Here is a 46,331-nt window from a genome sequence, read left to right as displayed (position 1 = left end):
AGTAGTACGTCGCACTCTTCTGCGGCAGATCGTGCGGGAGATAGGCCCATTGGCAGCCGGTCCGCCCCTGGTAGAGGATCGCGTTCACGATCTCCCGCATGTCGTAGGCGCCCTGATGACCGCTGACCGAGCGGTGCCGGCCCTTCCACGCGGTGATCACCGGCTCGATCAACAGCCACTGCTCGTCCGATAAGTCACTGGGATACGGCTTGCGTTCACTCACCCGGTCACATCACCAGATCACCAACGGGGACCGGCAGATTCCGCCCCGCCGCCACACCATCAGGCGACAGCAGACCCACTCAAAGACTCACGAACCGCTCACTAAGAAGTGTTGACAGTCCACCGTTTCACTGCGGTACTACCGCAGTTTGGACGTCGCCACTGCCGTCACCCCAAGCAACCCGGCACTGATCATCAGGCTCAACCTCATACCCTCGGCGAAGTCATGGGCAACCAGTGAACCAAATACGGCAATCCCGAGGCCGCCGGCCATCTGGCGGGCCGCGTTGAGCACGCCGGCCGCGAGACCGGCCCGCTCCGCCGGGACCGCGTCCATCATCAGGGCGGTCAGAGGCGGCAACGCCAGCGCGCAGCCAAGACCCATCGGCACCAGGAGCACGGACACCAGGCCCGCAGGCGTGCCCTCGCCGACGACGAGAAGAATCAGCGCCCCGATCGCTGCCAAGCTTTGGCCTACCGCCATCGGCAGCCGCGGGCCGTAGCGCTCGGCCAGCCTGCCCGAGAGCACATTGGTGACCGCGATCAGGCCGGTCATCGGCAGGAACACCAATCCGACGTACAGCGCTGAACGGTCCTCGTGCATGGCCAGGAATAGGGAGAACAGGAACATCACACCGTAGAAGACCACGCTGCACGCCGCCCCCGCCGCAATGGCAATGCGCACAGCCGGATTGCGGAACAGGTCGAACGGGACAACAGGGTGTGCCTGGCGTGCTTCGGTGAGGAAGAAGGCGACAGTTGCCACCAAAGCGATAGGGAACGCTATCAGCCGTATCTTCCCCTCCTCGATCACTGCGATAGCCAGGGCGGTAAGAGCCACTACGGCCAGGCCCTGCCCGGGCATGTCCAAAGGCGCCGGGTTGCGTTTGGACCGCGGGGCTCGGACGAGCAGCAACAGAGCGGCTGCCCCCGCCGGCAGGTTGATGAAAAAAATGGCTCGCCAGTCCCACAGCGTGGTCAACGCGCCACCCGCAATCGGACCAAGGGCCATCGACACCGAACCGCCGGCCGCCCACGCAGTGACCGCACGGGCCCGCTTGACAGGATCTGTGTACGCCTGTCGCACCAGTGCCAGCGAAGCGGGGAGGACGAGAGCCGCTGCAATTCCCTGTACCGCGCGGGCGACAATGAGCGCCAGAAGGTTTGGTGACAATCCGCAGACGACGGAGGAAATGGTAAACATCACGATGCCCATGGCGAAGGCTCGACTGGCGCCGACCCGGTCCGTGAGAGCGCCACTGGACAAAAGCAGCGCTGCGAAGGCTAATGTGTACGCGTCCACCACCCACTGCAGCCCGGACACTCCGCCGCCAAGACTGGAGCTTATGAACGGCAGGGCCACATTGACCACGGAGGTGTCGAGCGTGATCAGGGAGAAACCGAAAAGCGCCGCCACGAGCGTGAATCCGGAAGACGCTTTCCTGGAGGTCAATTCCCCGTGAGCGTGGGCAGATTCCTCACCCCGGGGCGGCCGATTCTTTAGCATGGATCAATGCTGCGCAAAAATGATGCCACACAGCAGTGGCCTGAACGCCAAGGATCCGGAGGTTCTGGCCATGCCGGCAAGGACGCCCCACCGTGTTGCCGTCGTCACGCCCTCCCCCGTGTCGATGTTCAACCTGGCCATCCCGGACATGCTGTTCACGAAGGTCGAGATCGACGGCGCCCCGGGCTACGAGGTGACCATCTGCACCAGTGCACCAGGCCCGGTGGCGACCACCAGCGGCCTGGACCTCAACGTACACACAGGACTTGACGCCATGATGGACGCCGACACGGTCCTCCTCGCCGGCTCCGGTCGACATGAAACGCCAGATCCGGCCACCGTCCACGCGGTGAAGGAGGCGGCCGCTGCGGGCAAACGCATCGCTTCCATATGCAGCGGTGTCTTCGTTCTCGCCGAGGCAGGCCTCCTAGACAGCCGCAGCGCCACCACGTACTGGAGCCTCGCCGGTGAGCTGCTCGACCGGTACCCGAGCCTTACCCTCAAGGGCGACGTCCTTTACGTCCAGGACGGACAGGTGCTCACGTCCTCCGGTTACGCCGCCGGCATCGACCTCTGCCTGCACATCATTCGCACCGACTACGGTGCTGCAGTCGCCAATGAGGTCGCCCGTCTTGCCCTCGTCGCACCTGTCCGCCCCGGCGGCCAGACCCAGTTCACTCAGACCCCTCTGCCGCCGGTGCGCGGCACCGCCTGCACCGACACCCGCGGTTGGGCCATGCGCAACCTCGACAAGCCCCTCACCCTCACCGACCTGGCTCGTCACGCGGGCATCTCCGTACGCACGCTCACCCGCCGTTTCCACGCCGAGAGCGGAGCCAGCCCGCTGCAGTGGCTGCTCCACCAACGCATGGAGCGCGCCAAAGAACTTCTGGAGACCACAACCCTTTCCATGGACCGGGTGGCCGACGCCTGCGGTCTGGGCTCTGCTGACTCTCTACGCGCCCATATGGTCCGCCGCACCGGTCTGACACCAAGCGCCTACCGAGCACAATTCAGCCACTTGGGCACCACGAACGGGCCGGCCACACGGTGAACCGTTCCTGATGCTCCAGCGCGGTTTCGCAACCGTGTGCCGGGCCCCACAGGGACGGGTACGGCCACCGCACGATCACCGATTGGTGCATGGACAAGCAAAGATCGTCTGCAGGGCCGGGGCCCGCCACTGCTCGCCGAACCGGCGGGGCCGGTGACATGGGTTTGGCGGCGATCGACGCCTGGCTGTGCTTCGAGGACGAAGCCGGCTTCCCGATGACGCCGCCCACCGCACGCATCTGGGCCCGGCGCGGACACACACCCCTCACTTGAAGGTCAGTCGACGGAGTCTTCGGTCCATACGAGCGTCCCGGGGAAATCCGGTGACTTCCCACTCGTCGCCGCCCGGCAGTATCGCGATCCAAGGAGGTGGTGAGGCCAGCAGGTTCCCGACGAAATCCAGGGCACCAGCGAAGGAGCGCCAGAGGGGATCACGTTCCCAGACGAAGCCAACTGCTGAATGTCCCACTCGCCCATACGGCCTGTCCTGGTGTCGACCAGGGGCTGGATAACGCTCAGCGTCGCGAACGGAACGAGGAATGGTTTATCTCCTTCTGTCAGATTTTTGTCATCGGGCGCTACTTCAACCAGGCCGCACGATTCTCGAGGATGTCCTCGACGCCCAGCAGCGTGAACTCGGGCGGAAGAATCACGGTCAGGCCTGAGCCGTTGTGGCGGAGCAGTGAGCGTTCGACATCATCCGGCAGCTGCCCGCCGACAGACTCGTACAAGGTGTCCGGGTCTGCGCGAGTACACGGAGCCGGCCACGGGTCTTCCTCCGGCGCGCTGGGCTATCCAGCGCTCGATCTTGCTCCGCGACTCCTCGACGCTCACGCACCCTCCTGCATCCGACCGGAAGCCAAGGATCCCAACTCATCAACGGCGAGGACACCCACCGGAGTCCAAAGACGGGTTACCGGTAACGGCCTGACTGCCTGCGTCGGTTCGGCCTGATCGCGTCCGTTTCCGCGTCACCTTTGGGCGCGAGGAGTGGGCAGGTACTGGCCGGCTTCGACACCGGCCGCTGAGCGGGCATGCCTGCCCCGGGCGCGCTGAGACCTTCTGGGGTGGGCGAGCCGCGTCCCGCACGGCATGACCGCACTGACGGCGATGCGGACCCCGCCGAGCTGGACCTTCCCTCTCTCCCTCGCCTGGCATCCGGTCAGGGTTGACACTCCTGGCTATAGGGGTTAGCTTCTGGCTAGACGCATTAGCGCATAGCTATTGCGCTTAACGAGCAGGGAGATGTCATGGCTGAGTTTGTCTCCGTCCCGGGTGGCACCATCGCTTATGAGGCCGCTGGAGAGGGCCCGCTGGTCGTCCTGGCCCACGGCATAGGGGACAGCCGCGCGGCGTACAGGTTCGTCGTGCCGCGTCTGGTGGCGGCGGGGTATCGAGTGGCGGCGGTCGACCTGCGGGGCTGTGGCGAGTCGAGCGCGCAATGGCCTTCCTGCTCGCGCACCGACATCGCGGGCGATCTGCTCGCGGTGATCCGCCACATCGACAGCGGCCCGGCCGTCCTGGTCGGCCACTCGATCTCCGGCGGCGCCGCCACCATCGCGGCCGCCCAGGATCCCGGCCTGGTCAGAAGCATCATCGAGCTGGGCCCCTTCACGCGCGCGCAGTCGATCAAGCTCGGCGACTTCCGCTCCAAGAGCTACCGCAAGGGTGCCTTCCGGCTGCTCGGCGCCGCCCTGTTCGGCAGCGTGGGACTGTGGTCCCGCTATCTCGACCACGCCTACCCGGGCCGCAAGCCGGCCGACTGGGCCGACCGGCTGGCCGGCATCCGGGCGATGCTGGGCGAGCCGGGCCGAATGGGGGCGTTGAAGAAGATGGGGCAGTCGGCGCCGACCGACGCCGGCGCCCAGTTGGGCAACATACGGTGCCCCGCCCTGATCGTGATGGGTTCGCTGGACCCCGACTGGGTCGATCCGCGCGCCGAGGGCGAGGCGATCGTGGCTGCGATGCCGGCCGATGTCGGAGAGCTCGCGGTGGTCGAGGGAGCCGGCCACTACCCGCACGACCAGTACCCCGAGGAGACGGTGTCCCTGATGCTGGCCTTCCTGGAAGCACACGCCCGTGCCTAGGGCAGGTCTTGATACAAAAGCCGTCGTCGCGGCGGGAGCAGACCTCGCCGACGAGGTCGGTCTGTCGGGTCTGACCATGGGGCTGCTGGCCGACAGGCTCGGCGTACGGCCACCGTCCCTGTACAAGCACGTCGCCTCCCTGCACGAACTGCGGCACGGCATCTCCGTCCAGGCCAAGCGCGAATTCGCCCATCAGCTGGCCCGGGAGTCCGTCGGCCGTTCCGGCCCTGACGCGGTCCGGGCGTTCGCCGACAGCTACCGCCGCTGGGCCCTGGAGCATCCCGGCCGCTACGCCGCCACCGTCCCCGCCCCGGTGGCCGGTGACGAGGAGGACCGCCGCGTCAGCGAAGAGGCGTTGCAGGTTCTGCTCGACGTCCTCGCCGGTTTCGGCCTGCCCGACGCGCGCGTGGTCGACTCCGCACGCGCCATGCGATCAGCACTCCACGGGTTCGTCACCCTCGAGGGCACCAATGGCTTCCAGATGCCCCGCGACGTCACGCGGAGTTTCCACTTCCTCGTCGACACCCTGATCGCCGGCCTCAAGGCCGACCCTCCTGACCGCGCCTTTGAAGGATGACATGGCCGCCACCGACCCCTCCCCCTCCAGCCCACAGGCATCAAGCACCGTAAGGACCAAGACGCAACGGCCGCCGGGGCACGACTACCTCCGAGGCGGCGTGCGCGTCGCCGCCGAGGTGACCGCTTGGGTGTGCACCCCCTGGGCCCTGTGGCCGCACTCCGTCCCGCTGGCGATCGGCGCCGTCGTGCTGCTGATCGGGCTGCCCGCCATCTTCAGCACCCCGGGCGACCGGCCCGGCGCAGAACCACCCGTCGCGGTGCCGGGCATCGTCACCATCCTGCTGGTCGTGCTCCACCTGGTGGCGGCGGCAGCCTCCGCGTGGGCACTGTGGGGCACATGGATCGCCGCAACAGTGACTGTCCTGTGCCTGGTCGTCCCGTTCACCGAGCTACCACGCTGGCGAGCTCTCCTGAGCGCGACCCACGATCGAGCTGAGCGCCCAGCACGCCGGTGACCGCCCGAGCACGGCCTTGCTGGAGGACGCTCATCGGTGTTCAGGTCCAGCCACAGCAGGCTGGCACGAAGGCACCTCGTACATGCAGCCCGTTTCCGCACGCCGGAAGACATCGCCAGATTCCTCGCCCCGGACAAAACCAAGATCAAACCGACGTGTTGATTCCCGGCAGGCCCTAAGTTGTGTGATGACAGTCGGCGGATTCGGCGGAACGCTCGGCAGAAAGCCAGTGGAGGGACCGGTCGTGCGAGCACGGCCAGCGCCGCGCGGACACGGCTGAGACCGACCGCGTCCGCGTCTTGCGCCACTGGCCTCAGGCGGTAACGAGCACGTCTTCCGCCACCTTCGCAGTGTTGGCGAGGGCGACATCGGACTGGTCAGCGATGTTGTTGGCGAGGGTGTTGCCGTTGCTGCTGCCATTACTGCTGGTTGAACCGTCGTTGCCGGCGTTGGCGCCTTGGTTCTGGCTGCCGATCAGGAGGGCACCGACGTTTTCCCCGATGGTGTTGGCCGACGCGGGGGCGGCCGTGGCAATGAGAGCGGCGCCGGCGACGGCCGCGGTTCCGAGGGCTTGGGTGAAGATCTTGGGCATGCACGGGGGCAACGACTGCTGCGAGCGGTCGGACACGGGCGATTGAGAGAGCCTTCCTTCTCGTTGAGACGGCCTTCCCGAAGCGCGCAGGCTGCTGGTGTCTGCTGACCCGGGGCCGCAAACGCCACAGGCCCCGGCGGAAGAATCGTCCCCGGGGCCCGATGTGTGGAGTCGTGCTGTTCAACGACGGTGTGATGCCGGCGTCACGGGGGTGCGCGTATCCGTCGGCGCGTTCAGCTCGCCGCCCTCTTGGAGGGCGACTGAGGTGCACGGCCGCTCCGGCCGGCCCGCGGTCTCCGCGTTTTCGGCTTTATGGTTTCGGCCGCCGCGCGGCGGTGCGGGAAAACCGGAGGTGGGGGGCCGGCGGCCACCGGAGATCGTCGACGAGAACGTGGCCGCCTACGAGAAGATCCGCGACGCGCTCACCGTCGGGGCGCCGATCACCGTCGAGGGGACGATGGAGTACGCGCCCCAGATCATCCACAGCATGGTCACCGGCACCCCGCGCACGGTCTACGGCAACGTCCCCAACCGGACCCTGATCGACAACCTGCCGGCGCACGGCGTCGTGGATGTGCCGTGTCTGGTGGACTCACTCGGCGTCCAGCCCACCCGCGTCGGCTCTCTGCCACCCCAACTGGCGGCGCTCGACCGGACGTACCTGAGCGCGAACGACCTGCTGGTGCGGGCCGCGATCGAGAACGAGCCGCGGCACATCAGGCATGCGGCGATGACCGCCCCCGCCACAGCCTCCACCCTCCCCGTCGAGGACATCTGGCGCCTGTGCGACGACATGGTCACAGTGCACGGCGACCTCATCCAGCCGGGACTACGTGCCCGCCTGGGCTCATGAGCGGCGCAGAACCGGCCCGGTGCCCGAGAACCACCGGCGGAGGCGTGCCCGGGCCGTGGTGCGGTGCAGCCACAGGAAGGCGACTTCCACGAAGCAGCCCGGTGTCTTCCGCTCACCGGTTGGGACGGGCCAAGCGATTCAGCGGTGCCATGCCGCGTTCGACGCCATACACAACGCCATTCCGGCTGAAGTCTCTTGGCGTTGCTTCCCTACCGCGGCGAGGAATCGACGGAAGATGAAGCCATGGCCGACCGTGATGATTTCCTGGCGTGGGTCAGGACCGCCCTGTACGAGGCGGAGCTTGCGCTGCACAACGGCAATGCGGGCCCCCGCCGGGCGCTGTGGTCGCGCAAAGAGCCCGTGAGCGTCCTGGGAGCGTGGCGCAACGCCGGCGGCCAGCAGGAACTCGACAAGCTCTTCACGACGCTCGGCAAGAGCTTCTCCGAGTGCACCTCGTACGTGTTCGACCTTCAGACGTACGACGTGTCGGGGGACATGGCCTACACAGTCGGTCTCGAGCACACCTCCGTCTCCGTCGACGGAGAACCGCGCACCTACACCTTGCGGGCCACACAGGTGTACCGCCGCGAAGAGGGCGAGTGGAAGGTCGCCCATCGCCATGGCGACACGGTGCCCGGGTGAGGGGATCGAATACTCGACTCGGATGCAGCGCATCTTGGGCGCGCCCGCAGCACGGTGTCGGCGGCTCGGGGAAACGGAATGACGGCAACGACGTCACCGCGCCCCGAGCCGACCGCACAGGGACAGATCGCAGTGCCGGCCGTGCTCGCCGAACCTCGAACCGCTCGTAAAAAACCGTCAACTCTTGTGGGCGGTGACGTCGTGGATCGCCGAAAGGTACGTCGGGCGCGGGCCTGCGCTCAGGTCGTCGCCAGTGCCTCGGTGGGGGTCAGCCGTGAGGCGCGGATCGACGGGTAGACGCCGGCGGCCATGCCGACCAGGACCGCACCTGCGAATCCGCTGCCCACTGCGGTCGGGGGAATGACCGGCGGCCAGTCCTGGTAGGCGGCGTAGCCGAGGACGGCCAGGCTGCCCAGCAGGGTGCCTGCCGCACCGCCCAGGGTGGAGAGGGCGACGGATTCGGTGAGGAACTGGATTCTGATCTGGCCCCGGTTGGCACCCAGGGCTCGACGCAGTCCTATCTCGCGGCGGCGTTCGAGGACGGATATGAACATGGTGTTGGCCACCCCGATGCCGCCGACCAGCAGAGCGACTCCCGCGAGTCCCAGGAACAGGGCCGAGAAGGTGTTCTCGGTCGCCCGTTTCGCCGCCAGGGCGTCGGAGGGCCGGCTGACCTGCACGACACCGGGCAGCTCCGGATTGATGGTGGCGGGCAGAACCCGGCGTACGTCCTCGATCGCGTCTTCTCTTGCCTTGACGTAGATCACCGTTGGATGTCCGTCGAACCGGAGCTGTTTCCGGGCGGCTTCCCAGCCGACCAGTACCGAACGGTCGAGGTCGGGGGCAAGCGTCACCGGGTCCAGGATTCCGATCACGGTGAACCAGCGTTTGTCGATGTAGATCTGCGGGGCGGGATCATCCGGGTCCAGCTCGGCGAACCCGAGCCGGGAGGCGGCTTCGGAGCCGAGGACGGCAGTCGGGAGTTTCTCGGTGGCGGCGTTGAGGAACTGCCCCGATCCGACTGTGCCGTTGACCGCTTGGAGCACGTTCCGCCTGGCCGCCAGCACGGCCAGGCCGCTGTATTCGCCGGCGTCGATCCGGTCGGAGCGGTGGACGGTGGCGTGGGTGTTGGCGACAGCGCTGCTGACGGTGACGGGGGCGATGCGGCCGACCATGTCCACCGACTCCTCGGGGAGGAGTACCGGCGGATCTGCGCCCGGTGTCGGCCTGGCTTGCAGCGCGTTGGTTCCCAGGGCCACGAGTTCCTCCATCAGTGCCTTCTGGCTGGAGGCGGGAATCCCCGTCACGACGATCATTGTGGCGATGCCGATGGAGATGCCCAGGGCGGACAGCGCCGCCCTGACCTTGCGGGTACGGATGCCGAGGAGTCCGAGGCCCAGCAGATCGGCCGGTGCCAGCCGTACGGGTTTCGTACCTGCGACGAGCCGGCTTCCACCGCCCGCCGTGTCGGCCCCGGGGCGGGCCCGACGGCCGACGGGCCCACCGTGCGCCCGTCGGCGGCGTCCACCGCCTTCGCCGGTGGTGGGCTGTGTCGGTGCTTCGGTCATGCGTGGCTCCGCGTCAGCGTGTCGGCCACAATCCGGCCGTCCAGGATCTCTACTCGGCGGGGCAACTGTTCGGCGATGCCCCGGTCGTGGGTGATGAGCGCGATGGTGGTTCCCTCTTCGTTCAGTCTGGTCAGCAGCTCCAGGACCGCCCTGCCGTTGGCTGTGTCAAGGGCTCCGGTCGGCTCGTCGGCCAGGACCAGGGACGGTTCGTTGACGAGGGCGCGGGCGATGGCGACTCGCTGCCGTTCCCCGCCGGAGAGCTGGTGGGGCAGGTGGCCGACACGGTGGGCGAGCCCGACCCGGCCCAGTGCCTCGACCGCCAGTGGACGCCGCCGGTGGCGGCTCACCCCGGCGTAGAGCAGCCCGGTGGCAACGTTCTCCGCGGCGGTGAGCCCATCGGTGAGGTGGAACTGCTGAAAGACGAAGCCGAGCCAGCGGCCGCGCAGGGCGGACAACTGCCGGTCGGAGAGCGCGGCAATGTCCTGGCCACCGATTTCGACGGTGCCGTGGGTCGGCCGGTCCAGCGTGCCCATGACGTTGAGCAGAGTCGACTTTCCCGATCCGGAGGGGCCGACGATGGCGACCAGTTCGCCTTCGCCGATGGTGAGCGAGACCTCGTCCAGTGCGGTGACTCCGCCGGGGTAGGCCATGCTCGCGTCGCGTACAGCCAGCACCGGCGGGGCTGCGGGAAGACTCACGAGGCTGTCACCACCCTGGTGCCTTCCTCGACGTGCGGTCCGGTGATCTCGACCATGCCCTTGGCGAACATCCCCAACTCGACGGGCCGGAGCGGCCCGTTCTCCACCTGTACCGCGTAGCCGCCCTCGGACAGGGCCAGCAAGGTGCCGACCGGAACGGCCAGTACGCCCTTCTTCGTCTGTCCGGTGAACCGCACTTGGACCGCGGCGGAGTCGATGTCCGCCACCTTGCCGGCGCTCGTCCTGGCCAGCGAGACGGTCACCGTCACCTTGGCCGGCCCGGCGGCTCCTTCCGGGGCTCCTTCCTCGGTCTGAACGACGGTCGAGATGACCGAGACCTCTCCGGGGACCTCCGAGGCGTCGGGCAGCTTGATCGTCACCTTGGCGCCCTGTTTGACCGAGGCGATGTCGGGGGCGTCCACCGGCACGGTTACGGATTTGGTGGTCGCGGTGAGAGTCATCAGCTCGCCGGTGGCGGCGTCGGCGCCTAGCTGGGTTTTGACGGAGCTGACGCGAACGGCGCCCTGTGTCACCACGATGTCGCTCACGTCGAGTACGCCGGTCGCTGCCGCTCCCGTGGCGGTCTGCCAGCGCCTGACCGCGTCCATGAGATCCGCGGTGAGTACTCCGTCCCCCTCTTTCACCTTTGTTTCCTCGCGGGTGGAGGCCGTCGGCGTCGGCGCGTCGGCCTCGTCGGTCCGCCCGTCGGGGGCACCGCTGGTCTTTGCTTCGGGCGCCGCCGACGCATTCGGGGCGGCCGGCCCGGGCACCGGAGTGGCGGCCTTCCGGACCGTGCTGCCCACACCTGGCTGGGAGCCAACGTTGTATCCGAGTGCCCGGAGATTGTCGGCGATCACCTTGATGTCGCGGCCGACCAGGCCACGTGTGTCCAGTCTGCGGAACATTGGTGTGCTGCCGTAGAACACGCGTACCGGCCGGTCGTCGATGCGGTAGAGCTGTTCGTTCCGGTCGACCTTGGCGCCCGGGGCCGGCAGCCAGGTAACTCTGCCACTCGCGGCTCCCTGAACGCTGAGCGGGGTTCCGTAGCCCAGGGTGCCGCTCAGCTCCATCTCATTGGACAGGTCCGTTCTGATAACCGCGACGGTGCGCACTTTCGTTGTCTTCTTGACCGCGGTGCCCGCTCCGCTGTCGTCAGCGGCCCATTTGGCAGCGCCGACACCTGCTGCGGCCACTGCGAGGGCGGCCAGGGCGGACAGCCACCGCCGCCGGCCCTTCGCGGGTGTAGCGTCGCCGGTCCTGGAGACAGCTCGCTTACTTCTTGCCACCGAACGCCTCCACCTCGCACTCCTTCTCGATCCTGTTGTAGTTGGGGGGCAGATTGCCTACATAGTTGTAGCCACTGCCGTCCGGGAGCGCGTTGGTCTTGACTCCTCGCTTGTCCATGCACTGGAGCTGCTCGCGGAAGTCGTCCATGTAGTGCGGATTCTTCTCCTTGTCCAACTCCGGTGGCTGAATGGGCTTCTTGGCCTTGCAGGCTTCCGCGGCACCGCGCATGGAGGGCGACTTCGTCTCAGGAAAAACCCATTCGCTTCCGGAGTCGAGGGCCCCTCCGCTCTTCGAATACGTAGGCACACCGTTCTTCTTCAGGCAGGCCGAATACGCATTGTTGATGAGCCGCTGTTCCTCTTCCGTGCTGTCCAGGCGGAGTTGCACACCCTCCGATCCGGGAGCAGTCGTCTTCCTGTCGGCCGTACCGGCCTTTCCCGGCCCGTCGAGGGAGGCCACATCGGACTTCTGGCCGCTGTCGTCTTCTGTCTTTGATCCACCACAGCCAGTGATCAGCGCGAGAGTGGCAATTCCGGCAAAGAGACCGACAACGGGCGAGCGCAGCAGACGGGTTGTCCGTGGCCCGGAGGTGAGGTTCGTCATGACCGCCACTGTGAGCGGTAGTTATGAAGATCTCGACAGGACGATGACAGGACGATGACAGGATCTCGACTCATCGGTTTGAGCGCGACTTAAGGTCGATCACATGTGCGCACACGTCCTGATCGCTGAAGACGACAAGAAGCAGGCCGAGGTGATCCGCCAGTACCTGGAGCATGCCGGCTACACGGCCACCGAGGTCTACGACGGGTACGCCGCACTCGACGAAGTGCGGCGCCGGCCGCCGGACCTGCTGGTCCTGGACGTGATGCTGCCGCTTCTCGACGGACTGCAGGTCTGTCGCGTTCTCCGGTACGAGACGGATCTTCCGGTGCTGATGCTGACCGCTCGCTCCACCGAGGAAGACCTCCTGCGCGGCCTCGATCTGGGCGCCGACGACTACATGACCAAGCCGTATAGTCCTCGAGAGCTGATGGCCCGCATCCGGACCCTGCTGCGCAGACCACGGCAGGCCACGTCACCGGACCGCCACACTCTGCGCGCGGGCCCGCTGAGCGTGGACCCGGTCCGCCACGAGGTCTTCATGTCAGGGCAGCCGGTTCTCTGTACCCCGGGCGAGTTCGCGCTCCTGGCCGTTATGGCCGGTCAGCCCGGTCGGGTGTTCAAGCGGGAACAACTCCTGGAACTTACAAGAGGTTCCGACCGATTCATCAGCGGCCGCATCATCGATGTGCACATCGGCAACCTCCGCAAAAAGATCGAACCCGATCCGCGGCGGCCGGTCCACCTGGTGACCGTCTTCGGTGTCGGATACAAGCTGATGGACGGGCGGACGGGGCACGTGGAGAGGGGCGGCCATGTCTCGCCGTGACGCACCTCGGCGACCCCGACGCGGGGTCCCGCTGCGCAATAGTCTGCTGGCGCGGCTGATGGCTGCCTCGGTGCTGGTCGCCGTGTGCTCGATCGGCGCCACTGCCTGGCTGGCGGTGCAGACCACCACCCAGGCGATCCAGCAGGAACGGGGTCAGGTCCTGGCGGACGACACCAGTGTCTACAGCGAACTGCTGGGGTACGCCGCCGTTCACCGCGACTGGGACACCGTGGCACCCCTCGTACACGACCTCGCGGAACGCACGGGACGACGTATCGTCCTGACCTCGAAGGCCCACCGCCCGATAGTGGATTCCGCCGACTCCGACGCTCCCGCACCCACGACGGTCTCCGCGGTCATCGACCCGCTGCGCACCGACTCGGGACCGCTGCCCGGTACCGGCGTCCCGGTCGGCGCAGGCGGCATCGACCCTCGTGCGACGGGCCCGTACCTGTTGCCCGAAGACGAGCGTTCCCAGCTCGGCCAGTGGGCGGACAAACAGCTTGCCTGCCTGCGCGATCTGGGAATCAACGCTCAGCGCATCGACAGCCCCAGCGGTCGTCCGACCGTGAAGTTCAACGCTGCCCGGCTTCCGGAGCCCGACGACTGTTATCTCCCACTCGATGAACCCACCGCCACCGAGAGGGAACCCCTCGCCCGGCTCAACACCATGGTCGGCAACTGCCTGACTGCGGGAGGCCGCGAACTCCCGCTGCCTCGCCAGTACGCGGTGCAGGTCGGGCCGGACTTCTCCTGGACCTCGAAACTGCCCCCGGACGAATACACCGACTTGATCGAGGACTGCACTGTCGAGAGCCGCCGCACACAACTGCGCGCCTATGTGGCTCCGGCCTCTCTGCTGTACCTCTCCTCTCCCGGGGCCGCCGACACACCACAGTTCGACCTCTCAGCAGAAAACCGCACCCGCATCATCGGCGTCACCGGTCTGGTACTGGTACTCACCGTCGGAGTGACGGCGGTGATCGCCTACCGGCTCGTACGCCCGCTGAAGGCGCTCACGGACGCCGCCCGCAATCCGAGCCGTCCGTACCGACCCGTTCCGGTGAGCACGGGAAACGAGATCGGTTATCTCACGGAGGCATTCAACGAGATGTCCGAGCGCCGTGAGCGGCTGGAGGAACAGCGCAAGGTCATGGTCAGTGATGTCGCCCATGAACTGCGCACGCCGCTCACCAACATCCGCAGCTGGCTGGAGGCCGCCGAGGACGGCATCGCCACACCGAACCCGGCTCTGGTCACCTCGCTGTTGGAGGAGGCTCTGCTGTTGCAGCACATCATCGACGACCTCCAGGACCTGGCGGCGGCGGACGCCGGCAAGCTGAGGATCCACCCCGAAGTCGTGCGCCTCGCGGACGTTCTGCATCATGTCGCTGCCGCGCATCGGGCCTCTTCCGACACCGCAGGGGTCCGGCTAACGGTCGAAGGCGAGGCCGACATCGACCTCACCGCCGACCCCGCGCGACTGCGACAGGCCGTCGGCAATCTGGTGTCCAACGCGGTACGCCACACAGGGCGGGGCGGAAGCGTCACTCTCTCGTCGTTCGTAGTCGGTGACGAAGTCGTCATCGAGGTGGCCGACACCGGCACGGGCATCGACCCCGATGACCTGCCCAGGCTCTTCGAGCGTTTCTGGCGGGCCGAGAAGTCACGCAGCCGCCACACCGGAGGCAGTGGCCTGGGGCTTGCCATCGTCCTCCAGCTCGCGCACGCCCATAACGGCACCGTCACCGTCACCAGCACGCCCGGAGTCGGATCCGTCTTCGCCCTGCGGCTGCCTCGCATGGGCGCGGGCGGCTGGTACAGCCGCCCGCTATCGACCGATACCGCCGCGAGCCAGGGAGTTCGTATCCGCAAGAAGTAGCCTGCGTAGCGGGGCCCCGGCGTCCCGTTCTCCCACCCCGACACAGTCGAGGCACGGCTGGCGGGCAGCCCGGAATCTTGCACACGGGCTATGCGGCCGCTGTGGCGCGAAGGGGCGGGGATCGAGGTGCTGCCGCCCGACTGCGCGCGGATCGTGGCCCTGGTCCAGGTGCGGTCCAGACGTCGCCAGCAGGTCTGTCCCGAGCCGAATCCCAGTTCCAGCGGCAGGAGTTGCCAGGCGATGTCGTTGCGGAGCACGTACAGAATGCCCTGTAGACACAGTCGATCCGCCACCGGCGGCGGGCCTGGCGACTTCTCCGGCCAGGGTGGCAGCAGCGGTTCGATCAGCGCCCACAAGTCGTCGTCCACGATCCAAGGCCGAGTGCTCACACCATCCCGAACGGCCGAATCGTCACATCGGCCACGCCCGACCAGGGCACTTCAACGAGATCCTGTTACGAGCTCTAATACTCCAGCAGCGGGTCGTGTCCTGAGCTGGTGGTTGTCGTTGTCCTGGTACGGAGGGGATGACTGAAGTCGGTTGCTGGGCTAACAAGTTGGAGTCGGTGTTCGCCCGGGTGGCGGGCCGGTTCGTTCGGGCTGATCTGCGGTGGCGGATGCGGGACTACGTCCGTGGTCTGCTGGGGCGGGCGACACGCAAGAACGGCTGGCAGCTCGCTGAATGGGCAGGTCACCGTACTCCGGACGCTTCCAGCGGCTGTTGAACAGCAGTGTCTGGGACGCGGACGCCCTGCGCGACGACGTCCGTGCCTACGTCGGCGAACGGCTCGGACCGGACGGAGTGCTGATCATCGACGACACCGGGTTCATCAAGAAGGGCACCACCTCGGCCGGGGTGGGCCGGCAGTACACCGGAACCTCGGGAAAGATCGACAACTGCCAGATCGGAGTGTTCGCCGCCTATGCCACCAGCTCGGGCCGAGCCCTGGTGGACCGGGAGCTCTACCTGCCCAAAGCCTGGAGGTCCGACCGTGACCGCTGCCGGGCGGCAAAGATCCCCGACGAACGCGGCTTCGCGACCAAGGGAGAGCTGGCCCGGGACATCGTCCGCCGCTGCCTGGCCACCGGCCTGCCCGCCAAGTGGGTCACCGCGGACGAGGCCTACGGGCAGGACTGGCACTTTCGCCGCCTGCTCGAGCAACTCGATGTCGGCTATGTGGTGGCAGCGCCCACGTCGCAGCAGATCAAGTCCCTGGCCGACATCTGGCGCATCGACCAGCTCATCGAAGAAGCACCCGGTGACGCCTGGCAGAGACTGTCCTGCGGTGACGGGGCCAAGGGCCCGCGGGTCTACGACTGGGCCGGGGCCAAGCTGCCCGCCAACATCATCTTCGACCCCGACCCGCCCACCCACCACCGCTGGGTGATGGCCCGCCGCAGCCTGTCCGACCCCGAAGAGGTGGCCTACTACCTGGCCTATGCACCCGTCGGCGTCGAGATCGCCGAGCTGGCCCGGATCGCCGGCTCCCGCTGGGCGATCGAGGAGTGCTTCCAAGCCGCGAAGAACGAATGCGGCCTGGACCAGTACGAGGTCCGCCGCTACATCGGCTGGTATCGGCACATCACCCTGGCAATGCTCGCCCACGCGGTCCTGACCGCGCTCGCCGCCCAGGCCAGCGAGGCGGCAAAGGGGGCTGCAGAAACGGATCAGCCCTCGTCCCGCTCACCGTGGCAGAGATCCGGCGCCTCCTGGACACTCTCCTGCCCCACCCACGAGCCGACCGCGATCCCATCACCCACGCGCTGAAGTGGTCGGCCTGGAGAAGACGACGCCAAGCCGTCGCCCGCCGCTGCCACTACCGAAAACGCAGCTGAGGACACGAACCGCTGCTGGAGTATTAGGCCAGGTCAGGTAGGAGGCCGCGTCGGGAGGGAGCCCGGGCCCGGTCATTAGAGTGACCGCATGGACATGCGGAGGATCGTCGCAGTGCTGGCCGAGGAAGCTGATCAGCAGATCCACGACCGTGTATGGGAAGTGGAGCCGGGCGACCGCGCACTCGCGCTTGCTACCGAAGCCGGCCTGCGTGAGTCGGCCCGCCGGACGTCCAGGAGGCCTTGCCGCAGATCGAGCGGCTCGAACACCTGCGGGAAACGCTCGCCGTCCTGGCGATCTCCCTCGCGCGGGTGTACTGGGACCGGCGGCAGCGCGGTACCAGGACGACGGAGCACGAAGACTGCCGCCGCCTGCCCCACCCCGGCAAGGCCTCCCTGCTCGACACTCGTGTAGTCCGTATACAGGTCAACGTCGAAGCCCACGCCCGTACGTCGGTCACGCTCGTCGTCCTCCTGGACGGCGGGGCCGACGATGGGAAACCCGTTCTCGCTTCCCGCGAAGGGATACCGCCCGTGGTAGCGGGTGAAGCCGCAGCGGAATCCTCCGCGGAGGCGGAGGTAGATCTGGGCAAGAGGCTGCTGGACTACTACCACACGTTCATGGTGCAGGAAACGCAGTACCCGGGCCATGCTCCGCGACCGAGGCGCTTGGTGCCGACTGGAGGTGGGGGATTTGTTCACCGTGCATGTCGGGTGGGACCACATGGCGGCGCACGAGGGGGCGACACCGCTCACCTGGCCCTGCCCGTCCCATTCTCCGAGGCCAGCGGTTTCGCCCAGCAGACCGTCGTGGAGACCCTCCAGGCAGAAGGCGGTATAGCCGCCGGTGCCGTCCTGGCCGAACATGCGGCAGCCATCTCCGTTCAGGCTGCGTCGGGGACACCTGGAGTGTCGTGCAGGACAGCACTCTGCTTGAGCGGGATGCGTCTCATGTTGATGGCGGCGACGGTTGCCATGCCGTCGCGGAACGCCTGCGCGGTGTCGGACGGCTGGATGGTAGTGGTCTGCGTGGTGGCGGTCATGACGGGGCCGGCTTCGTGAGGCGCGGGTCGAGGCCGTACTGCTCGTGGGCGCCGAGGTTCTCGCGCAGGGTGGGGCCTTCGTAGTCGTCGTGGAACAGGCCGCGTTCCTGCAGGATCGGGACGACCTGGTCGACGAAGGCGTCGAAGCCGTCATGGTAGCCGTCGACGGCGATCGAGAAGCCGTCGCAGGCCCCTGCCTCGAACCACTGTTGCATGTGGTCGGCCACGTCGGCGGCGGTGCCGGCGACCACCGGGTGGTAGTCGATGACACCGTGGGCGAGTACATCGCGCAACGTCCAGCCTTCCCGGGCCACTTCGAGGGCGCGCGTGGAGCGCGGGTCGTGCGGGCTGGGCACGGCGTCGACGAGCTGGTCGGCGGTCAGCGGCTCGTCGAGCTGGGCGAGGCCGAGCGGGAGGCCGATCATCGCGCCGAGGTAGCGGACACGTTGGTTCAGGTCGACGACCTCGTCCAGGAAGCGACGCCGTTCCAGGGCGGCCTGGCGGGAGGCGGCGATGGTCGGCATGAAGCCGGCGAGCATCTTCACCTCGTCCGGGTCGCGTCCGGCGCGCTTGGCGGCGTCCCGCAGGGCCTGGCGCTGGGCGCGGGCGTCCTCGATGGTGTACGGGTTGGCGTAGACGCCGCTGGCGTAACGGCCCGCGAGTTCCAGGCCGTAACTGCCGCCGCCTGCCTGGAAGATGACCGGCTGACCCTGCTCGGACGGAGGGATCGGCAGCGGGCCGCGGGAGGCGGCGTGCTTGCCCTGCAGGTTGACCGGCTGGAACTTGTCCATGTCGGCGAACCGCTTGCCGTCGACGTCGAGCAGCCAGGCGTCCTTCTCCCAGCTGCCCCACAGTGCCTGCACGATCTGGATGACCTCGTGGGCACGCTCGTACTTCTCCGCGCGCGGCGGGATCGTCGCGCCGAAGTTCGCCGCGGCGGCGGGGTCGGAGGTGGTCACCGCGTTCCAGCCGGCCCGGCCGTTGCTGATCACGTCCAGTGCCTTGAACTGGCGGGCGAGGTTGTAGGGCTCGGTGAACGTGGTGGAGGCGGTGGTGACCAGGCCGATCCGCTCGGTCTCGCGCGCGAGGACGGTCAGGACCAGCAGCGGGTCGATCATGTGGTGTGGCGCATGGTGGTCGAGGTCGACGTCCAGCACCGGGGTGTCCGCGATGAACAGCAGCTGGACCTTTCCGCGCTCGGCGGCCTGCGCGTACCGCACGAACTGATCCATGTCCGTGTAGCTCTTCAGGTTCGCACCCGGCAGCCGCCAGGCCCCGGGCGCGGCCCCGTATCCGCCGCCGAACTGCATGCCCAGGACCATCTGTCGGCTTGTCACGGTTACTTCTCCAGACCAGGCGATGAAAAATTGTCAAAACCGTGCAGGCGCCGGGCCCGGGCCAGCCAAGTGGCTGCCCGGGCCCAGGCGCCGGATGGTTCCTGCGGGCGGAGGAACTACGGCCTGTCGAGGACTCCGGGAGTGCAGGACCACGCTCCGCTGCAGCGGAACCCGCTCATCATCCGGTCACCTCGGCAGATCCCTTCCGCCTCCTTCTGAACGGCCCGCGTCAGGGGGCGAGTCGGATGCGTTCGCCGGTGATTGCGGCGCGTTCGATGCTGTCGAGGAGGCGGTGGCGGCGTACGGCGTGCCCGAAGTCGGGTGCCGTGCGGGTCCCCTCGGTCAAGTCGTCGTGGAGGTCGGCGTACGCGTGGGCCAGGGCGTAGCCGGGTTCGTCGGAGCGGCCCGCAATGGAGGGGACCCGCTCGTAGGTGTCAGGGACGGCGAGTGCGGTGAGTCGGGCGTCGTTGCCGCGGGCGCCGTGCAGGGTGACGGGTGCCAGCTGCAGGTGCCCGCTGGACGCGGTGACGATGAGATCGCCGTCGGTTCCGTTGATCTCCCAGTGGAAGTTCGTCCCGCGGGAGGAACCTCCGCGATAGTGGACGGAGGCGACGGCCCCGGTCTCCAGGACTCCCGTGACCGCGAGCTGGTCGGCCGTCGTCATGGTCGTGCTTTCGCCGGTTTCGGCGTTGGTGACGCGGGGGCGGCGGACCGCCGTGGTGGCGGTGATCTCGGTGAACTCACCAAGGACCGTCGACAGCGCGTCGATGGTGTGTCCGAAGGGGATGGTGAGCATGGTGGCCCCGTTGTCCCGGTCGAGCAGGTACTCGCTGCCGGAGGAGAACGTGGGTCCCCAGGCACCGCCGGAGGCGATCATGCTGGTGGACAGCACCTCGCCGACGTAGCCCTCGGCGACCAGGTCGCGCGTATACCGCAGGGCAGGGTTGGCACGGGCCTGGAGGCCCACGAAACCGCGGACGCCCGCACGGGCGGCGAGCCCCGCCAACTCCTCCGCTTCTGCGAGGCCGTTGGCCAGGGGCCACTCGCACAGGACGGTCTTGCCCGCGTGCAGTGCCGCCTCGACGAGCCTGCGGTGGTGGGGGACCTTCACGGTCACCACCACCAGGTCCACTTCGTCGCGACGCACCAGTTCCTCGGCGCTGCCGAAGGCCAGTGGGATGCCGTACTTCTGCCCGGCGGCCCTGGCGGACTCGGCGCTGCTGGCGCTCAGCGCGCGCAGTTCGAACTTTCCCTTCAGTGCTTCCAGGGCCGGCACATGGGCGCGGGCGGCCCAGCCGCCGCGCGCGCTCAGCCCGATGATGCCGACGCCCACGGGAGATTGGAGTGGTTCGGTGGCTGAGACGGTGAATGACATGGTGGTGGGTCTTCTCTTCCTGCCGGTGACGAGCGCAGTGGGCTCTTACGCGTCGAGGATGCTGGGGGTGTCGTGCAGGACCACGCTCTGCTGCAGCGGTACCCGCTCCGTGCGGAGCGTGTTCACCGGTGCCGCCGGGTCAGCCATGCCGAAGGAGATGCCGAACAGCAGCTTGAGCTCCGCGGGGACACCCAGGAACTCGCGGACGGTGTCGGCGTAGACGCCGAGTACGGTCTGGGGGATGCCGGCCAGCCCCCGGGCCGACAGTGAGAGCAGGAAGTTCTGCGCGTACATGCCGATGTCGCCGGCCGTCCGCACCCCGTCGCCGAGCGCCGGCATGAACAGGAAGGCGGCATGGGGAGCGCCGTAGAACTCCAGGTTCTCGCGGACCGCCGCCCGCCGGCCGTGCCGGTCCGAGCGCTCGACGCCCCGGGCCCGGTAGACACTCGCGCCCAGGGCTTTCGACCGCTCGAGGTAGATGCCCTCCTCGCCGTAGCCGTCGGTGAAATCCGGGGAGGTCCGCTCCTCCTCCTCGGCCCGGAGCAGCTCTTTGGCCAGGGCGTCCCGCGCCGAACCCGAGACGACGTGCACGGTCCACGGCTGGGTGTTGCTGTTCGAGGGGGCCCTCTGTGCGTCTTCCAGCACGCCGCGGATGTCGGAAGGGGACAGGCCGGTGGGCAGGAACCGCCGGGGGGAGCGTCGGGAGCGTGCGATATCGGTGAAGGCTGATGCGGTGCCGGGCAAGGCGGTTCCTCTCCATGGCGCGCAGTCCCCGCTTCGGCCACCGCGGCGCGGCGCAGTACGGCAGGCCACGCAAGGAGGCAGCCGGCGTGAGGGCCGGGTGCGGACGCACCCTTGCGGGTACCGGCAGGCTTGCGGATGCTCGCAGGCAGCGGCGTGCCGGGATTGCAGGCCGCAGCGCAGGGACTGGGCGCTCTTCGTGTTCGTCGTGTGTGTTCGTGGCGGGCCGGCGCTGCCGCCCTCGTGCCGTTGCGTGCCCGAGAGCCCTGTCGGGTGACTCAGCGGTGGGCGGCGCGGTTCATCTCGACGATGTCGTCCAGGGTGGCCGTGGCCGGGCGGGCGGCGAGGCGCTCCGGGAGGCTGTCGCGGATGGCGGCGTCCTTGGCGCGGTCGGCCGCGGCCAGGGCCGCCGGCAGCTCGTCGAGGGTCAGCTCGGTGCAGTAGGCGGGGCTGTTCGGCTGCTGGCGCCAGGAGTCGGCCAGCGTGCCGGCGTCGTAGGGGTCGAAGCCGGTGTCGTCCACGAGCCGCATCGCCACCCGCCGCGCCTCCTCAAAGTCGCCGGCGACCGGAATGGCGAGGCGGCCGGGCGTTCCGGCCGGCACGCCCCGGGTCCGCTGGGTTTCGGCCAGGGCGGCGTTCCACGCCTTGACCACGGGGCGCCCCAGCTGCTTCGCGTTCCACACGCTCTCGACCTCGCCGTTGTCCACGGCCTCGATCTGCCCGCTCAGGAACGGATAGTAGTTCGAGGTGTCGATGACGACCGTCTCGGCGGGGACCGAGGCGAACAGGCCGGCCAGCTCCCCCGCCACCCCGAACGGGATGGCCAGGACGATGACGTCCCGGCCCTGGACGGCGTCGGCGAGGTCCGTCGCACGGGCCCCGGATTCCAGCACCTCCGCCCGGACGGCCTCGGGACCGCGGGCGTCGGCCACCTGGACGTCGTGACCGGCCGTGCTGAGCTTGGCAGCGAGGTTCCCGCCGATGGCACCAGCGCCTATGACAGTAATTTTCATGATTTGTCCTTTGGGAGGTTGCACTGCCCCCCGTGGGCAGCGCAATGTGAAGGCCGGGTGGTGGTACCACCTGGTGTTGCGGGGGTCAGGTAGGGGCCCGGCGTCTACGCCTGGGTGTCCCGCTCGCGGTAGCCGCTCGCGATGAGCGTGCGCAGCCGGTCGAGCGGCTCCCCCTCGGTGCCGGTTCCCTTGATCCAGGCGACGGAACAGGCCGCGAGGAACAGGTCGTGCCCGCGCACCGACGCGCGCACGCGCCCCGCGAGCTGCGCGGCGCGCACGTACTCATCGGTGGCGGAGATGAGGATGTCGCAGGGAATCGTGAGCGGGCTGTCCGGCTCCTGCGCCCTGGCCGCGGCCATGAGTGGTTCCGGAAGGCCGCTGTAGGCGCTGAAGTAGTCCTCCATCGCCCGAAGCCACTGCTCCAGCGCCTCGGCGGGGTCGTCGAGCTGCTCGATGTCCGCCTGGCGGGCCACCAGCTCCTCGGATCGCGTCTGCAACACGGCCGCCAGCAGCGCCTCCCGGGTCGGGAAGTGCCGGTACAGGGTGCCGGGCCCGACGCCCGCCTCCTTGGCCACCGCCTCGAGGGAAGTGCCGACCCCGTGCTGCAGGAAGTGACGCTGCGCGGTCTCCAGAAGGGCAGCGCGGTTGCGCTGGACGTCCGCGCGGGGCTTGCGTCCCCGCAGTTCACCGGCGCTCATGCGCCCTCCTGCCTGTCCTGATCCTGCGGCCGCATCGAAACGGATGCTGCCTCCGTATGTATTCGAGAGTAAAACGGAGGCGGCATCCGGTCAAATCGGCGGCCCCCGCCACGGCGCCCGGGCAGCACAGGGGCCCACCTGTCTGGCCGCAGCGCGCAGAGCAAGAGCCGTGCGGAAGTGGGTGGTATCCCAGCGCCCCTGACCGGGTTCGGGACACAGGTCTCCAACTTGTTCGGCCCCTGCTGCGCCGAGCCCTGACCCGTCTCCCGGCCCAGGACGTCAGGGGGTGAGGTGCTGGTGCCCTATGACGGAGAGCAGTTCGAGTTTGCTGTGGCTCTCCGTGCCGGGGCGAGTGGTCAGCACCACCAGGGTCTGGGCGCGGTTCTCGGTGAACAGGAGCTGGGCGTCGACGTCGATGCGGCCGAGTTCGGGATGGAGGACGGTCTTGCAGTCGTCGTAGCGTTGGGCGACCTCCTGAAGTTCCCACATGCGGACGAACTCGGGGCTGTGTTCCTGGAGTTCGGCGAGGATCCGGGCGGCTCGGGGGGTGTCGCTGCCAGCTGTCAGCGCGGCCCGCAGGCGGGCTGCCTGGGCGCGGCCGTGGCGTTCGTGGGTCTCCTCGGGAACCATCAGACGCTCGGCCGGGTCCATGAACCAGCGGTAGTAGCCGCTGCGGGCCAGACCGGTGTGCCGGGTCTGGTCGCCGAGCAGTGCGATGGCCAGGGGGTTCATCGCGAGGGTGTCGAGCAGGTCGGTCTGCACCAGGGCCGGTGAGTCGTCCAGGCGGTCCAGGACCCGCAGCAGCGGCGGGCTGACATGTTCGGAGCGCTGGAAGCGGGCCGGGGCGTTGTGGCCGATGAGCACGAAGAGATGGTCGCGTTCGTCCAGGGTCAGCCGCAGTGCCCGGGCGAGAGCCGCGGTGATCTGGACGGAGGGCTGCGGAGCACGCTGCTGTTCCAGCCGCGCGTAGTAGTCGGTGGACATGCCGGCGAGCTGCGCGACCTCCTCGCGGCGCAGCCCTTGGATACGCCTGCGCGGCCCCTCGACCAGCCCGACGTCGCGGGGCCGCAGCGCTTCACGCCGGTGGCGCAGGAATTCCGCCAGTTCCTTCTTGTCCATGCCCCCATCCTCGCCGTATCCCGGCCGGCTATCCAGAGACCGCCGATCCATGGCTGAGCAGTTCTCTCCCGCCCGCGCGAAGCCGCTCATGAGGCCGACGCCGAGGGCGCTCGCGGCGGGACGACCCGATGGTCCCTTGACCTGCATGACCCGCTGGGGAATTCGCTGACCGTCGACGGGGGACCGTCGACGACGCCCGAGCCTCGTCGCCGGGCCTGGCCGACACGACAATGTGCGCCGTGTCGGACGGGCGCTCGCGTGCCCGTCGGAGCCGGGTCGCCTCCCGTGCGACGGCCGGGGCGACGCGGCGCTTCCCCTGCCGTTCCGCGTTTTCGGTGAGGTCCTCCCCGAGGCGGTCCAGTTCGCGTTCGTCCGTGATGTGACCCGACAGGACCTGTCTGCGTGCTGTTGTTCCGCGTCGGTCACTACAGGTCGGTCAGCTGCTGGCGATCATGGCGAGGACGTCGTCGTAGGAGCCGGTGGCCACCGCGTCGCGGATGAACCTGGCGCCCTCGACGACAAGCTCCTTCGCGTCGGGCTTCTCGCGCAGCAGGTCGAGGGTCTGGGTGAGGAAGTCGTCCAACGGCATGGCGTGGTCGTTGTCCTGCTGGCCCAGCAGGGTCGTGCGCACGCCCGGCGGAACCATCTCGATCACCTGGACGCCGGCGTCGGCACCGGCGAGCTGGATGCGCAGGCTCTCGGAGAAGGAGTGCAGCGCGGCCTTGGTCGCGCTGTAGGTCGGCGTGCTCGGATACGGGACGAACGCCAGCGCGGAGCTGACGTTCATGACGACCGCGTCGTCCTTGCCCGCGAGCAGGGGCAGGAAGGCGTACGTCATCCGGATCGTGCCGAGCAGGTTGACCGTCACGTGATCCTCGGCGACCTTGAGTTCGGCCGGGTCGAGAAGGTTCTCCCGCAGCATGATGCCGGCGTTGTTGACCAGGACGTTCAGCCCCGGGTGACTCGCCGCCACGGTCTCGCGGACCCGGGCGATCGAGTCAGGATCCGCGACGTCGAGGACGAGCGCGTCGATGCCCGGGTGCTCGGTGGTGATCTCGTCGAGGAGCTCCTTGCGCCGGCCGGCGACGATCACCTTGTTGCCGGCCTCGTGCAGACGCAGGGCCAGGCCGAGGCCGATGCCCGAGGTTCCGCCGGTGATCAGGATCGTGTTGCCGGTCATCTTCATGGGGGTCTTGCTCCTTCGGTACGGCGGGCCGGTGAGCGCCCGCGACCTCGACCGTAGGGGCGCCCGCGCAGGGGCGGGAGAGGAAGGTTTATCCATGGATCGGCGCTCCCTGACTGAGCCGTATGGCTTTGTTGGCGAGTTACGAGAGCGCCTGTAACTCAGTGTGGAGAGCGCCCTCTTCCACGGGAGAGTGATGTCGCTGAGTTTTGAGAGCGCCTGGATGCTTGCTTCGGGACCATGGTTGTGCTCTGCACGACGAGGGGTCCCGGGTGCTGCCGAAGTCCAAGGTCGATCTGTAACGCGGCGATCCGCCGTGATGCGAAGGCTGGTCTGTCGAGCCGTGCTCTCCAGCGGAAGTACGGCGTCGGGTTCCTGACGGTGCAGAAGGCGTTGACGTCGGCCTGGCCTGAGCCGCGCAAGAAGCTCCCGCGGCCGACGCGGCTGGATCCGTACAAGCCGTTGATCGACGAGATGCTGCGGGCCGACCTGGATGCGCCACGCAAGCAGCGGCACACGGTGAAGCGGATTTTCGAGCGGCTTCTCGACGAGCACGGTGCGGACGAGATCTCGTACCAGATGGTCCGTGGATACGTCGCTGACCGGCGTGAGGAGATCCGGGTCCAGGCCGGACGAGGTGTGGTGGAAGCCTTCGTCCCGCAGACGCACAAGCCTGGAGCGGAGGCGGAGGTCGACTTCGGCGACGTGACGGTGCGGCTGGCCGGCGAGCTGGTGACCTGCTACCTGTTCGCGTTCCGGCTGTCCTACTCGGGCAAGGCCGTCCACCGGATCTTCGCCTCGGCAGGTCAGGAGGCGTTCTTCGAGGGCCACGTCCACGCTCTCAACACGTTGGGCGGGATGCCGACCGGGAAGGTCCGCTACGACAACCTTAGGGCCGCGGTCGCCCAGGTGCTGGGCTTCTCCCGGCATCGCGTCGAGGCCGAGCGCTGGACCGCGTTCCGCTCCCACTACGGGCTGGAAGCTCTCTACTGCCAGCCCGGAATCCGCGGCGCCCACGAGAAGGGCGGGGTCGAGGGGCAGATCGGCTGGTTCCGCCGCAACCACCTCGTCCCGGTGCCCGAGGTCGCGACGCTCGCCGAGCTGAACGCGATGATCGACCGGTGGGACCAGGAGGACGAGAACCGCCGGATCCGGTCCCGTCCTCGCACGATCGGCGAGTACTTCGCAGCCGAGCAGCCGCTGCTGGCGCCGCTGCCGCAGGAGCCCTTCGAGACGGGTCGGTTCTTCACTCTGCGGGTCGACCGCTACAGCCAAATCAGTGTCCGAACCAACCGCTACTCGGTGCCGGTCCGGCTGATCGGCCGGAGCGTCCGAGCGATGCTGCACGCCTCCGAGCTGATGGTCTACGACGGCCGGGACGAAGTCGCCCGGCATGAGCGGCTGATCGCCAAAGGCGGCACCCGCCTCGAACTGGACCACTACCTGGAAGCTCTCGTGCGCGAGCCCGGCGCCCTCCCGGGAGCGACCGCGCTCGACCAGGCCCGCTCCGCAGGCCGGTTCACTCCCGTCCACGACGCCTGGTGGGACGCTGCCGTCAAGGCCCACGGCGAGCGTGACGGCACCCGCGCGCTCATCGAGGTCCTTCTCCTCGGCCGCCACCTGCCGCACGAGCATCTAGGCCGTTTCTTACGGATCAGCGACCAGCCAGTGGTGTGATGGGTCCATGCGGCGTGAGAACTGTGCGCCCAGGAACCACATAGAGGTGTGGCGTCAACGTGCCCTGCCCGGAGCTCCAGAACAGGTGAGGCTCTGGGCAGTGTTGCGTGGTTCGCTCCTCCCGCTCTTGGTCTGGGCTGTTGTCGCATACGTCGTGTACTTCGTCTACGGCCCAGTCGTGGCGGTGGTCCTCGGCGGACTCTTCGCGGTGTCGTTCCTCGTGGGGTTCGGGCTCCGCCGTAGGGCCGGACACTCCGGTCGATGCAGCATCTCCGGTGCCGTGGGCGGTGTGCTCGACAAGTCCATGGCCGGGTTCTGAGGCGTTGCGGCGAAGGCTGCCCGTCGTTGTACGGGTGTGTTGACTGACGCCCAGTGGGCCTGGATCGAGCCTTTGTTGCCGAACCGGACTCCTCGTAGAGGTGGAAGATGGCGTGACCATCGGCAGGTCATCAATGCCATCGCTTGGAAGTACCGGACGGGATCCCCGTGGATGGATCTACCCGCGGAGTTCGGTTCTTGGAAGGGCGCCTACAGCCGACTGCGGAACTGGGCGATCGACGGGACCTGGCAGCGAGTGTTCAACATCGACCGGTCGGTGGAGTTCCTGGACCTGGTCACCGCCTGCCACGCGTTTGTCGCGGCGGCCGGCCGCGTCGTCCCGGGCAGCAGACCACCGCTCTGCCGCGCTGTCCTGTGAACAACGACCTTGTGCGGGCGCCGCTGGACTGAGCCCCCGCGCACCGTCGTGCACGGGGGCTCAGGAGCATGCCGCCTTCCCGTATCCCTCGCGCAGGCCGCTGCTCGGGCGGTCCTCGTCTCCGAGCCCGCTCCCAGGTAATCCGGAACTGCTGCATGGGCGGATTGGTGATGCTCGCCAACTGCGCCCCGGGATGTTCGTGCAGGCCGTCTGGGAGTGCGCCGGCTCCAGCCTGGTCCGCAGGCTGGGCCCCGCAGACCGGGTCCGGCCGGCACAGCGAGATCTTCACACCCGCCTCGGCTGGACCCTCGTCGAGGTCGGTCCGCGGCTCGCCTCCGCGCCCCGGACCGCCGTCACCGTCTCCTAGGCGTGCCGGGTCGCGGGTGCAACCTCCGGCGCGGGAGGATCGGAGGGCGGCCTTCCCCATGTCGCAGTTCTGTAATAGCAGTTGACGGGCCTCGTCTGCCTGATCTTGACTTCATAGGTCGATTCGCACAGCGTCACACGATGCTCAACGCAAACGGGGAAACCATGCGTGTACGTCGAGCCATGACGGCTCTCTCCCTGACCGCCACCCTCGCTGTTCCGGGGCTGCTTCTCGCTGCCGCTCCCGCCGAGGCGGCCTCCGGCTGCTACATCACGGCGAGCTCGGCGAACATCCGCTCCAAGGCGTCGGCCGGATCCACCAGCCTCGGCGTGGCCTACAAGAACAACAAGTGCACCGAGAAGAGCTCCACCTATGCCGGGGGCTACACCTGGTACAAGGTCAAGATGACCACCGGCAACGCCAAGGGCAAGACCGGCTGGGTCCGGGACGACCTGATTCACGTGCCCGAGGACGACGTCCACACCTGCATTCCTGAGGACACGGCCTGCCACACCGGCTGATCGGCCGGCGCGAGAAGGGGCCCCGCCGCCGTGGGCGGCGGGGCCCCTCGCGTTCTATCCGAGACGGCGAAGTACTCGTCCGTGACCGTCCGGTCGGCGATCCGCGCGTAGACACGCGTCATGGACAACGGCCGGTGACCGAGCTGATGCTGCTGGCCGCCGTTCTGGTCGGCTTGGCCCCGGCCCGCGTAGCCACACCAGCCAGCGGTCCGCATGCCGGTCCCTCACCTCCCACACCCGGCAGCCCGCGAACCGCAGGAACCCCTCCAACACCACCCGGCCCTGCGCGAGCACCCCGTCCGAGACCCCCGCCCCGGCCGACGTCAGCACGAACCGGTCCAGCACCCCAGACCAGGCCACCTGCACACCCCACCCGACCACCCCGCGAACCAACGCTGTTCACACATTCTTGGACCTGCTCGGCGACGGTGTGCTCGCGGGTGGGGGCCCAGGGTGCCGTCGGGCTCGCACGCGAGGAGGAAGGCCGCGACTCGGTCGTGGTGCCGCGTGCATGACGAGCGCGACGCCATGGCCGGTCGGGCCCCATGCGTCGGTTACGCCTCGGCCTCCGCCTTCACGCCGGCCAGCGTCGTCTCGATGCCGGTGCGCAGTCGGGCCAGTCGGCCGTCGATGATCTGTTCCTCCTGCTCCGGGTACTTCTCGACGAAGTCCTGCAGCGGGCCGCGGGCGGTGCCGAGCCGCATGCCGTGCCGCAGGCGCGTACCGGACCCGTCCGCGACCGGCTCCAGCGTGTATGCCCAGACGGCCAGCGGTTCGCCGTGGCTGCGGTCGTTGTAGTAGACGACCTCCCACCGGAAGGTGCGCTGCTCCTCCAGTGCTGCGACGCGGCTGACGGTGTGCCACTCCCCGAGCCCGGCATTGCGGTTGCGGCCGGAGAAGCACGCGCCGACGGCCGGTCCCTCGGCCCCGTCCAGCCACTCCACTTCCTGCAGTTCGGGGCTGTGCCGGGCCGAGGTGGCGATGTCCGACACCAGCCCCCACACCCGCTCCGGTGGAGCGGCGATCTCGATCTCGCACTCCACGTGGGGACCATCGGCAAGACGCATTGCTTCAACCTTCCGAGACAGGACCGTTCCGTTTGCGGCTTCGGCCAGAGTTGTTGATGTTGTTCCGAGAGCCGGCGTCATTGTGGTGATCACGCCGTCGCGTCCACCGTGACCGCGGTCGCGACGACTCCCCGGGCGATACGCCACCGCCCCGACACCGCCGTGAACGGCCCGGGCCGCGACACGGCAGCTTGGAAACCCCCGGCGCGGTCGTGGTCCGCCCACAACTCCACTTCGGCGTCGAGAAAGCCCAGTTCGCAGCGGGCCAGCGGATACCACGCCTTGAAGACCGCCTCCTTCGCGGAGAACAACAGGCACCCCCAGGACACCTGCGGCCATCGCTCCGAGAGCAGCTTCACGTGGTCGTGCTCACTGGGGCCCGCCACCATCTCCAGTACCTCCGCCGACAGCCGGGCATGCGGCTCGGCGTCGATCCCCACCGCGGCCACGCCCGCTTCCGCGCGGGCAGCCGCCGCCGCCCGGTATCCGGTGCAGTGCGTCATCGCCCCTACGACGCCCGGCGGCCACCCCGGTTCACCCCGCGCACCCGGCACCAAGGGCACCGGCGACACCCCCAGGACTCGCAATGACCGCCGGGCAAGCACCCTGACACCCGCGAACTCCCGCCGACGCTTGTCCATCGCCTTGTCCACGACCCGCGCCTCGACGGGAAACAGCGCCCTTCTCCAGTCCCCCTCCCACTCCCCGAACGACTCCATGGCCGCCACCTGCGGCGGGAGCAGGGACGCCATCAACCCGGTTCCAGGGGACGCAGGGGACGCCGGGGACGCCGGGGACACGGGAAACACAGGTGCTCGGTCGGGTTCGTGCCGGTGGATGTTCAACGCTTCATCCCCTGATGGCGCAGATCGCCGCGTTCGCGGTGAGACTCGCGCCGACCCGGGCTTCCAGGCCGACGATCGTGCCGGCCTTGTGGGCGTTGATGGGCTGCTCCATCTTCATCGCCTCCAGCACGACGACGAGGTCGCCCACCGCGACCGTCGCACCCTCTTCGGCCGCGACCTTGGTGATCGTGCCCTGCATCGGCGACGCCAAGGTGTCGCCGGAGACGGCGGACTGGGCCTCGCGGGTGCCGGAGCGGCGTTTGATCCGGCGCGTTCCGCCCGCCGCCGTGCGCGCGCGGGCCAGGCCCAACGACGCCGGGACGGAGACCTCGATGCGCCGGCCGCCGACCTCGACCACCGCGGTCTCGCGGCCGGCCGGCTCCTCGGCTCCGCCCGCCGCGGCGTCGAAGGCGGGGACGGTGTTGTGGAACTCGGTCTCGATCCATCGGGTGTGGACCGTGAACGGCTCGGCGGAGCCGGTCAGTTCGGGGGCGAATGCCGGGTCCTCGACCACCGCCCGGTGGAAGGGGATGGCGGTCGCCATGCCCTCGACCTCGAACTCGGCGAGCGCGCGGCGGGCCCGTTCGAGGGCCTGCTCGCGGGTGGCGCCGGTGACGATCAGCTTGGCGAGCAGGGAGTCCCAGGCCGGGCCGATCACGCTGCCGGACTCCACGCCGGCGTCCAGGCGCACGCCCGGTCCGGTCGGAGGGTGCCACCGGGTGACGGTCCCGGGGGCGGGCAGGAAGCCGCGGCCCGGGTCCTCGCCGTTGATGCGGAACTCGAAGGAGTGGCCGCGCAGTTCGGGGTCGCCGTAGCCGAGTTCCTCGCCGTCGGCGATGCGGAACATCTCACGGACCAGGTCGATGCCGGCGACCTCCTCGGTGACCGGATGTTCCACCTGGAGGCGGGTGTTGACCTCCAGGAAGGAGATCGTGCCGTCCTGACCGACGAGGAACTCGCAGGTGCCGGCGCCGACGTACCCGGCCTCGCGCAGAATCGCCTTGGAGGCGGAGTAGAGCTCGGCGACCTGCTCGTCGGAGAGAAAGGGCGCCGGGGCCTCCTCGACCAGCTTCTGGTGCCGGCGCTGCAACGAGCAGTCACGGGTCGACACGACGACGACGTTGCCGTGCTGGTCGGCGAGGCACTGGGTCTCCACGTGCCGCGGCTTGTCCAGATAGCGCTCCACGAAGCACTCGCCGCGTCCGAAGCCGGCGACGGCCTCGCGTACGGCGGAGTCGTAGAGTTCGGGGATTTCCTCCAGGGTACGGGCGACCTTGAGGCCCCGGCCGCCGCCGCCGAAGGCGGCCTTGATCGCGATCGGCAGCCCGTGCTCCTCGGCGAACGCGACGACCTCGTCGGCGCCGGAGACCGGGTCCGGCGTGCCCGCGACCAGCGGGGCGCCGGCGCGCTGGGCGATGTGCCGGGCGGCGACCTTGTCGCCCAGGTCACGGATGGCCTGCGGCGGCGGGCCGATCCAGACCAGGCCCGCGTCGAGCACGGCCTGCGCGAAGTCGGCGTTCTCCGACAGGAAGCCGTAGCCCGGATGGATCGCGTCCGCTCCGGACTCGCGGGCCGCGGCCAGGACCTTGTTCTGGTCGAGATAGCTGGTGGCGGGGGTGTCGCCGCCCAGGGCGTACGCCTCATCGGCGGCCCGGACGTGAACGGCGTCCCGGTCGGGGTCGGCGTACACCGCCACGCTGTTGATCCTGGCGTCCCGGCAGGCCCGGGCGACCCGGACCGCGATCTCCCCGCGGTTGGCGATCAGCACCTTGCGCATGACGCTCATCCGGCCCTTCCCCTCCCGGCGCTCAGTCGATCCCTCGGTGGATGTGCGGCTCATCGCCCCGCTCCTCCTCCCCTGCCAGCAGCACACGCGTCGGCCAGGGCCGCTCGGAGGGCGCCGCCTCCACCCGTGGCGGTGTCGATTCGGAGCTGTGCATGCCGTCCATGTCCATGTCCCTCTCCGTCTCCTCGTCCCCTCCTCGTCCCCTCCCTGTCAGCCTCTGGTCCCCGGGCTGCTGCGCCAGCTGCCGGGGAAGCGGTAGGGAGTGTGCCGCTCGGGGCGGTCCCACCGGGGGGCGCTCTGGGCGGCGGGGGCGCCGGCGTCCTGCGCCGTCGCCCGGGAGAGCAGCACCACGGTGAGCGCGGCGAGTTCGTCGTCGGTGACGTGGCCGCGTTCGACGCGGACCAGGGGGGACGGGGCGGCGGGGTCGATGACGGTGGCCATGGGGTCAACTCCGTTCAGTTCGGGGCGAGTTCACTGGGGTGGGTTGCCGTGCTTGCGGGACGGCAGTTCGGCGTGCTTGGTGCGCAGCATGGCCAGGGACCTGATCAGGATCCGGCGGGTCTCGGCGGGGTCGATCACGTCGTCGACCAGGCCCCGTTCGGCCGCGTAGTACGGGTGCATCAGCTCGGCCTTGTACTCCTTGACCATGCGGGCCCGCATCGCTTCGGGGTCCTCGGCCGCGGCGATCTGGCGGCGGAAGATGACGTTGGCCGCGCCCTCGGCGCCCATCACCGCGATCTCGTTGGTGGGCCAGGCGTAGGACAGGTCGGCGCCCACGGAGCGGGAGTCCATGACGATGTAGGCGCCGCCGTAGGCCTTGCGCAGGATCAGCTGGATGCGGGGGACGGTGGCGTTGCAGTACGCGTACAGCAGCTTCGCGCCGTGCCGGATGATGCCGCCGTGCTCCTGGTCGACACCGGGGAGGAAGCCGGGGACGTCGAGCAGTGTCACCAGGGGAATGTTGAAGGCGTCGCACATCTGGACGAAGCGGGCCGCCTTCTCGGAGGCCTCGATGTCCAGGACGCCCGCGAGCGACTCCGGCTGGTTGGCGACGATGCCCACGACCTGGCCGTCCATGCGGGCCAGGGTGACGATGACGTTGGTGGCCCAGCGCTCGTGGACCTCCAGGTGTTCGCCGTCGTCGACGATCGACCCGATCACCGCGCGCATGTCGTACGGGCGGTTGCCGTCGGCGGGGACCAGGTCGAGGAGTTCCTCGCAGCGGCGGTCGGCCGGGTCCCCGGTCGCCTCTGCCGGGGGCGTCTCGCGGTTGTTCTGCGGAAGGAGGGAGATGAGGTAGCGGACCTCCGCGATGCAGGTCTCCTCGTCGTCGTAGGCGAAGTGGCACACGCCCGACGTCTCCGCGTGGACGTCCGCGCCGCCCAGGCCGTTCTGGCTGATCTCCTCGCCGGTCACCGCCTTGACCACGTCAGGACCCGTGATGAACATCTGCGACGTCTCGCGGACCATGAAGACGAAGTCGGTGAGGGCGGGCGAGTACGCGGCGCCGCCCGCGCACGGACCGAGCATCACGCTGATCTGCGGGATGACACCGGACGCCTTGGTGTTGCGGGTGAAGATGCCGCCGTAGCCGGCCAGGGCGGTGACGCCCTCCTGGATGCGGGCGCCCGCGCCGTCGTTCAGCGACACCAGCGGCGCACCGGCCGCGATGGCCATGTCCATGATCTTGTGGATCTTCTCGGCGTGCGCCTCGCCCAGCGCGCCGCCGAAGATGCGGAAGTCGTGCGCGTAGACGAAGACCGTGCGGCCCTCCACCGTGCCCCAGCCGGTGACCACCCCGTCGGTGTGGGGTTTGCGGCGTTCCAGGCCGAACCCGGTCGCGCGGTGCCGGCGCAGCGGCTCGACCTCCTGGAAGGAGCCCGGGTCGAGCAGCTGGTCGATGCGCTCCCGCACGGTCAGCTTGCCCTTGTCGCGCTGCCGTTGGGTGGCGGCGGCATCCGCTCCCTCGGCGATCACCTGCTTGAGGGCCACCAACTCCTCGACGCCGCTAAGCATGTCGTCCCCCTCTTGTCTCCTCGGGCGTGATCCTGGCGGCCCCGGCAGGCCCCGCGCGGCCGGGACCTACGGGGGCGGTCACCGTCATCGGGCGACCGCCAACCGGCTCTCCACCGCGGGCCGCCCGCTCGCCGCGGCCTCGGCGACCACACGGTCGATGTCCTCCGGGGTGGCCACCGCGACGGCGCGCGCGCCCGGGTGGGAACGCTGCAGGAGCCGGGTGAGCGGCCCCGCCGGAGCCAACTCGATGTGCAGGGCGTCCGGCGCTTGGCGGGCCATCGCCGCCACGCAGAGGTCCCACCGGACCGGCGAGGTGATCTGGGTGATCAGCCGACGCCGCAGGTCGTCCGGGCCGGCCAGTGGCGCGCCGTCCTCGTTGCCCACCATCGCCGAGGCAGGCTCGGTGATGGTGACCGCCTGTACCGCGCGGGCGAACGGTTCCACCGCCGGCGCCATGGCCTCGGTGTGGAAGGCGCCCGCGACGGGCAGCCGGGCGACCCGTACTCCCGGCGGCGGCGCATCGGCGAGGGCCTCGATACGGTCCAGCGGCCCCGCCGCCACGAACTGGTGGCTGCCGTTGAAGTTGGCCACGGCCAGGCCGGCCGCGGTGACCGCGGCGCCGATCTCCTCGTCCGGCGCGCCGTCCCGCCTGGTCGGCATCACCGCCGCCATGCCGGTCCGCGCCGCCGCGCACGCCGCGGACATCGCCGCGCCCCGCACCCGGGCCAGGGCGACCGCGGCCTCGGGACTGAGGTAGCCGGCGCCGGCCGCAGCGGCCAGTTCACCGACCGAGTGCCCCGCGAACAGCACGTCGCCGGCGGCCGGCCCGAGCCTGCTGCGCAACAGGCGGTGCGCGAGCACGGACACGGCGACGATCAGCGGCTGTGCGAAGGCGGTGTCCGCCAGCAGCGTCTCGTCACGACTGGCCTCGACCAGGTCGAAGCCGACGGCCTGCGACCAGTCGTCGACGAGTGCGGGCGCCCCGGAAACCCCGTCCAGCCAGGGGTCGAGCATCCCCGGCCGCTGGACTCCCTGTCCCGGGGCGGTCACGACGTAGTGGTACCCCACCGAATCCCCCATCGTGGATATCTCCGAATCTTGGGTGTCTGCGACATGTCAGTCCTCGCGCTGCGGGCCCGCGAGCGAGTCGGCGGGGCGCAGCAGGGTGATGGCTCGCTCCACCTCCAGGACGAGGCGGCCGTCCCCGGCCCGCGCCACGCCGTTGAAGGTGGCCGTCTCCTCGTCCCGGTCGATCAACTCGACGGAGTGCTCGAGGAGTTCGCCCGCGTACACCGCGCCGGTCATCCGCACTCCGCGCGCCGACCCGAAGATCAGCAGCTGGCGGTCGGCCCCGTCGGATTCGAGGACGATGAGCAGCCCGCAGGCCTGCAGGAACGACTCCAGCAGAAGACTGGCGGGGAACTCGCCCGGCCTGGAGCGACCCAAGTGGCTGTCCAGCTCGTGATAGGTCACGGCCTTCGTGGCCATGAGCGCGCCCGGCGTGTGCCGGACGATCCGGTCGATCTGGAGCGCGGGGTAGCCGTAGGGCAGCAGGTCACCGGGGTCGGGGTGGGCCATGGCCGGCACGGCCGACGGCGTCGTCCTGTCCGGCACGGTTGACGGTGCGGTCGTGTCAGGCACAGCCGACGGCGTCGTCCTGTCCGGCACGGTTGATGTCGTCATGTCCGGCACGGTCGATGTCGTCATGTCCGGCACCTCCACGTCGCGGTGATGCGGGCGCAGCGCTGCCCGTCGATGCTGCAGGTCGTCCTGGTGACCAGAGATGCGCGGTCACCGCTGACCGCCGTCTCGAAGACCAACTCGTCACCGGCGAGGGCCGGTCGGCTGAAGCGGACCGAGCCGAGCTCCACCAGTTCGATGCCGCCGAGGGCCCCGTCGATGTGCAGCTCGAGCATCTGCTGCAGGCTCTCGACCAGGAACACCCCGGGGTACACCGTCAGGTCGGGGAAGTGGCCGGCCAGATAGGGGTCGTCGGCGACGATCCTCTTGCGGCCGACGAAGCCCCCGTCGCTCTCCCGGACGTCGTCCACAGCCACCAGCGGCAGCCGTCGAGCGGCATCGGAGAGGGGATGGCGTACGGCAGTCATGGGTCACACGCCCATGCCGACGCCGCCGCCGATCGGGATGGACGAGCCGGTGATGAAGCCGGCCTCGTCGGACACCAGGAAGGCGATCAGCGCGGCCACCTCCTCCGGCCGGCCGACCCGGCGCAGTGCCGTCTGGGAGAGGATCTCCTCGCGCCGCCGCTTCGACAGGTCGGCGATCATGTCGGTCTCGATCAGGCCCGGCAGCACCACGTTGGACGTGATCCCGGCGCGCCCGAGCTCCCAGGCCAGCGAGCGGGCAAGGCCGATCAGGCCGCTCTTGGAGGCCGCGTAGTTGACCTGGCCGGGCGAGCCCCACAGCGCCACGATCGAGGAGACGAAGACCAGGCGCCCCCACTTGTTCGCCATCATGTCCGACACGGTCTCCCGGGCCACGTTGATGGAGCCGCTGAGGTTGGTGTCGAGCACGTCCTGGACGCCCTCGTGGGTCTGGGTGAGCAGCGGCCCGTCGTTCATGATCCCGGCGCAGTTGACGACGATGTCGATCTCGCCGAGGATCTCCCGCGCCTGCTCGACCGCCGTGCTCACCGACTGCGGATCGCGCACGTCGCACTCGACGAAGGAGACGCCCTCGACCTCCGGCTTCGTGGTGCGGGCGGTCCCCACCACGCGATAGCCCTGCTTGTTCAACTCACTCGCGATCGCCGCCCCGATGCCGCGGCTGGCTCCGGTGACGAACACCGATCGACTGGTCATCGTTGTGCTCCTTGGTGAGGTGCGCCGACGCGCATGACGTGGTGTGGCGCGCCGACGCGCATGACGTGGTGTGGCGCGCCGGCGCGCACGATCGAATCGATCCGCTCGACGGCGGCCCAGGTGGAATCGCCGCCGCCGACCACCCCGACCCAGCCCGCCCGCCGCGCTCCGGCGACGTTGTCGTCCAGGTCGTCGACGAGGACGTTGGACTCGGGCGGGAGGCCGGACCGGGTCTCGGCCAGGCGGAACATCGCGGCGTCGGGCTTGCGGGCGCCGACGTCGCAGGACAGCAGGACCTCGTCGAACAGGTCGTCCCAGGACCGGAAGTCCGCGAAGTACTCCCGCCAGTCCGGGGGAAGGTTGGAGATCATCCCGACGAAGACGCCCGCCTCCCGCCAAGTGCGCAGCGCGGCAAGCCACTTGGTGTCGATCCTGCGGTCGCTCCACCACTCGGGGCCGAGGCCGGACAGGTCGGCGTCGAGCCCGAACCGGGCGGACAGCTCCTGCTCGATCTCCGCCGTCCACTCCCGCTCGGTGAGGACCCCGGAGTCCAGCACGGCCATCCCGTCCGGGCGTCCGTGCCGGTCGGCGATCGCCCGCAGGCACCGGCCGAGCTGCTCGGGCGTGAACTCCTTGCCCTCGCAGTAGGTGCGCAGCCCCTCCCGCAGCGGCGGGGTGAGCACGCCCCGGAAGTCGGTCCAGATCGCGTGCCTCACGGCACCTCCCCGGCGTCCGGGCCGGCCGGGGCCAGCCCGAACGACATCCGGGTCACGACCAGACCGTCCTGCGCGCACTCCACGTCGACCCAGCGCTCGTCGTGGCTCGCCACGATCCGGGTCTCCCGGTCGAGTTCGGCGAAGTGCTCGAACGTCGCGCGCACCGCGGTCACGACGTGCTCGGCGGGCCGCCGGCTGCCGGCCAGCGCCAGCTGGCGGCCGGCCTCGATGAGCACCATCGCCGGGTAGTGGTCGTAGTCGTGGTCGAACAGGCTCGCGTTCGCGAAGTCGGGGGCCAGGGCCGCGCTGACGCCGTCCGCTCCGGCCCGCAGCCGGGCGAGCGCCACATTGGCGGTCTGCGTCCGCGCCACGCTCTGCGGTGTGCTCAGCCCGGCCCGCCGGCCGGCCTCGGGCCGCAGACCCGCCGTGGTCGGCGGGACCGAGCCGTCGCGCTGATACGCCCGCAGCTCCTGGTAGCGGCCCTTGGGCACGCCCTGCACCGCCATCGACGTACGCACCACCGTCCGGCCCGAGCCGTCGGTGCCGCGCTGCGTGTACGCGATCTGCTTCGGCGTCCCGTCGCTGCGCAGCCTGAGCTGCTCGAACGCCGTCACGATCGTCAACTCGCCGTCCACGGCCGCCAGGGCGGCGGGATCGGTGATCTCCATGTCGATCGAGTTGAAGAAGAAGGCGATGTCGCGCGAGAGGCCGGCGAACTCGTGCGCCGCGCTGAGCGCGGCCTGCCGGCAGGCCTCGATCAGCAGCAGCGCGTCCAGCCAGTGCGAACCGGGGTGGTCGCGGTAGTACGGGCTGATGCCGGTGGTGACCGTGGTGCTGCCGTACTCGTCCCCGCCCTGTCGCCAGGGCGGGGAGACGAGAACTTCCCTGTCGTTGGCGCGGTGGACCAGGTCCCGGCGCACCCGGGCGTCCGTCGTGGCGCTCATGACCGCCCGCCGATGGTGAGCACCGCCGCCGCCACGGCTCCGGAGTCGTCGATCCCGGTGATCAGTACGCCGGTGCCCGGCCGCCCCAGCGCGACCGCGGCGGCCAGTTGCATGGCGCCCAGGGCGCCGCCGCACTCACCGACCGCCGTCCGTACGTCCACCCGCTCGACGTCGAACTGCTCGAGAGCCGACTCCTCGCTCTGCTCGAGGACCGTTCCGACGGCCCCGGGCAGGATCAGCCGTACGTCGACACCGGCGGCCGCGCAGGACTCCAGCGCGCGGGCGACCGCGCGGCGCAGCGCCTCGGCGTATCCGGCCTGCGTGCGCTGCGGCGCGAACATCACCTCGCAGGCCGTCACCGTGGCCAGGGCGGGCGGTGCGTCCGGCCCCGCGGGCTCGAGCGCGACCATCGCCGCGCCCTCCCCGATGACGACGGACTCCTGTACGTCCTTCTTCAGCCGGGTCCCCCATGCCGTGTGGGGCGACAGCTCTTCCACGCCGCCCACGAGCATCCGCCGGGCGTGACCGCAGCGGATGAGCCGGGCGGCGTAGCGCAGTGCGGACAGCGCGCTGACGGTTCCGTTGGCCAGGGTGGAGTTCGGGCCGCGCAGCCGGTGCCAGATCGCGATCTGACTGGCACAGCAGTTCATCGTGGTGTTGGGGAAGACCGCGGGGTTGATCAGGTCGATCCCCTGGCCCTCGATGATGTCGACGTCCAGGTCGACGCTGCTGCGGAGGCTGCCGACGACGGTGCCCATGGCGATCCCGGTGGACTCCCAGGACGCGTCGGAGATGTCCGCCCGCGCGCTCAGGTCGCGCTTGAGCAGCGTGCTGGCCGCCAGGCCAAGCGCCGTCGTGCGGTCGAGGTTCTTCGTTCCCTTCCGGGGGACGTAGTCGGTGATCTTGAAGTCCGGCACGGCCGCCACCCGGCCGGGCAGGCCCACGTAGTGGTCGGCGTCGGCGGCCGACGGCTCGCCGCCCGGTGCCGTGCCGGCCGCGGCCGGCTCACGCAGCCGCTCGCGCAGGGCGTCCAGGCCGACGCCGGCCGCGGACAGCACGGACACATCAGAGATCTGGAGTTCCTCGGACGAGGTCATCGCCGCTCCCCTCCCGCGCCGACCGGCTCACGGTCGGAATAGGCGCCGAATATGGTGATGGCGTTGTTGCCGCCGAACGCGAAGCCGTGGTTCTGCGCCACCCGCACCTCGGTGGTACGGGCGCCCGAGCCGACGAAGTCGATGCCGTCCCCGAACGCCGGGTCCACGGTGCGCAGGTTGATGGTGGGCGGCAGGAAGGACTCCTCGATCGCCTTGCAGCACGCGATCGCGCCGAACCCGCTGGCCGCGCCCATCGTGTGGCCCAGCATCGACTTGATGGAGCTCATCGGCGGATGCTCGTCGCCGAACACCAGCCGGGTGGCGGTGACTTCGGTGATGTCGTTGGTCGGCGTGCCCGTGCCGTGGGCGCAGACGTAGTCGACCTCGCCGGCGTCGATGCCCGAGTTGGCGTGTGCCTTGCGGATGCACTCGGCGATGCTCTCCGCGTCCGGGTGCACGATGTGGTGGGCGTCGCAGCTGAGCCCGTAGCCGAGCAGCTCGGCGTAGATGTGCGCGCCGCGCCGCCGGGCGTGCTCGAGTTCCTCCAGGACCAGGACCGCGCCGCCCTCGGCGGTGACGATGCCCGTGCGGTCCCGGTCGAACGGCCGGGGAACCCCGTCGGCCACCGCGCCGAGGCTGAGGAACCCGGCGTGCGTGAACCGGTTCACGCTGTCGGCGCCGCCGGCCACCATCACGTCGGACTCACCGGCGATGATCTTGTCGGCCGCGCTGCCGATGGCGTAGTTGGCGGCGGAGCAGGCCGTCGGGATGACCACGGTCTCGCCCTGCAGGTCCAGCTCCACCGACACGGCCGCGGCGATGTTTCCCGCGGGGATCTTGCGGACCACGTCGGCGGAGATCGTGCTGGGGCCGCCGTCCAGCCACTGCTGGGTCAGGGTGTCGACCGAGGGTGCCTCACCGTTGGTGGTGCCGATGATCGCCCCCGTCGTCGCGCGGGTGGCCTCGTCGAACTCGATCCCGGCGTCCTCCACCGCCAGGCGGGCCGCGGCGGCCGCGAAGTGGGCCGTGCGTCCCCAGTCGGCCACGTCGATGACGCGGACGATCGAGGCGGGGTCGAAGTCCTGGACCTCGCCGCCCAGATGGGCCGGAAAGTCGCTGCTGTCGAAGGCCTTGACCTGCGAGACACCGCTGCGGCCGGCCTTGACGCCCTCGGTGAAGTCCTCGACCCCGGTGCCGATACTGCTCACACATCCCATGCCGGTCACCACGACCCGGCGGGCGCGGGTCACTGGCCGCCGTCCTTGGCGTCGCGTATCCGGACGATCTGCTGGACCAGGAGGTCCACGGTGCGCAGGTCGACGGCGAGTTCACGCGGGACCCGGATCGACAGCTGCTTGTTCACCCGGGCCAGGACCTGGATCAGACCGAGGGAGTCGGCCCCGTAGACGTCGATCAGGTCGGCGTGCACATCGACCTCGTCCGGCTCGATGTCCAGCTCGAGCTCGTCGACGATGATGTCCAGCGTGGCGTTGCGGACAACGTCATCAGTAATTACAGCAGTCATGTCCTCATCCGTTTCAGTGGATTTCTTCGAAACTGGCCCGACTCGGGAAAGTCGAATTCCGTGGGGCTCAGAAGGGAATGTGCTCGGCACCGGTACGTGCCGGATCGAGATTCAGCTGGCTCAGCCTGGCCACTCGATCCACATGCAGTGCGGAGTCGGTCCACATGTCGCGGTACCGTCGATCCCGCTCGGCGATTTCAGAAACCGAGCGCAGTCCGCCGTCACGGGCGTGCTCCATGGCAGTCGCCATGATCTTCCTGATCACGCCCTGGCGCTCTGCATCGTAATCCGGAAGCATATTCTCCGGCAGATCGCTTTCCGCCGCGCCATTCCGGTGCGATTCCATAATACGCCAGGAAAGTGCGGCGGCGTCAAGGATTCCTGAATTCATTCCCTGGCCGCCGGCCGGTGCCATGACGTGCGCGGCATCGCCGGCCAGCCAGCTGCGGCCGGCGCCGAAACGCTCCGCGATGGCGAATCGCGCCTGGAAGTCCGCGGTGGATATCAGTTCCTGCACGACCCCGCGGTGTGCCTGCGGACCGCGCTCGGTCAGCAACCGCTGGAAGGACTCCGGCGACGGGTCCGGGGCGTCCGGGGTGAGCCGGTGCGCGAGACGGTACGCGTGCCGATCGTGCGGTCCGATGGCCATGCCGCCGCCGGGCGTCCAGCAGTAGCTGGCCTGGTCCTCGGGCAGCCCGCTGATCAGGGCGTCGGCGATCCTGAAGGAGACCCTCGGGCCCACGTCGTTCATCGCGATGCCGAGCAGCTCACGAACCGTGCTGTTCGCTCCGTCGGCGCCGATCAGCAGGCGGGCCGTCACGGCCGAGTCGTGCCCGCCCGAGCGGATGTGGACGGACACCTGCCGGGCGTCCTGTTCCAGTCCGACGACTTCCGCGTCGCCGATGTCGCCGCCGGCCGCCAGGAAGGCCTCCTCCAGCACGGCCTCGGTCTCGTGCTGCGAGATGCCGAGCGCGTAACCGAACCTGGTGTCCGTCAGGCGATCGATCTCGAAGCGGCCGATGGAGCTGCCCGACGAGTAGTAGCCGACTCGGGTGACCCGGCTGCCGATCGATTCGAGAATTTCGGTGACGCCGAACGAGTCCAGGATTTCCAGGGCCCTAGGCCAGATCACCGAAGCCCGCGAATGGCCCGTGAACGGAGGATGCTTTCGCACGATGCGGACCGAGAGGCCTCGCCGGGCAAGAATGCACCCGGCCGTCAGCCCCGTCGGTCCCGCACCGACGATCAATACGTCTAGCACACCAGCTCCAAGACCAGGCAGGACCAGGTGTATCCGCCGCCGGCATTGACGATCACACACACGTCGCCGGCCCGCAGATCCTGCTCTTCGTAGATGTCCGCGATGTTCGCGCCCACATCGGCGACCCCGAGATGGGCGGTCCGTCCGCCGTGCCACAGCAGCTTCTCGGCGCCGAAGAACGGCGCGAGTTGCGGACGATAGACGGTCTCGAAGATCTTTCCGCTGAGGCGCGGGACGGCAACCGCCCGAATGCGCTCCTCGCTTCCCGACAGGCCCGCGTCGTCAAGGGCCTGTCGGACGCAGCCCGTCAGGGCTTCCCGCGAACGCTGCGCGAAGCGCTCGATGCCGTATTCCGTCAGGTACGCCTTCTTGGCGGCCTTCAGGTCGACCTTGCCGCCCTCCCGCAGCGCGGGGCCGGGCGTCGGGTCGTATCCGAAGCGATTCATCTCCTCGAGTTCCGGAGCAGCGCTGCTCGCCAGGGAGATGATCCTGAAGGAGTTGCTCGCGGCCGGCTCACGCGTGACGAGCATCGCGGTCCCCGCATCGCCGTGGACGCAGCCGTAGTTGAGGTTCCAGCGGTCGACCTGCGGTGCCAGCATCGCGTCCGAGACCGTCACGGCGGCCGCCGTGATCGACGCGTCGGACAGCATGGACCGGCCGACGAGTTCGAGCGCCGCGATCGGAGCGTTGCATCCCTGCGAGATGTTGACAGGCAAGGAGCCGAGGGCGCCGGTCTGGTGCGCGACGTAGTGCGCCGCGCTCCAGATGTCGAAGCCCTGGTGCCACCAACTGCAGTGGAGCAGGAGGCCCACGTCCGACGCGTCCGTCTCGGCCGACTTCAGGGCTCCTCGCAGCGCGTCGACCGCCAGGTCGGCGACCGGCTGTCGGCTGTCGAAGACCGGTACGTCGGGGTTTCCTATGGTCTCGTCGAAGTCGCGCACCAGTCCCTGCGCCAGGGCGTCGGAGACCGGGATCCGCTGGTCGGGATACGAGACCGTGCAGCCGTTCAGGTAAAGGCCGTCGATCAGCATGTGTGCCGCCCTCCGTTCACCGGGTGCTCTTCTCCTGCATGAACTTGCCGAACAGCGCGAACATGGCCGCCACGGCCAGGAAGACCGCCGCTACGACGACGAAGCCGAGGCGCATGTGGCTGTGGCCGGAGACCCCGACGAAGACCGCGCCCAGCAGTGCGACGCCGAGTGCGAGCGTGGTCTGCTGAGCCGTCGTCACGATGCCGCTGCCGGCGCCGATCTGGTTCGGCGGAATCGAGGACAGCACGGTGCGGTAGACCGTCGGGACGAACAGCCCGTTGCCGGCACCGATCAGGAACATGCCGACCATGAGGTGGTAGAAGTGCAGGTGCGGCCACCACAGCAGGGCGGGCACGATCAGGCCGACCAGACCGGCCGCCTGCAGGACACCACCGATCTGGAGGGTGCGCACCCCGACGTTGCCGATCAGCTTCGGCGCCCGCAGGGCCGCGAGGAACTGACCGACCGCCATCGGTGCCATGGACAGACCGGATTCGAACGCGCTCATCCCGTTGCCGCCCTGGACGGCCAGCGCGAAGACGAAGATGAAACCGCCGAAGACGAGGAAGCCGCTGCCCAGTACGAGCAGACCGCGCTGCATGATGCCCTTCGTGAGCAACGAGGGAGCGATCAGCGGGACGACACCCGAGGTCTCCACCTTGCGCTCGTAGCGCCACAGCACGACGGCGACCACGGCGGAGACCACGAACAGCGCCCAGGTCCACAGCGGCCAGTGCGTCTGTCGTCCTACGCTCAGCGGAATCAGCAGGGCCAGGACGGCGGTGCCGAACAGCGCGGTGCCGCCGAGGTCCGCTCCCTGCGGCTGGGTCGCCTTGGTCTCGGGCACCCAGAGCCGCGTGCCGATCATGGCCAGAAGGCCCAGCGGTACGTTCACCAGGAAGATCGGCCGCCATCCGAGGTCGGCGATGTTCGCCCACACGAACATGCCGCCGAGGAGCTGTCCGACTGCCGCCGACAGCCCGCCGATCGCGCCGTAGTAGCTGATGGCACGCGTCTTGGCAGGCTCCTCCAAGGCGGCCTGGATCGTGGACAGCACCTGTGGCAGCAGCAGCGCCGCGGCCGCTCCCTGCAGGACGCGAGCAGCGACCAGCAGCTCGATGTTCGGCGCGACTCCGCAGATCAGCGAGGCGATCGTGAATCCGGCGATGCCGATCTGGATGAGCCGGCGGCGCCCGAACCGGTCACCGAACCTGCCGCCCAGCACCAGCAGGACGGCGTAGGTGATGCCGTAGCAGCTCACCACGAACTGCGACGTCGACGCGGAGACGCCGAAGGAATCCTGGATCGAGGGCAGGGCCACGTTGACGATGAAGGCGTCGACCGTCGTCAACGCCGCGGCGATCAGCAATGTCGCCTGGCCGAGCGAGCTGAATGCCGAGCGCACGGGGCTCGGCGGCGCTTTGGTGGCTACATTCGACAAGGGAATTTCCCCAGCCTTTCTTGAATGCGGTTACTGAGGGGGGATCGGGGCTACTTGGGGGGATTGCGGTTTTTCGGGGGATCCGCTGCCGGGCGGCAGCGGCTTTCGGACCGTCACCGGTACGACTGGTAAACGAATTGACGCAGCCGGTTCATGATGGGGAGGGTGCGCGACGGGAAGAGCTGCGGGACGATGAGCGCGGCCACGCCCGACAACGGGTCGACGAAGAAGTTGGTGCTGCTCGCCGACAGCCACGCGTACTCGCCCGCACGCGTCAGAATGTGGCTTTCTCCGGGCGACAGCATGGTCATGAAGCCGAGCCCGAAGCCGACGGACTTCATCACCTCGTTGATGGCGGGCACGGGCCAGTGGCCGTAACCCGATCCCAGCGTGACGTTGCCCGGCAGGTGGTTGCTGCGCATCGACTCGACGGTCATGGGTGAGATCACGAATTCGGACGTGGACCCGATGCGGCCGCCGTTCACGAGCATGCCGAGGAACGTGATGTAATCCTCTGCCGAGGTGTAGATGCCGCCCCCGCCCGAGAGGAAGACCGGGACCTCGGTGTCGACGGGAAGTCCGAGCGGGTTCAGTCCGCCGCTCTCGCCCGCGGGGGTGTAGATCTCCGCATAGCGGTGCGCCTGGTTCGGATCCACATGGAACGCGGTGTCCTTGAGATCCAGCGGCTCGAAGAGGGACTCCCTCATATAGGCGTCGAGGCGCTTCCCCGAGATCACCTCGATGATCCGTCCCAGGACGTCCGTGCTGACCCCGTAGTTCCAGGCCGAACCCGGCTGGAACCGCAGGGGGAACGACCCCCAGGCCTCCGTTGCCCCGGCGAGGTCGACACCGGCCGGGACGCCCAGCGCGTAGCCGGCGCCCGAATACATCGTGTCCACCGCATGGGACTGGTGGGAGCCGTATCCCAGACCCGAGGTGTGGGTCAGCAGATGCCAGATCCGCATGGGCTCCAACAGGCCCTCGGTGATAGGGGCTTCGGCCATTCCGGAGCGGTAGACGCGCAGGTCCGCGTAGGACGGGAGGTAGTCGGAGACCGGGTCGTTCAGCCCGACCAGGCCCTTCTCGACGAGCGTCATGAAGGCCACCGAGGTCATCGCCTTGCTCAGCGACCACGCCCGGAAGACGCTGTCCGTCTTCATCGGGCTGCTGTCGGCGATGTTGGCCATGCCGCCGGCAGCCGCGTACCTGACCTCCCCGTGCTGGGAGACCAGGCACGACCAACCCGGCATCTTCCCGTCGTCGACCTGCCGGTCGAAGTACTCACCGAGGGCGGACAGTCGATCCGCGTCGAGCTGCATG

The 46,331-nt window shown here is 69.1% G+C and carries 47 protein-coding genes and 3 pseudogenes; 16 read left to right on the top strand and 34 right to left on the bottom strand.

Annotated elements, in window-relative coordinates; all coding sequences use genetic code 11:
- On the bottom strand, window positions 1–223 hold a 223-nt coding region (locus ACFVYK_RS13965; RefSeq protein ID WP_389772820.1), incomplete at its 3' end, for a transposase.
- Window positions 224–361: 138 nt separating this feature from the next.
- Window positions 362–1,729 (bottom strand): MFS transporter, encoded by a 1,368-nt coding sequence (locus ACFVYK_RS13960; RefSeq protein WP_389772818.1) that lies wholly within the window; start codon window positions 1,727–1,729, stop codon window positions 362–364.
- A 124-nt stretch (window positions 1,730–1,853) separates the two neighbouring features.
- On the opposite strand from ACFVYK_RS13960, the gene ACFVYK_RS13955 reads away from it, so the two are divergent.
- A complete protein-coding gene (locus ACFVYK_RS13955) occupies window positions 1,854–2,783 on the top strand; it encodes a GlxA family transcriptional regulator (protein ID WP_389772845.1) in 930 nt (309 codons plus the stop codon).
- Window positions 2,784–3,360: 577 nt separating this feature from the next.
- Here ACFVYK_RS13955 and ACFVYK_RS13950 read toward each other — a convergent pair.
- Window positions 3,361–3,513: a hypothetical protein gene (locus tag ACFVYK_RS13950; RefSeq protein ID WP_389772815.1), complete on the bottom strand. Its 153-nt coding sequence runs from the start codon at window positions 3,511–3,513 to the stop codon at window positions 3,361–3,363.
- A gap of 519 nt (window positions 3,514–4,032) precedes the next feature.
- Between ACFVYK_RS13950 and ACFVYK_RS13945 the strand changes: the two genes are divergently transcribed.
- The 3 genes from ACFVYK_RS13945 to ACFVYK_RS13935 are packed head-to-tail and all read left to right on the top strand — an operon-like array spanning window position 4,033 to window position 5,903.
- Window positions 4,033–4,869 (top strand): alpha/beta fold hydrolase, encoded by an 837-nt coding sequence (locus ACFVYK_RS13945; RefSeq protein WP_389772812.1) that lies wholly within the window; start codon window positions 4,033–4,035, stop codon window positions 4,867–4,869.
- Window positions 4,862–5,446 (top strand): TetR/AcrR family transcriptional regulator, encoded by a 585-nt coding sequence (locus ACFVYK_RS13940; RefSeq protein WP_389772809.1) that lies wholly within the window; start codon window positions 4,862–4,864, stop codon window positions 5,444–5,446. The genes ACFVYK_RS13945 and ACFVYK_RS13940 overlap by 8 nt, the downstream gene beginning before the upstream one ends.
- A gap of 1 nt (window position 5,447) precedes the next feature.
- Window positions 5,448–5,903 carry a hypothetical protein gene (locus ACFVYK_RS13935; protein WP_389772807.1) on the top strand — a complete coding sequence of 152 codons (456 nt, stop codon included), beginning with the start codon at window positions 5,448–5,450 and terminating at the stop codon, window positions 5,901–5,903.
- Between the two features lie 313 nt (window positions 5,904–6,216).
- On the opposite strand, the gene ACFVYK_RS13930 is transcribed toward ACFVYK_RS13935, so the two are convergent.
- The gene (locus tag ACFVYK_RS13930; protein WP_389772805.1) at window positions 6,217–6,495 is read right to left on the bottom strand and encodes a hypothetical protein; all 279 of its coding nucleotides are present in this window, start codon (window positions 6,493–6,495) and stop codon (window positions 6,217–6,219) included.
- 376 nt (window positions 6,496–6,871) lie between these two features.
- Here ACFVYK_RS13930 and ACFVYK_RS13925 point away from each other — a divergent pair.
- Both ACFVYK_RS13925 and ACFVYK_RS13920 read left to right on the top strand, forming a co-directional pair.
- A pseudogene (locus ACFVYK_RS13925) lies at window positions 6,872–7,348 on the top strand (alpha-glucosidase/alpha-galactosidase); the annotation flags it as partial.
- A 243-nt stretch (window positions 7,349–7,591) separates the two neighbouring features.
- Window positions 7,592–7,990 carry a DUF4440 domain-containing protein gene (locus ACFVYK_RS13920; RefSeq protein WP_389772802.1) on the top strand — a complete coding sequence of 133 codons (399 nt, stop codon included), beginning with the start codon at window positions 7,592–7,594 and terminating at the stop codon, window positions 7,988–7,990.
- A gap of 239 nt (window positions 7,991–8,229) precedes the next feature.
- On the opposite strand, the gene ACFVYK_RS13915 is transcribed toward ACFVYK_RS13920, so the two are convergent.
- The 4 genes from ACFVYK_RS13915 to ACFVYK_RS13900 form a co-directional block, all read right to left on the bottom strand.
- Window positions 8,230–9,558, bottom strand: coding sequence for an ABC transporter permease (locus tag ACFVYK_RS13915; RefSeq protein WP_389772799.1), 1,329 nt, complete (start codon window positions 9,556–9,558; stop codon window positions 8,230–8,232).
- Entirely contained in the window at window positions 9,555–10,208 is a 654-nt protein-coding gene (locus tag ACFVYK_RS13910; RefSeq protein ID WP_306972166.1) for an ABC transporter ATP-binding protein, read from the bottom strand. Before ACFVYK_RS13910 ends, ACFVYK_RS13915 begins: the two co-directional genes overlap by 4 nt.
- Before the next feature lie 44 nt (window positions 10,209–10,252).
- Window positions 10,253–11,368: a peptidoglycan-binding protein gene (locus ACFVYK_RS13905; protein ID WP_389772796.1), complete on the bottom strand. Its 1,116-nt coding sequence runs from the start codon at window positions 11,366–11,368 to the stop codon at window positions 10,253–10,255.
- 160 nt (window positions 11,369–11,528) lie between these two features.
- Window positions 11,529–12,146, bottom strand: coding sequence for a hypothetical protein (locus ACFVYK_RS13900; RefSeq protein WP_389772794.1), 618 nt, complete (start codon window positions 12,144–12,146; stop codon window positions 11,529–11,531).
- A gap of 103 nt (window positions 12,147–12,249) precedes the next feature.
- On the opposite strand from ACFVYK_RS13900, the gene ACFVYK_RS13895 reads away from it, so the two are divergent.
- On the top strand, window positions 12,250–12,975 hold the full coding sequence (locus ACFVYK_RS13895; RefSeq protein ID WP_389772791.1) for a response regulator transcription factor: 726 nt from the start codon (window positions 12,250–12,252) through the stop codon (window positions 12,973–12,975).
- On the top strand, window positions 12,962–14,857 hold the full coding sequence (locus ACFVYK_RS13890; RefSeq protein ID WP_389772788.1) for an ATP-binding protein: 1,896 nt from the start codon (window positions 12,962–12,964) through the stop codon (window positions 14,855–14,857). The genes ACFVYK_RS13895 and ACFVYK_RS13890 overlap by 14 nt, the downstream gene beginning before the upstream one ends.
- 149 nt (window positions 14,858–15,006) lie before the next feature.
- On the opposite strand, the pseudogene ACFVYK_RS13885 reads toward ACFVYK_RS13890, so the two are convergent.
- Window positions 15,007–15,228 (bottom strand): annotated as a pseudogene (locus ACFVYK_RS13885) (transposase); the annotation flags it as partial.
- A gap of 155 nt (window positions 15,229–15,383) precedes the next feature.
- Between ACFVYK_RS13885 and ACFVYK_RS13880 the strand changes: the two are divergent.
- Window positions 15,384–16,624, top strand: a pseudogene (locus tag ACFVYK_RS13880) (IS701 family transposase).
- Window positions 16,625–16,932: 308 nt separating this feature from the next.
- Entirely contained in the window at window positions 16,933–17,751 is an 819-nt protein-coding gene (locus ACFVYK_RS13875; RefSeq protein WP_389772785.1) for a hypothetical protein, read from the top strand.
- Here ACFVYK_RS13875 and ACFVYK_RS13870 read toward each other — a convergent pair.
- The 7 genes from ACFVYK_RS13870 to ACFVYK_RS13840 form a co-directional block, all read right to left on the bottom strand.
- Window positions 17,729–19,069 (bottom strand): NtaA/DmoA family FMN-dependent monooxygenase, encoded by a 1,341-nt coding sequence (locus ACFVYK_RS13870; RefSeq protein ID WP_389772782.1) that lies wholly within the window; start codon window positions 19,067–19,069, stop codon window positions 17,729–17,731. The two genes, ACFVYK_RS13875 and ACFVYK_RS13870, sit on opposite strands and share 23 nt — an antisense overlap.
- 229 nt (window positions 19,070–19,298) lie before the next feature.
- Window positions 19,299–20,444 (bottom strand): Gfo/Idh/MocA family oxidoreductase, encoded by a 1,146-nt coding sequence (locus ACFVYK_RS13865; protein WP_389772779.1) that lies wholly within the window; start codon window positions 20,442–20,444, stop codon window positions 19,299–19,301.
- Between the two features lie 45 nt (window positions 20,445–20,489).
- Window positions 20,490–21,188 carry a nitroreductase gene (locus ACFVYK_RS13860; protein ID WP_389772776.1) on the bottom strand — a complete coding sequence of 233 codons (699 nt, stop codon included), beginning with the start codon at window positions 21,186–21,188 and terminating at the stop codon, window positions 20,490–20,492.
- Window positions 21,189–21,463: 275 nt separating this feature from the next.
- On the bottom strand, window positions 21,464–22,198 hold the full coding sequence (locus ACFVYK_RS13855) for an NADPH-dependent F420 reductase (protein WP_389772773.1): 735 nt from the start codon (window positions 22,196–22,198) through the stop codon (window positions 21,464–21,466).
- 104 nt (window positions 22,199–22,302) lie between these two features.
- Window positions 22,303–22,896, bottom strand: a complete 594-nt coding sequence (locus tag ACFVYK_RS13850; RefSeq protein WP_389772770.1) for a TetR/AcrR family transcriptional regulator — start codon at window positions 22,894–22,896, stop codon at window positions 22,303–22,305.
- A gap of 279 nt (window positions 22,897–23,175) precedes the next feature.
- A complete protein-coding gene (locus ACFVYK_RS13845; RefSeq protein WP_389772768.1) occupies window positions 23,176–24,015 on the bottom strand; it encodes a helix-turn-helix transcriptional regulator in 840 nt (279 codons plus the stop codon).
- Between the two features lie 436 nt (window positions 24,016–24,451).
- Window positions 24,452–25,201, bottom strand: coding sequence for an SDR family oxidoreductase (locus ACFVYK_RS13840; protein ID WP_389772766.1), 750 nt, complete (start codon window positions 25,199–25,201; stop codon window positions 24,452–24,454).
- A gap of 243 nt (window positions 25,202–25,444) precedes the next feature.
- On the opposite strand from ACFVYK_RS13840, the gene istA reads away from it, so the two are divergent.
- From istA to ACFVYK_RS13815, 5 genes are all read left to right on the top strand, one after another.
- Window positions 25,445–26,875, top strand: a complete 1,431-nt coding sequence (gene istA / locus ACFVYK_RS13835; protein WP_389772841.1) for an IS21 family transposase — start codon at window positions 25,445–25,447, stop codon at window positions 26,873–26,875.
- 127 nt (window positions 26,876–27,002) lie between these two features.
- The gene (locus tag ACFVYK_RS13830) at window positions 27,003–27,194 is read left to right on the top strand and encodes a hypothetical protein (protein ID WP_389772764.1); all 192 of its coding nucleotides are present in this window, start codon (window positions 27,003–27,005) and stop codon (window positions 27,192–27,194) included.
- A 36-nt stretch (window positions 27,195–27,230) separates the two neighbouring features.
- The gene (locus ACFVYK_RS13825; protein ID WP_389772761.1) at window positions 27,231–27,572 is read left to right on the top strand and encodes a DUF6192 family protein; all 342 of its coding nucleotides are present in this window, start codon (window positions 27,231–27,233) and stop codon (window positions 27,570–27,572) included.
- 193 nt (window positions 27,573–27,765) lie between these two features.
- Window positions 27,766–27,939 (top strand): hypothetical protein, encoded by a 174-nt coding sequence (locus ACFVYK_RS13820; protein WP_389772759.1) that lies wholly within the window; start codon window positions 27,766–27,768, stop codon window positions 27,937–27,939.
- Window positions 27,940–28,121: 182 nt separating this feature from the next.
- Entirely contained in the window at window positions 28,122–28,460 is a 339-nt protein-coding gene (locus ACFVYK_RS13815; RefSeq protein WP_389772756.1) for an SH3 domain-containing protein, read from the top strand.
- 554 nt (window positions 28,461–29,014) lie between these two features.
- Here ACFVYK_RS13815 and ACFVYK_RS13810 read toward each other — a convergent pair.
- The 7 genes from ACFVYK_RS13810 to ACFVYK_RS13780 all read right to left on the bottom strand — a co-directional run bounded on the left by ACFVYK_RS13810 (window position 29,015) and on the right by ACFVYK_RS13780 (window position 35,752).
- Window positions 29,015–29,527 carry an SRPBCC family protein gene (locus ACFVYK_RS13810; protein ID WP_389772753.1) on the bottom strand — a complete coding sequence of 171 codons (513 nt, stop codon included), beginning with the start codon at window positions 29,525–29,527 and terminating at the stop codon, window positions 29,015–29,017.
- Between the two features lie 89 nt (window positions 29,528–29,616).
- Window positions 29,617–30,279, bottom strand: a complete 663-nt coding sequence (locus ACFVYK_RS13805; protein WP_389772751.1) for a 4'-phosphopantetheinyl transferase — start codon at window positions 30,277–30,279, stop codon at window positions 29,617–29,619.
- A 97-nt stretch (window positions 30,280–30,376) separates the two neighbouring features.
- Window positions 30,377–32,149 carry an acetyl/propionyl/methylcrotonyl-CoA carboxylase subunit alpha gene (locus ACFVYK_RS13800; protein ID WP_389772839.1) on the bottom strand — a complete coding sequence of 591 codons (1,773 nt, stop codon included), beginning with the start codon at window positions 32,147–32,149 and terminating at the stop codon, window positions 30,377–30,379.
- 219 nt (window positions 32,150–32,368) lie between these two features.
- A complete protein-coding gene (locus tag ACFVYK_RS13795) occupies window positions 32,369–32,599 on the bottom strand; it encodes an acyl-CoA carboxylase subunit epsilon (protein WP_389772748.1) in 231 nt (76 codons plus the stop codon).
- Window positions 32,600–32,629: 30 nt separating this feature from the next.
- Complete coding sequence (locus tag ACFVYK_RS13790; RefSeq protein ID WP_389772746.1) at window positions 32,630–34,174, bottom strand: acyl-CoA carboxylase subunit beta; 1,545 nt, start codon at window positions 34,172–34,174, stop codon at window positions 32,630–32,632.
- 84 nt (window positions 34,175–34,258) lie between these two features.
- Window positions 34,259–35,254 (bottom strand): ACP S-malonyltransferase, encoded by a 996-nt coding sequence (locus ACFVYK_RS13785; RefSeq protein ID WP_389772743.1) that lies wholly within the window; start codon window positions 35,252–35,254, stop codon window positions 34,259–34,261.
- Window positions 35,255–35,290: 36 nt separating this feature from the next.
- Window positions 35,291–35,752, bottom strand: coding sequence for a 3-hydroxyacyl-ACP dehydratase FabZ family protein (locus ACFVYK_RS13780; RefSeq protein ID WP_389772741.1), 462 nt, complete (start codon window positions 35,750–35,752; stop codon window positions 35,291–35,293).
- On the opposite strand from ACFVYK_RS13780, the gene ACFVYK_RS13775 reads away from it, so the two are divergent.
- The gene (locus tag ACFVYK_RS13775; protein ID WP_389772738.1) at window positions 35,751–35,906 is read left to right on the top strand and encodes a hypothetical protein; all 156 of its coding nucleotides are present in this window, start codon (window positions 35,751–35,753) and stop codon (window positions 35,904–35,906) included. The genes ACFVYK_RS13780 and ACFVYK_RS13775 overlap by 2 nt on opposite strands.
- Here ACFVYK_RS13775 and ACFVYK_RS13770 read toward each other — a convergent pair.
- The 11 genes from ACFVYK_RS13770 to ACFVYK_RS13720 form a co-directional block, all read right to left on the bottom strand.
- Window positions 35,878–36,282, bottom strand: a complete 405-nt coding sequence (locus ACFVYK_RS13770) for a hypothetical protein (RefSeq protein ID WP_266651358.1) — start codon at window positions 36,280–36,282, stop codon at window positions 35,878–35,880. The two genes, ACFVYK_RS13775 and ACFVYK_RS13770, sit on opposite strands and share 29 nt — an antisense overlap.
- A 3-nt stretch (window positions 36,283–36,285) precedes the next feature.
- Entirely contained in the window at window positions 36,286–36,996 is a 711-nt protein-coding gene (locus ACFVYK_RS13765) for an SDR family oxidoreductase (RefSeq protein WP_099923610.1), read from the bottom strand.
- Window positions 36,993–37,712, bottom strand: coding sequence for an HAD-IA family hydrolase (locus tag ACFVYK_RS13760; protein WP_389772734.1), 720 nt, complete (start codon window positions 37,710–37,712; stop codon window positions 36,993–36,995). The genes ACFVYK_RS13765 and ACFVYK_RS13760 overlap by 4 nt, the downstream gene beginning before the upstream one ends.
- Entirely contained in the window at window positions 37,709–38,656 is a 948-nt protein-coding gene (locus ACFVYK_RS13755; protein ID WP_389772732.1) for an AfsA-related hotdog domain-containing protein, read from the bottom strand. The genes ACFVYK_RS13760 and ACFVYK_RS13755 overlap by 4 nt, the downstream gene beginning before the upstream one ends.
- Entirely contained in the window at window positions 38,653–39,753 is a 1,101-nt protein-coding gene (locus tag ACFVYK_RS13750; protein ID WP_389772730.1) for a beta-ketoacyl synthase N-terminal-like domain-containing protein, read from the bottom strand. Before ACFVYK_RS13750 ends, ACFVYK_RS13755 begins: the two co-directional genes overlap by 4 nt.
- A complete protein-coding gene (locus tag ACFVYK_RS13745) occupies window positions 39,750–41,003 on the bottom strand; it encodes a beta-ketoacyl-[acyl-carrier-protein] synthase family protein (protein ID WP_389772728.1) in 1,254 nt (417 codons plus the stop codon). Before ACFVYK_RS13745 ends, ACFVYK_RS13750 begins: the two co-directional genes overlap by 4 nt.
- A complete protein-coding gene (locus tag ACFVYK_RS13740) occupies window positions 41,000–41,278 on the bottom strand; it encodes an acyl carrier protein (protein WP_266651362.1) in 279 nt (92 codons plus the stop codon). The genes ACFVYK_RS13745 and ACFVYK_RS13740 overlap by 4 nt, the downstream gene beginning before the upstream one ends.
- A gap of 67 nt (window positions 41,279–41,345) precedes the next feature.
- A complete protein-coding gene (locus ACFVYK_RS13735) occupies window positions 41,346–42,527 on the bottom strand; it encodes an FAD-dependent monooxygenase (protein WP_389772724.1) in 1,182 nt (393 codons plus the stop codon).
- A gap of 5 nt (window positions 42,528–42,532) precedes the next feature.
- On the bottom strand, window positions 42,533–43,570 hold the full coding sequence (locus ACFVYK_RS13730) for a ketoacyl-ACP synthase III family protein (RefSeq protein WP_389772722.1): 1,038 nt from the start codon (window positions 43,568–43,570) through the stop codon (window positions 42,533–42,535).
- Window positions 43,571–43,586: 16 nt separating this feature from the next.
- On the bottom strand, window positions 43,587–45,011 hold the full coding sequence (locus ACFVYK_RS13725) for an MFS transporter (protein ID WP_389772719.1): 1,425 nt from the start codon (window positions 45,009–45,011) through the stop codon (window positions 43,587–43,589).
- A gap of 113 nt (window positions 45,012–45,124) precedes the next feature.
- On the bottom strand, window positions 45,125–46,330 hold the full coding sequence (locus ACFVYK_RS13720; protein WP_389772716.1) for a serine hydrolase domain-containing protein: 1,206 nt from the start codon (window positions 46,328–46,330) through the stop codon (window positions 45,125–45,127).
- Window position 46,331: the final 1 nt, after the last annotated feature.

The sequence above is a fragment of the Streptomyces sp. NPDC058291 genome, from assembly GCF_042880855.1.
Lineage (GTDB): Bacteria > Actinomycetota > Actinomycetes > Streptomycetales > Streptomycetaceae > Streptomyces.
The sequence above is the reverse complement of the archived record's forward strand: the minus strand, read 5'-3'. Positions and strand labels throughout refer to the sequence as shown.

What these genes read in the sequence shown, in the direction of transcription:
- ACFVYK_RS13955 (WP_389772845.1), top strand. Translation starts at nt 1,854, where the DNA reads ATGTTCAACCTGGCCATCCCGGACATGCTGTTCACGAAGGTCGAGATC.
- ACFVYK_RS13890 (WP_389772788.1), top strand. Translation starts at nt 12,962, where the DNA reads ATGTCTCGCCGTGACGCACCTCGGCGACCCCGACGCGGGGTCCCGCTG.
- ACFVYK_RS13770 (WP_266651358.1), bottom strand. Translation starts at nt 36,282, where the DNA reads ATGACTGCCGTACGCCATCCCCTCTCCGATGCCGCTCGACGGCTGCCG.
- ACFVYK_RS13865 (WP_389772779.1), bottom strand. Translation starts at nt 20,444, where the DNA reads ATGTCATTCACCGTCTCAGCCACCGAACCACTCCAATCTCCCGTGGGC.
- ACFVYK_RS13785 (WP_389772743.1), bottom strand. Translation starts at nt 35,254, where the DNA reads ATGGGGGATTCGGTGGGGTACCACTACGTCGTGACCGCCCCGGGACAG.
- ACFVYK_RS13915 (WP_389772799.1), bottom strand. Translation starts at nt 9,558, where the DNA reads ATGACCGAAGCACCGACACAGCCCACCACCGGCGAAGGCGGTGGACGC.
- ACFVYK_RS13790 (WP_389772746.1), bottom strand. Translation starts at nt 34,174, where the DNA reads ATGCTTAGCGGCGTCGAGGAGTTGGTGGCCCTCAAGCAGGTGATCGCC.
- ACFVYK_RS13855 (WP_389772773.1), bottom strand. Translation starts at nt 22,198, where the DNA reads ATGAAAATTACTGTCATAGGCGCTGGTGCCATCGGCGGGAACCTCGCT.
- ACFVYK_RS13755 (WP_389772732.1), bottom strand. Translation starts at nt 38,656, where the DNA reads ATGAGCGCCACGACGGACGCCCGGGTGCGCCGGGACCTGGTCCACCGC.
- ACFVYK_RS13935 (WP_389772807.1), top strand. Translation starts at nt 5,448, where the DNA reads ATGGCCGCCACCGACCCCTCCCCCTCCAGCCCACAGGCATCAAGCACC.
- ACFVYK_RS13845 (WP_389772768.1), bottom strand. Translation starts at nt 24,015, where the DNA reads ATGGACAAGAAGGAACTGGCGGAATTCCTGCGCCACCGGCGTGAAGCG.
- ACFVYK_RS13895 (WP_389772791.1), top strand. Translation starts at nt 12,250, where the DNA reads ATGTGCGCACACGTCCTGATCGCTGAAGACGACAAGAAGCAGGCCGAG.
- ACFVYK_RS13930 (WP_389772805.1), bottom strand. Translation starts at nt 6,495, where the DNA reads ATGCCCAAGATCTTCACCCAAGCCCTCGGAACCGCGGCCGTCGCCGGC.
- ACFVYK_RS13815 (WP_389772756.1), top strand. Translation starts at nt 28,122, where the DNA reads ATGACGGCTCTCTCCCTGACCGCCACCCTCGCTGTTCCGGGGCTGCTT.
- ACFVYK_RS13820 (WP_389772759.1), top strand. Translation starts at nt 27,766, where the DNA reads ATGTTCGTGCAGGCCGTCTGGGAGTGCGCCGGCTCCAGCCTGGTCCGC.
- ACFVYK_RS13750 (WP_389772730.1), bottom strand. Translation starts at nt 39,753, where the DNA reads ATGACCTCGTCCGAGGAACTCCAGATCTCTGATGTGTCCGTGCTGTCC.
- ACFVYK_RS13730 (WP_389772722.1), bottom strand. Translation starts at nt 43,570, where the DNA reads ATGCTGATCGACGGCCTTTACCTGAACGGCTGCACGGTCTCGTATCCC.
- ACFVYK_RS13900 (WP_389772794.1), bottom strand. Translation starts at nt 12,146, where the DNA reads ATGACGAACCTCACCTCCGGGCCACGGACAACCCGTCTGCTGCGCTCG.
- ACFVYK_RS13800 (WP_389772839.1), bottom strand. Translation starts at nt 32,149, where the DNA reads ATGCGCAAGGTGCTGATCGCCAACCGCGGGGAGATCGCGGTCCGGGTC.
- ACFVYK_RS13780 (WP_389772741.1), bottom strand. Translation starts at nt 35,752, where the DNA reads ATGGCCCACCCCGACCCCGGTGACCTGCTGCCCTACGGCTACCCCGCG.
- ACFVYK_RS13740 (WP_266651362.1), bottom strand. Translation starts at nt 41,278, where the DNA reads ATGACTGCTGTAATTACTGATGACGTTGTCCGCAACGCCACGCTGGAC.
- ACFVYK_RS13805 (WP_389772751.1), bottom strand. Translation starts at nt 30,279, where the DNA reads ATGGCGTCCCTGCTCCCGCCGCAGGTGGCGGCCATGGAGTCGTTCGGG.
- ACFVYK_RS13795 (WP_389772748.1), bottom strand. Translation starts at nt 32,599, where the DNA reads ATGGCCACCGTCATCGACCCCGCCGCCCCGTCCCCCCTGGTCCGCGTC.
- ACFVYK_RS13840 (WP_389772766.1), bottom strand. Translation starts at nt 25,201, where the DNA reads ATGAAGATGACCGGCAACACGATCCTGATCACCGGCGGAACCTCGGGC.
- ACFVYK_RS13765 (WP_099923610.1), bottom strand. Translation starts at nt 36,996, where the DNA reads ATGACCAGTCGATCGGTGTTCGTCACCGGAGCCAGCCGCGGCATCGGG.
- ACFVYK_RS13920 (WP_389772802.1), top strand. Translation starts at nt 7,592, where the DNA reads ATGGCCGACCGTGATGATTTCCTGGCGTGGGTCAGGACCGCCCTGTAC.
- ACFVYK_RS13810 (WP_389772753.1), bottom strand. Translation starts at nt 29,527, where the DNA reads ATGCGTCTTGCCGATGGTCCCCACGTGGAGTGCGAGATCGAGATCGCC.
- ACFVYK_RS13850 (WP_389772770.1), bottom strand. Translation starts at nt 22,896, where the DNA reads ATGAGCGCCGGTGAACTGCGGGGACGCAAGCCCCGCGCGGACGTCCAG.
- ACFVYK_RS13910 (WP_306972166.1), bottom strand. Translation starts at nt 10,208, where the DNA reads ATGGCCTACCCCGGCGGAGTCACCGCACTGGACGAGGTCTCGCTCACC.
- ACFVYK_RS13960 (WP_389772818.1), bottom strand. Translation starts at nt 1,729, where the DNA reads ATGCTAAAGAATCGGCCGCCCCGGGGTGAGGAATCTGCCCACGCTCAC.
- ACFVYK_RS13775 (WP_389772738.1), top strand. Translation starts at nt 35,751, where the DNA reads ATGGCCGGCACGGCCGACGGCGTCGTCCTGTCCGGCACGGTTGACGGT.
- ACFVYK_RS13945 (WP_389772812.1), top strand. Translation starts at nt 4,033, where the DNA reads ATGGCTGAGTTTGTCTCCGTCCCGGGTGGCACCATCGCTTATGAGGCC.
- ACFVYK_RS13720 (WP_389772716.1), bottom strand. Translation starts at nt 46,330, where the DNA reads ATGCAGCTCGACGCGGATCGACTGTCCGCCCTCGGTGAGTACTTCGAC.